We start from the raw sequence: 48,131 nt of genomic DNA on the forward strand, positions 1-48,131 counted from the left end.
GGCCCCGGCCAACGGCCTCGACCGGCAATTGCGCGAAGTCCTGCGCCTGCGCGAAGCCGGCCAGGCCCAGGCGGCGGACAGACTGTTCAACGAACTGCACAAGCGCTATCCGGGCACCGACCTCGACGCGCGGCTCACGCAATTGCAGGAAAAATGACCGCTGCGTCCGCCAGCGATTTGGCATTGCCCCGCAAAAGCGCGCACTATCGGGGCATTGCCGATGCGCTGGAGAACACCGTGGCACCGAAAATCGACCGCATCGCCCAACTCCTCAACTGCCCGGAAAAGGGCGAGGAGATGCGGCGAGCGATTACCGAAGCCCGCAAGGAGTTTCTGCTGAACCAGTCGGAAGAGAACGTGGCTGACGAGGATGACGTCTTTGACGAGGAGGCCGGGGACGACGAGGACGACGGATACGACGAGTTCGACTGGACGACGGAGTAGGTTCGAAACCGGCCCGTTCCGGCACCCACAAAAAAGCCCCGGACCTTGCGGTCCGGGGCTTTCTCGTTTCTGTTCATGGCGCACCAGGCGGGATTCGAACCCACGACCCCTGCCTTCGGAGGGCAGTACTCTATCCAGCTGAGCTACTGGTGCAGCGGGCGACATCATACCTAGGTCGATCCGGGGCGTCCATGCCGGTTTTCAGCTTGGCGAATTGCGTTTCCGTTACCGGCCTTTTCTCCGCGCCGGTTGGCTGCAATGTCCTGCAATGAGCGCTTCTGGCGCTTTGGCGCGGCTGATCTATCGTTTTCCTGCGGCGGACTTCCGGATGCCCATCCCCAAGGAGAAACGCATGACTACCGTCAATCCCCAAATCACCGATGCCGTTACCCAATCGAACGTACAGGTCGTGGGCTCTGCGCCGTCCACGGCCATCGCCACGCTATCCCAGGTCGCCAGCCACGCGGTCGGCCTGGCCCTGGAGAACGCGGTCAGCCACCAGCAGGCGATGAACATCGTCGGCAACGCCACGGTGGCGGCGGCCGTGCGGCAGATCCTGGCGGTGGGGGGCAAATCATGACGGACAAGGACAAGGACAAGGACAAGGACAAGGACCAGGCCCGCAGCGCCGCCGCAGAGCCGCCGGCGGCCGACCCCGCCGCCACGGCGGCCTCGCTGCTGGAGTCGCTCAACGAGCAGTTGCTCAAGCAGGTGGCCGGAGGCGTCGGCACGGAGTCCCTGAACCGGCAGATCGTCGAGTCGATCAATTTGCTGAACACCCAACTGGCCACGCAGACGCCGGTGGTCTCGGCCCTCGCGTCGGAGCTGCTGGTGCGTCAGGCCAGCGGTCTGGTGGCGCAGTCGGCGGCCAGCTATTTCGACGGCGTGACCAAGCTGGCCCTGGCCGCCCAGGGTGTGCTGCTGCGCAAGATGACCGAAAGCATCGTCAACGACGAACTGGAGATCGCCAGCGAAAGCGCGTTGGGAGCCCTCAACACCCACCTGTTGGTCGGCGGTGCCGCGGCGGTCGCGGCGGCCACCGGGGCGCTGGACGGCGAAGGCGTGGACCAGGCGCTTGAACGGATCAACCAGAGCATCGCCCGCTTCAGCGCCACCCTGGCCGAGCGGGCCGCCAATGCATGAGCAACTTCCATCGTCCAGCGAAAGGAGCCGGAACATGGCAACCGTGAATGATCAGATCACCGATGCGGTCACCCAATCCAACGTCAACGTGCTGGCCGAAGCGCCGGCGATGGCGCTGGGCAGTCTCTACCAATCCATGGCGCACTCCACCGGCATCCTGTTCGAGAATGCCGTGAACGCCCAGCAACAGCAGAACATCCTGGCCCAGTCGGCGACCACCCAGGGCGTGATGCAGATCTACAGCCTCGACACCGCGGCGGACGCCGTGGCGACCCGGAACATCCTCCAGGACGCCGCCGCCAAGACACCGAAGGCCTGAAACATCCGTCGGCGACACTGCTGAAGGCCCCGCCACCCGCGCGGGGCCTTTTGCTCGTTGATCTGAAAACCACCGCAAATGCGCCGTTTTTGTTCTTTTTTTCGAACGCCCTATTGTCCTTTAAACCCGTTGAACCTAGGATTCGTTTGAGATTTCAAACGCTCCTTGTCTGGGTGCTGAGCCGCACACGTTACGGACCGTGCGCCATCCATGTGCTTCACCCGGTGAATGATTTCCCTGACGGCAGCCTCCAGAGGCGCCTTTCTACAATCATAATTTTGCTCCGCGCCGTGCGCGGTGCTGTTAAGGAAAGCCGACATGCAGCTTAAAGACACCCAGTTGTTCCGCCAGCAAGCCTTCATCGATGGCGCTTGGGTCGATGCGGACAACGGTCAGACGATCAAGGTCAACAACCCGGCCACGGGCGAAATCCTGGGCACCGTGCCGAAGATGGGCACCGCCGAGACCCGCCGCGCCATCGAGGCCGCCGACAAGGCGCTGCCGGCCTGGCGTGCGCTGACCGCCAAGGAGCGCGCCTCCAAGCTGCGCCGCTGGTTCGAGCTGATCATCGAGAACCAGGATGACCTGGCCCGTCTGATGACCCTCGAACAGGGCAAGCCGCTGGCCGAAGCCAAGGGCGAAATCGTCTACGCCGCCTCGTTCATCGAGTGGTTCGCCGAGGAAGCCAAGCGCATCTACGGCGACGTGATCCCCGGCCACCAGCCGGACAAGCGCCTGATCGTGATCAAGCAGCCGATCGGCGTCACCGCCGCCATCACCCCGTGGAACTTCCCGGCGGCGATGATCACCCGCAAGGCCGGCCCGGCCCTGGCCGCCGGTTGCACCATGGTGCTCAAGCCGGCTTCGCAGACCCCGTTCTCCGCCTTCGCCCTGGCCGAACTGGCCCAGCGCGCCGGCATTCCGAAAGGCGTGTTCAGTGTGGTCACCGGCAGCGCCGGCGACATCGGCAGCGAGCTGACCGGCAACCCGACCGTGCGCAAGCTGTCCTTCACCGGCTCCACCGAGATCGGTCGCCAACTGATGTCGGAATGCGCCAAGGACATCAAGAAAGTTTCCCTGGAACTGGGCGGCAACGCGCCGTTCATCGTGTTCGACGACGCGGACCTGGATAAGGCCGTCGAAGGCGCGATCATTTCCAAGTACCGCAACAACGGCCAGACCTGCGTCTGCGCCAACCGCCTGTACATCCAGGATTCGGTCTACGACGCGTTCGCCGAGAAGCTGAAGGCCGCCGTGGCCAAGCTGAAGATCGGCAACGGCCTGGAAGAGGGCACCACCACGGGCCCCCTGATCGACGAGAAGGCTGTGGCCAAGGTGCAGGAGCACATCGCCGACGCCGTGGGCAAAGGCGCGACCGTGCTGTCCGGCGGCAAGCCGATGCAAGGCAACTTCTTCGAGCCGACCATCCTGACCAACGTGTCCAAGGACGCCGCCGTGGCGAAGGAAGAGACCTTCGGCCCGCTGGCGCCGCTGTTCCGCTTCAAGGACGAAGCCGAAGTGATCGCGATGTCCAACGACACCGAGTTCGGCCTGGCCTCCTACTTCTATGCCCGTGACCTGGGCCGTGTGTTCCGTGTGGCCGAGGCCCTGGAATACGGCATGGTCGGCGTCAACACCGGGTTGATCTCCAACGAAGTCGCGCCGTTCGGCGGCATCAAGGCGTCGGGCCTGGGCCGTGAAGGCTCCAAGTACGGCATCGAGGACTACCTGGAAATCAAATACCTCTGCCTGGGCGTCTGAGACGCGCCGGCAAGGCTTTGCTCCAAGCGCAAAGGGCACGAGAGCGCTGTCCCTTTGCGTCGCTCCACAACGGAATTTTCTCTGCGGCCGGGATAGCTGCGGCAGTCGATCATCGCATGCTGCCCCAGTTGCCTCCCCGCTGCGTAATCCTTGAGCCACGCCGACCGATGAGCGGCGAATGAGGAATGTAATGAGCAAGACTAACGCTGATCTGATGGCCCGCCGTGTAGCCGCTGTTCCACGTGGCGTCGGCCAGATTCACCCGATCTTCGCCGAGTCCGCGAAGAACGCCACCGTGACCGACGTCGAAGGCCGCGAGTTCATCGACTTCGCCGGCGGCATCGCCGTGCTGAACACCGGCCACGTGCACCCGAAAATCATCGCCGCCGTGACCGAACAGCTGAACAAGCTGACCCACACCTGCTTCCAGGTGCTGGCCTACGAGCCTTACGTCGAGCTGTGCGAAAAGATCAACGCCCGCGTGCCAGGCGACTTCGCCAAGAAAACCCTGCTGGTGACCACCGGTTCCGAAGCCGTCGAGAACGCCGTGAAGATCGCCCGTGCCGCCACCGGCCGCGCCGGCGTGATCGCCTTCACCGGCGCCTACCACGGCCGCACCATGATGACCCTGGGCCTGACCGGCAAGGTCGTGCCTTACTCGGCCGGCATGGGCCTGATGCCTGGCGGCATCTTCCGTGCGCTGTACCCGAACGAACTGCACGGCGTGAGCATCGACGACTCCATCGCCAGCATCGAGCGCATCTTCAAGAACGACGCCGAGCCGAAGGACATCGCCGCGATCATCATCGAGCCTGTGCAGGGCGAGGGTGGTTTCTACGTCGCGCCGAAAGAGTTCATGAAGCGTCTGCGCGCCCTGTGCGACCAGCACGGCATCCTGCTGATCGCTGACGAAGTGCAGACCGGCGCCGGCCGCACCGGCACCTTCTTCGCCATGGAGCAGATGGGCGTCGCCGCCGACCTGACCACCTTCGCCAAATCCATCGCCGGCGGCTTCCCGCTGGCCGGTGTGTGCGGCAAGGCCGAATACATGGACGCCATCGCGCCGGGCGGCCTGGGCGGCACCTACGCCGGCAGCCCGATCGCTTGCGCCGCTGCGCTGGCGGTGATGGAAGTGTTCGAGGAAGAGAAGCTGCTGGACCGCTGCAAGGCCGTCGGCGAGCGTCTGGTGACCGGCCTCAAGGCCATCCAGGCCAAGTACCCGGTGATCGGCGAAGTCCGTGCCCTGGGCGCGATGATCGCCGTCGAGCTGTTCGAGAACGGCGACAGCCACAAGCCGAACCCGACCGCCGTGGCGGCCGTGGTGGCCAAGGCCCGCGAAAAAGGCCTGATCCTGCTGTCCTGCGGCACCTACGGCAACGTTCTGCGGGTGCTGGTGCCGCTGACCTCGCCGGACGAGCAACTGGACAAAGGCCTGAAGATCATCGAAGAGTGCTTCGCCGAGCTGTAAGGCCGGGCACCGTGTGACCGGATCGACAAAAAGCCCGCTTCGGCGGGTTTTTTGTTGCCTGGGGAACACATCCTTCGATTCCGGGCTGTATCGAATCGCCAGCATTGGCTAAGGTTCAAGCATTGCAAGGGAGGGCGAGCATGACTGCCGTCGAATTACCCGCTGTACCGAGAGTCCTGATCGCCGAGGCCGACCCGTGGTCGCGCGACCTGCTCAAGCAGGTGCTGCTGGCCGTGCGCTGCGACGCGCGGCTGGACCTGTGCGCCGACGGCCAGCAGGCGATGTCGCTGCTGGGCGAGGTGCCCTACGACCTGGCCATCGTCGATTGGGAGCTGCCCGGCGTGGATGGCCTGAACGTGCTGCGCAGCGTCCGCCAGCGCAAGCGCAACCCGCCGCTGCCGTTCATCCTGATGAGCACCCGCAACGACAGCGCCAGTGTGCGCGAGGCCCTGCCGCTGGCGCCGACCGCCTACCTGACCAAGCCGCTGAACATGGAGAGCCTGACCGAGCGCCTGCAAGGCCTGCTGCTCAACGCCGGGGAAGAAGTGTTCTGCGAAGTGCCGGCGCTGGCGCCGGGCATGACCCTGTCGGTGTTCCTGGAGCGGCGCCGCGAGCAGACCGATGGCGCGCCGCTGATGACCGACGTGCAGGTGGCGATCAAGCGCAGCCTCAATCCCGACGGGCTGGACCTGAAGCTGCTGGAGGAGGAGATCCGCACCGACCCGCAGATCACCGCCGTGCTGATCGCCGCCGCCAACAGCGCTGCCCAGCACCATGGCGCACCGGTGCAGACCCTCGCCCAGGCGCTGCACCGTTTGGGCACCGGGCAGAGCACCAACCTGATCCTGGGCCTGGCGCTCAAGCGCAGCGCCAAGCTCAGCGATCCGTACCTGGCCGATTACGCCGAGCGCTACTGGGGGCTGTCGCTGCACACCGCCGAATATGCCCGAACCCTGGCCCGGTTGCTCGATCTGGATCAGGAGCGCTGCTATTGCGCAGGGATGCTGCACCGCCTCGGCGACCTGGCGCTGCTGCGCTGCCTGCAGGAGTGGAAGCAGGCCGGCGGCGAGCTGGACGAGACGGAAGAGGTGGGCGATGCGCTGGTGGCGTTCGGCGCGGCCTACGGTTCGGCGCTGCGCACCCGCTGGCGCTTGCCGCTGGAGCTGCGCGAGCTGATCGCCTCGGCCTACCAGCTCGGCGGCGGGGTGTATTCCCGCGAGGCGCTGGTGATGAACATGGCGGCGCAGATGGCCCGGCTGACCGAGCAGGAAGGCATCGAGGAACTGGCGAAGAGCCGCACGGCGCGGCTGCTCAAGATCGGTCTGCCGGAACTGACGCGGATGCGCAAATAGCCGGGCTGCTGCGCCCCGCCATGGGCGCAATGTTCTTGTGAGGCCATCGCCGGCAGGCTCCCGCAGGGCTGAATGCAGTTCAGCCGCAGACGATCCGGTTCTTGCCCTGCCGCTTGGCCTCGTACATGGCCGCGTCGGCCCGGGCGAACAGGCTGTCGAGGCTTTCGTCGTCGGCGGTCAGGCAGGTCAAGCCCTGGCTGACGGTGATGCCGTAGGCGTGTCCGCCATGCTGGAAGCTCAAGCGCTGGATTTCCCGTTGCAGCCGTTCGGCCACTTGCAGGGCAAAGTCCCGCGCGCACCCCGGGAACACGGCGGCGAACTCTTCGCCGCCGATGCGTCCGAAGAGGTCTGCGCTGCGCAGCGAGGCCTGCCCGCATTCGGCGATCCGTTGCAGGACACGGTCACCCTCCGGATGGCCGTAGGTGTCGTTGACGGCCTTGAAGTCATCGATGTCCAGCAGCAGGAACGTCAGCGGTGCGCCTTGCAGGCGGGCCTGTTCGAACTCCCGCCGGGCGCACTCGAAGAAGTGGCGGCGGTTGCTGCTGCAGGTCAGCGCGTCGGTGGTGGCCAGACGTTGCAGCTCGGTTTCCGTTTGCTTCTTTTCGGTGATGTCTTCGGCGATGCCGACGATGATCACCGGTCGGCCCGGCTCGTCCTGGCGGTTGATGAAGCATTTGTCGCTGAGCCAGCGCACCTGGCCGTCGGCGGCGATGATCCGGTATTCGCGGTCCTCCACCGCGCCTTTGCGCAGTACGTCGGCGAGGCTGCGTTCGGCGTAGTCCAGGTCGTCGGGGTAAATGCTGTCGCGCCACTGGTTGCTGTCGGCCAGCAACAGGGCTGCCGAGCGCCCGAAGATCCGTTCGTAGGCCGGGCTGACGTAGAGCACCTGCCGGGTTTCCCAGTTGAAGGCCCACAGCACCGCATTGACGCTGACCAGCAGCGAGCTGAACAGTTGTTCCCGTTCGCTCAGGCGGGCGACCTCACCCTGGGCGTGCATCAGCGCCATCAGCGTCTGTGCGGCTTCTGGCCACAGGGGAAGGGATGAGTCGTTTTGATTGTTGTTGACCATCGACGCAAATCTCAAAGGGCGTGCCGCACGGGCGGTGCGGCCACGGCAGAGCCTGCCGGGGGTGGCGAAGTGTCTTTGAGATGGGGGATGCGGGGCTAAGTTCCGCGCTGTTGCGGTGAGGGAGGGAGGCTCCCGCCGGGCGGTCGTGGCGAGGGGGATTCAGGGGAACCGCGCTGCCGGTTCGGCGGCGGCGTTGCCGCCGAGCGGGAGCAAGCTCCCTCGCCACAGGAAAGCCCTTTGCCTGGGCGGGTCAACTGTCACGGGCAGCCCCCCTTTGCCGGAAGGGCTTGCCCGCAATCGGTCAGGCGGCAGAAGGGCGCAGCGAGTAGGTCTTGAGCTGGTCGGCGAAGTCACGCAGGGACTGGATGCCGCTGGCCTCCGCCTCGTGCACCCAGTCCTTGATGGCGGCGAGCATGTCGTGGCCGTTTGCGCTGGTCTTGACCCAGATCTGCTGCAGGGCCAGGCGTTTCTCGTAGATTACCTTCAGCGCCTGGCTGTGCTCGAGCATGTTCTGGATGCGTGCGTGGTGACGGTCCTCCAGCAGGCTGGTTTCCCGGGAGAGCAGGCGCTTGGCCCGGTGAAACTGATGGCGCACCGAATGGTCGACCCGGGCCAGTTCCTGCTTGACCAGGGGGCCGATCACCAGCTTGCGGTACTGGGCCATGATCTGGAAACGGTTGTTGAGGATCGCCATGGCGGTGTCCATGTCCAGGCTGCCCTTGCCCTTGACGCGGTGGGCGATCGGCGCGACCCGCTGCACCTTGGCCAGGCGCAGGAAGCAGAAGACCTTGATCCAGGCCCAGCCCAGGTCGAACTCCCACTTCTTCACCGACAGCTTGGCCGAATTGGGGTAGGTGTGATGGTTGTTGTGCAGTTCTTCGCCGCCGATCAGGATGCCCCACGGCACCAGGTTGGTCGCGGCGTCGCGGCATTCGAAGTTGCGGTAGCCCACGGCATGCCCGAGCCCGTTGACCACGCCGGCGGCCCACACCGGGATCCACATCATCTGGATCGCCCAGATGGTGATGCCGATGGTGCCGAACAGCAGCAGGTCGATGACGGCCATGATCGCCACGCCCAGCAGCTTGTGGCGGCTGTACAGGTTGCGTTCGATCCAGTCTTCGGGGCAGTTCTTGCCGTAGATGCGCAGGGTCTCGGGGTTGCGGGCCTCTTCGCGGTACAGTTCGGCGCCCTTGCGCAGCACCGTGGACAGGCCCTTGATCACCGGGCTGTGCGGATCGTCCTCGGTTTCGCATTTGGCGTGGTGCTTGCGGTGGATCGCGGTCCACTCGCGGGTGTTCTGCGCGGTGGTCAGCCACAGCCAGAAGCGGAAGAAGTGCTTGAGGCCGGCATTCAGCTCAAGGGAGCGATGGGCCGAGTAGCGGTGCAAGTAAACCGTGACGCTGACGATCGTCACGTGGGTCATCAGCAGGGTGACGGCCACCAGCGACCAGGCCGACAAGCCGAGAAAACCTTCGTACCACATAGCCTTTCGGGCCCTCTGTAGAGAAAAAAACAGCCGCTGCATTATCACCAAGCACACAGATAAAACCAGTCGCCCTTTCAGATAAGAGTTGGCTGGATGTTTCTTGACCTATAATCCCAACTTTTTTGTAGGGACATGGACGGCCGAATGTCTGCCACTTATCGCGATGCCTTGCGTGCAGCGCTGCTTTACCTGGTTCTGGCGGTGGTCTGGCTGCAAGGGACTGGCTACTTATTGAACAGTTTCTTCGATGATTCAGCGGACTTGCTGCACTGGCAACTGATCAACGGTTACGTGTTCGTGGCGCTCAGCGCCGGGTTGGTGTTCCTGGCGCGGGCGCGGTTGTTCGAATGCCTGGGCATCGGCGCCCGGCTGCGCGAGCGTCAGGCCGACCGCGAGCGCCTGCGCCAGGCCGCCGCAGTGTTCGACTGCACCCGCGAGGGGGTGCTGGTGACGGATCGGCAGGGGCTGATCGTGCACGTCAACCGCGCGTTCATGGAAATCACCGGTTACCGCTGCGAGGAAGTGCTGGGCCGGCAGCCCAGCCTGTTCAAGTCCGGGCACCACCCGCCGGGGTTCTATCAGGCGATGTTCGCCACGCTGCAGACGAGCGGCGAGTGGAGCGGCGAGATCTGGAACCGGCGCAAGAGCGGCGAGATTTACCCGCAATGGCAGACGATCCGCGTCATCCGCGACGATCAAGGCCGGCTCAGCCATTACGTGGCGGTGTTCTCCGACATCAGCGCGATCAAGGACTCGGAGCACGAACTCAAGCACCTGGCCCACCACGACCCGCTGACCGACCTGCCCAACCGCCTGCTGTTCAGCGACCGCGCCGAGCAGGCGCTGGCGTCGGCGCAGACCCACAAGCGCGGTTGCGCGTTGCTGATGGTCGACCTGGATCATTTCAAGCTGATCAACGACAGCCTCAGCCACAGCGTCGGCGACCGCCTGCTCAAGGCCGTCGCCGCACGGTTGCAGGATCTGTTCGGGGCGGGCATCACCTTGGCCCGGCTCGGCGGCGACGAGTTCGCGGTGCTGGCCGAAAGCTGTCCGCAGCCTGCGCAGGCGGCGGTGCTGGCCCAGCGCATCCTCGATGGCCTGAAGGAGCCGTTCTGCCTGGAAGGCCACGAACTGTTCATCAACGCCAGCATCGGCATCAGCCTGTTCCCCAGCGACGCCCTGAGCGCCGAGCAGCTGCTGCGCAACGCCGATGCGGCGCTGTTCAAGGCCAAGAGCAGCGGCCGCAACGGCTATGCGCTGTACACCGAAGAACTGACCGCCCACGCCCAGCAGCGGGTCGAGATCGCCTTTGAACTGCGCCGCGCGCTCGAGCAGCAGGAACTGCGGGTCTATTACCAGCCGGTGCATGACCTGCACAGCGGCCGCCTGGTGGGGGTCGAGGCGCTGGTGCGCTGGCAGCACCCGCAGCGCGGGCTGGTGTCGCCGGCGGAGTTCATCCCGATCGCCGAGCGCACCGGCCTGATCGCCGACATCGACGCCTGGGTGATGCGCCAGGCCTGCGGGCAGATGTGCCAGTGGCAACAGGCCGGGGTGACGCTCTCGTTCGTCGCGGTCAACGTGTCGTCCCGGTTGTTCGCCCGCCGCGAGCTGTACCGGCAGGTCGCGCAGGTGCTGCACGAGACCGGGCTGGATCCGGCCTGCCTCGAACTGGAAGTCACCGAAAGCGCGGTGATGGACGATCCGGAGGTGGCGCTGGAGCAGATGCATCGCCTGCGCGAACTGGGCATCCGTCTGGCCATCGACGATTTCGGCACCGGGTATTCGTCGCTGCTGCGGCTCAAGCGCCTGCCGGTGCAGAAGCTCAAGATCGACCAGGGGTTCGTCGCCGGACTGCCATGGGACGAGGACGACGGGGCGATCGTGCGGGTGATCATCGCGCTGGCCCGGAGCATGGGCATGCAGGTGCACGCCGAAGGCATCGAGCAGGCCGAACAGGCGGCGTTCCTGCTGGAGCAGGCGTGCGACCTGGGGCAGGGATACTGGTTCGGGCGGCCGGTGCCGGCGCAGGACATCGATTGGGCCAGGATCCCGGTCATCGGCTGACGGCCCCGCTGTGAGTATTCCCGTGGCGAGGGAGCTTGCTCCCGCTCGGGTGCGTAGCGCCCGCCCAGACTCGGGTCTGCGGTTCAGACCAGCGGGAGCAAGGACTTGGCCGCAAGCCCTTGTCCCGTCAGCTAATGTTTTCAGGTTATATAAACATTCTTAAATAGTCTTTTTAAGAATATCCAACCCTCTCTTATATTGCTCCCACGCCGAACGCAGCGCGACCCGCTGCCAGGCATATCCCATACAAAGGAGCAGCACCATGAGCGCATCCCTGCGTAGCGTTGACGGTCAGGACGAAAGCACCATCCTTCGCGAAATCCAGAGCGCCTTGCGCGACCTGCGTTTCGGCGCGGTGGAGATCACTGTGCACAACGCCCAAGTGGTCCAGATCGAACGCAAAGAGAAATTCCGCCTGCAGCAACCGGGCAACAAGTCCGGCTGAACCGCGATTCCGTTCTGCGCCAGCGCCTGCGGGGGATGGGTGCCGGCGTTGGCGCAGGCGACGGTCTTCAACAGGCAAACCGCAATTCGCAATCCATAAGAAAAAGCCACCACCAAGAATTCCAGGAGCTTTCACCATGTCGTCGATTCGCCGTTACGCTTTGGCCGCCCTGGCCAGCGCTGTGTTTGCCGGTTCCGCGGTCGCCAAGGACTACGAGCTGCTCAACGTGTCGTATGACCCGACCCGTGAGCTGTATCAGGATTACAACGCCGAGTTCGTGAAGTTCTGGCAGAAGGAACACGCCGGCGACACGGTGAAGATCCAGCAGTCCCACGGCGGCTCCGGCAAGCAGGGCCGTGCGGTGATCGACGGCCTGCGCGCCGACGTGGTGACCCTGGCCCTGGCCGGCGACATCGACGAAATCGCCAAGCTGGGCAAGACCCTGCCGGCGGACTGGCAGAAGCGCCTGCCGGAGGCCAGCACGCCGTACACCTCGACCATCGTGTTCCTGGTGCGCAAGGGCAACCCCAAGGGCATCAAGGACTGGGGCGACCTGATCAAGAACGACGTGTCGGTGATCACCCCCAACCCGAAGACCTCCGGCGGCGCACGCTGGAACTTCCTCGCCGCCTGGGCCTACGGCCTGAAGGCCAACGGCGGTGACGAGGCCAAGGCCAAGGCCTACGTGCAGACCCTGTTCAAGCATGTGCCGGTGCTGGATACCGGTGCCCGCGGCTCGACCATCACGTTCGTCAACAACGGTCAGGGCGATGTGCTGCTGGCCTGGGAAAACGAAGCGTTCCTGGCGCTCAAGGAAGACGGCGGCGCCGACAAGTTCGACATCGTCGTGCCGTCGCTGTCGATCCTCGCCGAGCCGCCGGTGGCGGTGGTCGACAAGAACGCCGAGAAGAAGGGCAACGAGCAGATCGCCGAAGCCTACCTCAAGCACCTGTACAGCCCGGCGGGCCAGGAAATCGCGGCGAAGAACTTCTACCGTCCGCGCGACAAGGACGTGGCGGCCAAGTACGCCCAGCAGTTCCCGAAACTGGAGCTGGTGACCATCGACAAGGACTTCGGCGGCTGGAAAACCGCGCAGCCGAAATTCTTCAACGACGGCGGCGTGTTCGACCAGATCTATCAGGCGCAGTAACCTGAGCCCGCACGCCTGACGTTCAGGCAGAAAACCTGCGGGGGCGGGCTTGCCCGCGAAGACGGTGTGTCAGGCGACGTAAACGTTGAATGATAGAACCGCTTCGCGGGCAGGCCCGCGCCCGCATTGATGCGTTATTGACCAAGGACTTTTATGTCGCGTCGTATCTCCCCCGTCATACCCGGCTTCGGGCTGACGCTGGGCTACACCTTGGTGTACCTCAGTCTGATTGTGCTGATCCCGCTGGCGGCGATGTTCGTCCACGCCGCCCAACTCACCTGGGATCAGTTCTGGACGATCATCTCCGCCCCCCGCGTGCTGGCCGCGCTGAAGCTGAGCTTCGGCACGGCGCTGTGCGCGGCGGTCATCAACGGCGTCATCGGCACGCTGCTGGCCTGGGTGCTGGTGCGCTACAGCTTCCCCGGCCGCAAGGTGATCGATGCGATGATCGACCTGCCGTTCGCCCTGCCGACGGCGGTGGCGGGCATTGCGCTGACGGCGCTGTACACCCCGACCGGCCTGGTCGGGCAGTTCGCCGCCGACCTCGGCTTCAAGATCGCCTACACCCCGTTGGGCATCACCCTGGCGCTGACCTTCGTGACCCTGCCGTTCGTGGTGCGCACGGTGCAGCCGGTGCTGGCGGACATCCCCCGCGAGGTCGAAGAGGCCGCCGCCTGCCTGGGCGCGAAACCGTTGCAGGTGTTCCGCCACGTGCTGCTGCCGGCCTTGCTGCCGGCCTGGCTGACCGGTTTCGCCCTGGCGTTCGCCCGGGGCGTGGGCGAGTACGGCTCGGTGATCTTCATCGCCGGCAACATGCCGATGAAGACCGAGATCCTGCCGCTGCTGATCATGGTCAAGCTCGACCAGTACGACTACACCGGCGCCACTTCCATCGGCGTGCTGATGCTGGTGGTTTCCTTTGTCCTGTTGCTGCTGATCAACCTGCTGCAGCGGCGCATCGAAACCCCATAAGGAGGCGCGAACCATGTCCCAACCGTCCATTGCGGCCGCTTCCTCGGCCAACGCCGCCCGCCGCGGCAGCGCGGCAGCGCGCCGGATCCTGATCGGCCTCGGCTGGCTGATCTTTGCGCTGTTCCTGCTGCTGCCGCTGTTCATCGTGGTCTCTCAGGGCCTGAAGAACGGCATCGGTGAATTCTTCACCGCGATCCTGGAGCCGGACGCCTTGTCGGCGCTGAAGCTCACGGTGATCGCCGTGCTGGTTTCGGTGCCGCTGAACCTGGTGTTCGGCGTCAGCGCCGCCTGGTGCGTGAGCAAGTACTCGTTCCGCGGCAAGAGCATCCTGGTGACCCTGATCGACCTGCCGTTCTCGGTGTCGCCGGTGATCGCCGGCCTGGTCTACGTGCTGATGTTCGGCGCCCAGGGCCTGTTCGGGCCGTGGCTGCAGGACCACGACATCCAGATCGTGTTCGCCCTGCCGGGCATCGTGCTGGCGACGATCTTCGTCACCGTGCCGTTCGTGGCCCGCGAACTGATTCCGCTGATGCAGGAGCAAGGCACCCAGGAGGAAGAGGCCGCGCGCCTGCTCGGCGCCAACGGCTGGCAGATGTTCTGGCACGTCACCGTGCCCAACATCAAATGGGGCCTGATCTACGGCGTGGTGCTGTGCACCGCCCGGGCCATGGGCGAATTCGGTGCGGTGTCGGTGGTGTCCGGGCACATCCGCGGGGTGACCAACACCCTGCCGCTGCACGTGGAGATCCTCTACAACGAATACAACCACGTGGCCGCGTTCGCCGTGGCGAGCCTGTTGCTGATCCTGGCGCTCTTCATCCTGCTGCTCAAGCAGTGGAGCGAAAACCGTATCAACCGCCTGCGCGCCAGCGCCGCGGAGGAATAATTCATGTCGATCGAAGTGCGTAACGTCAGCAAGAACTTCAACGCGTTCAAGGCGCTGGACAACATCAGCCTGGATATCCACAGCGGCGAGCTGGTCGCCTTGCTCGGTCCGTCCGGGTGCGGCAAGACCACGCTGCTGCGGATCATCGCCGGCCTGGAGACCCCGGACCAGGGCAACATCGTGTTCCACGGCGAGGACGTTTCCGGCCACGACGTGCGCGACCGCAACGTCGGTTTCGTGTTCCAGCACTACGCCCTGTTCCGCCACATGACGGTGTTCGACAACGTCGCGTTCGGCCTGCGCATGAAGCCGAAGAACCAGCGCCCGAACGAAAGCCAGATCGCGGCCAAGGTTCACGAACTGCTGAACATGGTGCAATTGGATTGGCTGTCGGACCGCTATCCGGAGCAGCTCTCCGGCGGCCAGCGCCAGCGGATCGCCCTGGCCCGCGCCTTGGCGGTGGAGCCGAAGGTGCTGCTGCTCGACGAGCCGTTCGGCGCCCTCGACGCCAAGGTGCGCAAGGAACTGCGCCGCTGGCTGGCGCGCCTGCACGAAGACATCAACCTGACCTCGGTGTTCGTGACCCACGACCAGGAAGAGGCGATGGAAGTCGCCGACCGCATCGTGGTGATGAACAAGGGCGTGATCGAACAGATCGGCTCGCCGGGCGACGTCTACGAGAACCCGGCCAGCGATTTCGTCTATCACTTCCTCGGCGACTCGAACCGCCTGCACCTGGGCGGCGACGACCACGTGCTGTTCCGTCCCCACGAAGTGTCGCTGTCGCGTCATGAGCTGGAGGATCACCACGCCGCCGAAGTGCGCGACATCCGCCCGCTGGGCGCGACCACCCGGGTGACGCTGAAGGTGGAAGGCCAGAGCGACCTGATCGAGGCCGAAGTGGTGAAGGACCACGACAGCCTGGTCGGCCTGGCCAAGGGCGAGACGCTGTTCTTCAAGCCGAAGGTCTGGCAGAAGGTCGCCAACCTCTGACCGTTTGACGGCGCGACTCATCGCCCGCTTCGCGGGCAAGTCGCACCGTGGCTCCCACAGGTTCGTGCATGGCACAGAAACGGTGGGAGCCAGCCTGCTGGCGATGGCGTCGGTCCGGGCACCGCCGGGCTCGCGCATTGGCTTGGCTATTGGCGTTAACTCGATTCGGTCTAACCGCCGCGCCCAAGGCTTGGTGTTCCTTACCTAATCTCCAGGCTGTGCCAGGAGGCGCGATGAAGAGTCCATGACGGACCGGCGGATCTCCTGGGCCCTGATGCCAAGGAGATGACGATGAGAATGGAAGTCCACCGGTGCGCGCCGCTGTTCGGCTGCGCGCTGTTCGGCGCACTGCTGGGCCAGACGGCCCATGCCGGCCCCGCGCTTTCCTCCCAGATACCCTTCGATGTCACGGCGACCCCGCCGTTCTCCCTCACCAGCCTGCAACAGAACTTCGACGACCTGTCGTGGCAGACCTTCATCGCCCTGAGCTGGCCGGCCCTGGACAACGGCGAGCCGGACACCGGCACCCAGATCGGCAAGCAGGACGGCGCCACGGTGTGGGAGAGCTGGAAGGAGAGCTATCAGATCTTCCTGCCCAACGGGCAGGCGCCTGCGGCCTGGAACGCACCGGCCAGCGTGCCGAAGGCCTGCGAGGGGCTGGGTTCCGGGCGGCTGCTGCAACAGATGGGCAAGGTGCCGGACGTGCTGGACGAGTTCATCCAGCCGTTCGAGAGCGGACCGCTGGTGGATCAGAGCGGCGTCTACACCCGCAACGAAATCGTGGTCAACCAGCCGATGTTCGATGGCATCGTCGACAACGGCCTGTACAGCGTGCAGGGCCAGCAGGCGTTCTTTGCCGCCAGCGCGAGCAACACCGTGGCCTTCAGCTGCGGCAGCCAGGACACCAGCCAGGTCGGCGCGCTGATGGTCAAGGCGTCGTGGAAGGTGCTGGACGGCAATGACCGGCGCGGGAAATTCCACACCGTCGATGCGCTGGTCTACACCCCCGGCAACAGCGACCCGAGCAAGGGACCGGTGGTGCCGGAGTCGTGCAAGGCCGAACCGGTGGGGCTGGTGGGGCTGCACATCGTGCACAAGACCAGCAGCGCGCCGCAGTGGGTCTGGTCGAGCTTCGAGCACGTGGACAACGTGCCGGAGAAGTCCACGCCCGTGGCCGAACGCAAAGGCCCGTACCTGTTCTACAACGCCAGCAGCCAGGCCGAGGTCAACCAGCCGCCGCCCCGGCCATGGAACCCGGCCGTGAAGGCGACCCCTTCGCAGATTGTGCGGGAGATTCCGCTGACCGCCGCCACCAAGGCCCTGAACGGCACCTATCAGGCGCTGCTGCGCACGGTGAACCCGGACAGCGTGTGGGCCAACTACCAGTTGATCAGCACTCAGTGGCCGACGCTGACGCCGCAGCCGCCCTGCCAGATATCCAAGACCGAACCCCTGGGCCGGCCGGCCCCGACCTTCCTGGCCAACGCGACGCTGGAAACCTACATCCAGGGCACCGTGCCGCAGGCGTCGTCCAGCTGCATCGCCTGCCACGGCAATGCCGCCACCCATGTCACCGAGTCGCCGCGCACCAGTTTCGCGGACTTCACCTACCTGCTCGAACGCGCCCAGTCCACCGGCGCGGCAAGGAGTCAGCCATGAGCACCGATCTTGACAACTTCGCCGGCCTGTCCTCGGCCCTGACCGGCATTCCCCAGGATCTGCTGGCGCCGGAGGTCGACCCGATCGGCCTGCCGACCGAATTCCTGGCCTACATCGGCCCGCGGATCACCGACGCGGTGCTGCAGGCCCTGCTCTCGCAATACGCCACGCTGGCCGCCGACAAAGTGCCCCCGGACCGGATCGCCCAGGCGGTGCTGATGAACGGCGCGCAACCGGCCACCACCCAGACCGCCCAGGCGGCCCGCGCGATCATGAAACTCTGGCTGCTGGGCGTCTGGTATCAGCCGTATACCGTGGGCGGCTACAAGCAGAACGACCAGACCGTGGTCTCCGACCAGGCCTACACCCAGAGCTGGGCCTGGAAAATCGCCCAGGCCCATCCCATGGGCTACAGCGAATTCTTCTTCGGCTACTGGAACAGCGAACCGCCGAGCCTTGAGGACTTCACCGGGGTTCCCGCCGGCGGACAGCAAGGAGCATCGTCATGAGCACCGAACAAGCGGATGTGGTGATCGTCGGCGCCGGCCTCGCCGGCAGCATCATCGCCTATCAGTTGGGGCTGGCCGGGGTGAAAGTGCTGGTGCTGGAGTCCGGCCCGGCGATTCCGGCCAACCGCAACGACTACCTGGAGCGCTTCTACACGGCGACGCTGAAGACGCCGGAGTCGCCGTACCCGCCGGTCAGCACCCTGGACGCGCCGCGCAACCCGGCGCAGCAGAACGCACCGCGCGCCACCACCGCCGATCTGATCCTGGGCTGGAACAACCCCGAGGTCAGCTATCTGGTGCAGAAGGGGCCGCTGCCGTTCACCAGCACCTATGAGCGGGTCGGCGGCGGCACCACCTGGCATTGGGTCGCGACCTGCCTGCGCATGGTGCCCAACGACTTTCGCCTGAAATCCCATTACGGCGTCGGCGTCGACTGGCCGATCGGCTACCGAGACCTGCAAAGCGCGTACTGCCGCGCCGAGGCATTGATCGGCGTGGCGGCCGACGTGGCGGATCAGGCCTATCTGGGCATGACGTTCCCGACCGGCTACCAGTTCCCGATGACCGGGATTCCGCTGTCGCTGGTCGACGGCAGTTTCGTCGCGGCGGTCGCAGGCCAGTCGTTCCAGGGCTTGCCGCTGGTGGTCAGTCCGACGCCGGCGGGCCGCAACTCCCAGCCGTATGCCGGGCGGCGGGTGTGCGCCGGCAACACCAACTGCACGCCGATCTGCCCGATCCAGGCCAAGTACGACGCCACCATCACGATGAACAATGCCTTGAACACCGGCAACGTGCGGGTGCTCTACAAGACCGTGGCGAGCAAGGTCACGGTGGCGGCGGACAACACGGTCAGCGGCATCGAGTTCATCCAGTATCAGTTGGGCGACGGCCCGCCCACCGCCAACGGGGTGGCGGTGGGGCAGCGTTATGTGATCGCCGCCCATGCCATCGAAACGCCGAAGCTGCTGCTCAATTCGGTGAGCCCGGCGTGGCCCAAAGGGGTGGCCAACAGCAGCGGCCAGGTGGGACGCAGCCTGTCCGACCACCCGATCTACCTGGCCTGGGGGCTGATGCCCGAAGGCAAGGCGGTGTTCCCGTACCGCGGGCCGGTGTCCACCGCCGGCATCGAGAGCCTGCGTGACGGCGAGTTCCGCTGCGAGCGCGCGGCCTGGCGCATCGAGATCGGCAACGAAGGGTTCAACTGGCCGATCGGCGATCCCTACACCACCGTCGGCGACTTCATCGACGGCACCAACGGCAGCCGCACCAACCCGCTGCCGCCGGCGACCGGGCCGCAGCAGGTGCTGTACGGGACGGCGCTGGTGCAGAAGCTCAATGACCTGTTCACCCGCCAGTTCCGCATCGCCTTCCTGGTGGAGCAGGTCGAGGCCGATCCGGACAACGCCGACTGCTGGATCGCGCCGTCGGCGCAATACCAGGACCGGCTGGGCATCCCGCGGCCGGAGATCCACTACGACCTGTCCGACTACACCAAGGAGGGCTTCCGCCAGGCGAAGCGGCTCGCCACCCACATCATCACCGAACTGCTGGGCGCCACCGAACTGACCACGCCGCTGCCGCCGGGGCTGTTCACCTACAAGGGCGAGGACTACAGCTTCCAGGGCGCCGGGCATCTGATGGGGACGTACCGCATGGGCGACGACCCGGGCACGTCGGTGGTGGACAAGGACCAGCGCAGCTGGGATCACCCCAACCTGTTCCTGGTCGGCGACGGGGTGTTCCCCAGCACCGGCACCTCGAACCCCAGCCTGACCATCGCGGCCCTGTCGATTCAGGCCGGGGATACGCTGGCCAACGACCTCAAGGCAGCCACGGTGCAGGTTCAGGCCAATCAGCCGTGGCAGGGCACGGGCGTGCAGATCAGCGGGCCGGCGCCGAGGCTGGTGCGGTATGCCGGCGGGCGCTGGTTCGCCAGTCCGGCGGGGGGCATGGTCGACGGCAACGGCAGCGCCGGGCTGATCGCCAAGCCCGGCTATACCTTGCCGGGCGCCAACGAGGGTGCGCTGATCGCCCGGGTCGGCAGCGCCGGCACGCCGTTCCTGGTCGGTGACCTGGCGCAGATCCCGGCCGGGCAGCAGGGTGAGCTGCAACTGTGCATCAACGATGATCTGGAGGGGCGCTACGGCGTCGGTCTGGCCGACAATCAGGGGGCGTTGACGGTGCAGGTGGGTTTCGGCGCGCTGTGAGGCCGCCGGGGCGACGTGCGCTGCGGCGCACGTCGCCGTTTTATCAATGGGCGGTCCGACGCTCGCGCAGCGTCACAGGCCCTGTGCGTTCTTCGATGGCCCGCTTCAGCTCCAGGCGCAGGCCGAGCATGAACGCCAGCTCCACCGTCACGAACAGCGGCCCGACGATCAACCCCGTCAGGTCATCGACAAACGCCGGTTTGCGCCCTTCGTAATGGTGCCCGACAAACTGGATCGCCCAGCCGATCACGAACATCGCCAGTCCGCTGCCCAGCCACACCAGGGTGCCCTGCTGCGCCAGCGCATGCCCGGCCCAGACCGACAGCGCCATCAGCCCGGTCATCAGCACCCCGAGACGGATTTCCAGGCGCAGGTAAAACCACGCCGACGCCAGCGCCACCAGCACCGCCGGAGAGATCCACAGGGAGCCGAGCGACCACTCGGGCCGCGACAGCAGCACGGCGACCGCCACCACGATCAGCGGGATGCCGATGAAGTGGCTGGCGATGTTGCGCGGGTCGCGGTGGTAAGCGGCGTATTGACTCAAGTGATCGACGAGGCTTTTCATTGTTGTTCCTCCTGTAGGGTGACCGAATCATGCCTCGGGCACGGCACCCGCTCTGTCAGGCAGGCGACAATCTTTGGGAGCGTTCATGGAAAAGGTCTGGCGCGAACGACTGATGACCGGGCAGTGGTTCAGCCGCCTGCCTGCGTCCTTTCAGGATAGCCTGCTGGCGTCGGCCCGGGAGCGGCGCCTGGCGGCGGGGCAGCGGCTGTTCCGGCGCGGCGATCCGCCGTGCGGGCTGTATGCGGTGCTTGAGGGCGCGGTGCGCATCGGCGCGGTCAGCGAACACGGCAAGGAGGCGCTGCTCAGCCTGGTGGAGGCGCCGCACTGGTTCGGCGAGATCTGCCTGTTCGACGGCCAGCCGCGCACCCACGACGCCTATGCGGCCGGGCCGTGCACCCTGCTGAACATCCCGCAGGCGACCCTGCTGAAGCTGCTCGACGAGCATCCGCTGCACTGGCGTCACCTGGCGCTGCTGATGAGCCAGAAGCTGCGCCTGACCTTCATCAACCTCGAACAGCTGAGCCTGCTCCCGGCCCCGGCGCGCCTGGCCCATCGCCTGCTGATGATCGCCGAAGGCTACGGCGAGCTCGACCCGCCCCGCCGCGTGCTGCAACTGCCGCAGGAGCAATTGGCGTCGATGCTGTCGCTGTCGCGCCAGACCACCAACCAGATCCTCAAGGACCTGCAGGGACAAGGGATCATCGGCCTGGGCTACGGCGAAATCGAGATCCTCGATGCCGGGCGGTTGCGGGCCTTGGCCACGATTTGAAGTGGCAGGCGCGATCGAAATCCGTGGAGGCCAGTTTTCTCTTACTCAGCTAGACTCTCAAGCCATATTGCATTGAATGCGATGCATAGTCTGATTTTTAACCAATTTGCATTGCATGCAATGCAGGTGAGGGTATGGAACAACTCGGCGAATTGATCAGAACGCTCCGTAAGGCGCACAAGCTGTCTCAGCAGGCGTTGGCCCGCCAATACGGCATGAGCCGCGCCACGATTTCGGGCATTGAAAACAACACGGTCCCTGAAATCGGCCTGCGCAAGGTCGAGGCGATTCTCAACGGCTTCGGCTATGAACTGACGGCGGTTGCGCGACAAGCGCGGCGTCCGACGCTCGACGCATTGCAGCAAGTGAATTTCCATGACTGAAGCTGTGGAGCGATTGCAGATCCGGATCGCCGAAAGGCCAGTCGGCACGCTCGGGCGCGGGTACGCGGGCATGGATAGCGTGTTCAGTTACCGTGAGGACGTCTGCGACGAGAACGCGGTTTCACTGACCATGCCGACGCGCCTGGAAAGCTATGGATGGGAGCGGGGCATCCATCCGGTGTTCGAAATGAACCTGCCGGAAGGGGCGTTGCGTGACGAATTGGTTCGGCGCTTCAGCAAAACGGTTCGCGGGTTCGATGACTTCTCGTTGTTGGCGATCGTAGGGCCGCATCAGCTGGGGCGTTTGGCCATAGCCCCCGAGTCGGCTGTGGGGCGTGCGCCCGAAACCGCTCTGGCCGATCTTTTGGTGCATGACGGCGCTCAAGGCCTGTTCGAGGATTTGTTGCAGACCTATGGCCAGTATTCCGGCGTGTCGGGGGTACAACCCAAAGTGCTGGTGCGCGACAGCGCGACGGCGATCGATCGCCTGACCCACCGAGGCTCGACGCATTTGGTCAAGGCCTTCCGGGCCGAAGAGTATCCGGAGCTGGCGACCAACGAGTATTTCTGCATGCGTGCCGCTGTGCATTGCGGCCTTGAAGTGCCGCGGTTCGAGCTGAGTGAACGGGGCAGGTTCCTGGTCGTCGAGCGTTTTGACCTGAATGAGGCGGGGTATCTCGGGTTCGAAGATTTCTGCGTGCTGAACGGTTGGCAGTCGAAGGCCAAATACGATGGCTCCTACGAGGGTGGCGCGCGACAGATCAAGGCCTTTGTCTCCCCGGTCTTGCTGAATCGGGCGTTGGAAGCGTTTTTCAAGATCGTGGCGTTGTCGGCCGGGTTGAAGAACGGCGATGCGCACCTGAAGAATTTCGGAGTGCTGTATGACGGTTGCGGTGCGCAGTCTTCAGTCAGGCTCGCTCCGGCCTACGACATCATCACCACGTCGGTCTACATCAGGAACGACAGCATGGCGCTGCTGTTGGGCGGGTCGAAGGCCTGGCCAAAGCACAAGATGCTGGTGCGTTTCGGTCGCACGGCGTGCAACTTGACCGAGGGGCGCTGCAATGAGCTTTTGCAGCAGGTCGCGGATGGCATTCAGGTCGCGATGTCAGAAATGGCCGGGCATTGCCGCAGCCATCCTGCCTTTGCCGAAACCGGTGCGGCGATGGCCGATCAGTGGCGTGCCGGTATGGAACGCAGCCTGATCAAAGGCTGACAGGTCGGTTGACCTTCAGCGCAACTGATCCCGGAACTGCCCCGGCGTCATTCCCGTCCAGCGCTTGAACGCGCGGCTGAAGCTGCTGGTGTCGGCGAAGCCCAGCAGGTAGCTGATTTCGCTCAGCGAGCAGTGCGGGTCGCGCAGGTGCAGCAGCGCGAGGTTCTCGCGGCTCTCGTTGAGCAGCGTGTCGAACCGGCAGCCTTCGTCCGCCAGGTGCCGCTGCAGGCTGCGCAGGCTCAGGTGCAGGGCCTGGGCGATGCGTTCGGCGCTGGGTTCGCCTTCGGGCAGTTGCTCTTCGATGGCGTCGCGCACCTTGCGCTCCCAGGTCAGCGGCTTGAGTTGGGCGAGGGTGCGGTTGAGCACCGCCTCGTTGTGCTCGGCCAGTTCCGGGTTGGCGTCGTCCAGGTGGCTGTCGAAGTCGGCGAGCGCGAACTCCAGCCGGTCCTCTTCGGCGGCGAAATGCACCGGCGCGCGGAACACCTTGTGCCACGGGTGGGCGTCGGTCGGCTCCGGGCGGCGCAGGTACACCGCCAGCGGCGCGTAATCGCGGCCCAGGCGGTTGCGGCAGGTGCGCACGTAGATCGCGGCGAAGGCGTCGATGGCTTCGAACGCCGGGGCCGGGTTGCCGGCCGGGATGTTGAGACGGAAGCAGTAGCGGTCTTCGCCGCGGGTGAGCTCCAGCTCCAGGGCATCGCTGACCACCGGGTGGTAGCGCACGATCCGCTCGAACACTTCCCGCAGGCTGCCGCTGGCCACCAGCGCATAGCCCAGGGCATGGAACGTCGTGGGGCTGACGAAGCGCGACACCCGCAGGCCGATGGCCGGATCGCCGCTGACCCGCACGGCGATCTCCCACAGGCGCGTGGTGCCGGACAGCGGGTAGCGGGCGTTCGGGTCGTCCATCAATTGCGGGTCGAGCCCTGCCTGCCGGCACAGGTCGGTGCTGTCCAGCCCCAGCGCGTCGAGTTGCTTGCGCAGGGCACGGGTCCAGCTGGCGAGGGAGGTCGGTTCCTTCATGTCGATTGGCGCTTCCGGTCAACAGGTTGGCGTTCTCGGCTACCGCGTCCGGCCCGGCCGCAGGGCAGGATGCGGACATCGATAACCAGAGGATGGAAGCATGCACCGTACTTCTGCAAGTCCCCAGCGACACAATGACGTCCAGCGCGCGGCGCACATTCGCCAGGTGGTGCTGGCCAGAGGCGCCGAACTGCGCGAGCGCTACCCGATCCTGAACCGTCAGGACGCCCTCGGCGCCGGGATCCTGGCCTTCGCGCTGGCGGGGATGACCGCGTCGGCGGCGCTGTACATCAGCGGCCACCTGGCCTGGTGGGCGTGCCTGCTGCTCAACGGGTTCTTCGCGTCGCTGACCCACGAGCTGGAGCACGACCTGATCCACAGCATGTACTTCCGCAAGCGGCGGGTGCCGCACAACCTGATGATGGCGCTGGTCTGGCTGGCGCGGCCGAGCACCATCAACCCGTGGATCCGCCGCCACCTGCACCTCAACCACCACAAGGTGTCCGGCACCGAGACCGACATGGAAGAGCGGGCGATCACCAACGGCGAGCCGTGGGGCCCGGCCCGGCTGCTGATGGTGGGCGACAACGTGATGTCGGCGTTCATCCGCATGCTGCGGGCCAAGACCTGGGCGCACAAGGTCAGCATCCTCAAGCGCTCGCTGAAGGTCTACGCGCCGCTGGCGCTGCTGCACTGGGGCGCGTGGTACGTGTTTCTCGGCTTCCACGGGGCCAACGGCGTCGCCTGGCTGCTGGGCTCGACCATCGACTGGTCGGCGACCACGCTGTCGGTGATGCAGGTGATCGACATCGCCGCCGTGGTGATCATCGGCCCGAACGTGCTGCGCACGTTCTGCCTGCACTTCATCAGTTCGAACATGCACTACTACGGCGACGTGGAGCCGGGCAACGTGATCCAGCAGTGCCAGGTGCTGAACCCTTGGTGGCTGTGGCCGCTGCAGGCGTTCTGCTTCAACTTCGGCAGCACCCACGGGATCCACCATTTCGTGGTCAAGGAGCCGTTCTACATCCGCCAGATGACCGCGCCGGTGGCGCACAAGGTGATGCGCGAGATGGGGGTGCGGTTCAACGACTTCGGCACGTTCGGACGGGCGAACCGGTTTGTGCGCGAAGAAGGTGCGGTGGTGCGGGAGGAGGCGGGGACGGCCAGGGCCTGAAGGGCCCCTCACGGACGCCATCGCCAGCAGGCTGGCTCCCGTCCCCTGTGGCGAGGGAGCTTGCTCCCGCTGGCGTGCAAGGCACGCCCAAAGAGGGGCCTGCTGCGCAGTCCAGCGGGAGCAAGCTCCCTCGCCACAGGGTTTTATTGCCGTGTGTAGGAAGGCCTTCGGGATAGCTCCCTCGTCAATCCGGCTGGAACGGCGACTCGCTGAGGATCACCCCGGTCTCCTCCACATAGCGCTGCCAATGGCCGATCAAGGCCTCGAGCTTCTCCGGCCGCGCCTGCGCCAGGTCGTGGATCTCACCCGGATCCGCCGCCAGGTCATAGAGCTGCCAGGTCGCCGGCCCCACAGGTCCAGGGATGTAGACCGCTTTCCAGTGCCCCTGGCGGATCGCCCGGCGCCCGAACAGCTCCCAGCCGGTGACGGTGTGTTCGTCATGCACCTGCGCCGTCTCGCCGGACAGGAAGCCCAGCCACGATTTGCCGCGCATCGGCGCCACCGGCTTGCCGCGCCACTGCTTGCCGGGATGGCGCACGCCGGCCAAGTCGAGGATGGTCGGGGCGATGTCCATGACCGTGCCGAAGCCGTGGCTGATCTGCCCGCCGACCGGCAGCGGCGGGTAGTGCAGCAGCGCCGGCACGCGGATCCCGCCTTCGGTGGTGAAGGCCTTGAACAGCCGCGACGGCGCCGTGGCCACCTGGGCCCAGCTCGGCCCGTACCAGACGTAGGAGTTGGCGCGGCCGATGTTGTCCAGGCTGTTGTCGTAGTGCCGGTCGAGGAAGGTCAGCAGCTGCGGGCCGAACTTGGGGAAGGCCTCCAGCAGCGCGCCTTCGGCGCCGTTGTCGGACATGAACAGGATGAATGTGTTGTCGAGCTGCCCCTGCTGGCGCAGGTAGTCGACGACCCGGCCGATGTTCCAGTCCATGCGCTCGACCATCGCTGCGTAGACCTCCATGGCCCGGGCGGAGATCTGCCGTTGCCGGTCGCTCAAGGCGTCCCACTGCGCGTTCAGCTGGATCAGCGGATGCGGCTCGACGCCCGCCTCGATCAAGCCCAGCGCCTTGAGCCTTTCCAGCCGTTCGAGGCGCAGGGCCTCGGGGCCGGCGTCGTAGCGGCCCCGGTACTTTTCGACGATCTCGGCCGGCGCCTGCAACGGCCAGTGCGGCGCGGAAAACGGCAGGTAGGCGAAGAACGGCCGGCTCTGGTCGCGCTCCTTCAGGTACTGCAGCAGCTTGTCGCCGAAGGCGTCGGAGGAATAGAAGTCCTTGGGCAGTTCGTCGAGGAAGGTGTCGTCCTCGATGTACAGCGCCGGGGTGGACTTGAGCAGGCGCGGCGTGTCGTCCTGGTACGGCGGCTCGAAACCGTAGTGGTTCGCCGCGCCCGGCAGCAGCGAGAACGAACGCTCGAAACCCCGGGCGTGCGGGGCCAGCTCGGCGGTCAGGCCCAGGTGCCATTTGCCGCTCATCAGGGTTTGGTAGCCGGCCTCGCGCAGCAGCTCCGGCAGCGCCGCCACGCGGTCGTTCAGGTAGCCCTCGTAACCCGGTTTGCCGATCAGGTCCGGCGTCAGCGCTTCGGCCATGGTGCCGATCCCGGCGATGTGGTGGTCGGTGCCGGTGAGCAGCATCGAACGGGTCGGCGAGCAGGTCGGCGCGGTGTGGAAATCGGTCAGGCGCAGGCCGTTTTCGGCCAGGGCATCGAGGTTCGGCGTGGCGATCTCGCCGCCGAAGGCGCCGATGTCGGAGAAACCGAGGTCATCGGCCAGGATCACCAGGAAGTTGGGGCGTTGCGGCATCGGAAGGCTCCTGTTCAGTAGGCAATGAATGACAGCGGCAGGTCGCGGATCTGCACCGGCGCGGCGGGGCGGTAGTGACCGTCGCCGGTCAGTTCGTGCAGCAGTTCCTCGCGCAGTTGATGGAAGTCGAAGCCGCTGCGCTGGCGCGGACGGGGCAGGGCGATGTCCACCACCTGCTTGATCCGCCCCGGCCGCGGCTCCATCACCACCACCCGGTCGGCCAGGAAGATCGCTTCCTCGACATCGTGGGTGACCAGGATGGTGGTGATCTTCGCCCGGTCGCGGATGGCCAGCAGCTCGTCCTGCATCTGCTGGCGGGTCAGTGCGTCTAGGGCGCCGAAGGGTTCGTCGAGCAGCAGGATCCGCGGGCTCGCCACCAGCCCGCGGGCAATGGCCACGCGCTGCGCCATGCCGCCGGAGAGCTGGTGCGGGTAGGCGCGGGCGAAGTCGCGCAGGCCCACCAGTTCGATGAAACTGTCGATGCGCCGCTGCTTCTCGGCGGCGCCGAGCGGCTCGTTGACCAGCCCGAGGCCGATGTTCTCGGCCACCGTCAGCCACGGGAACAGACGGTGCTCCTGGAACACGATGCCGCGCTCGCCGCCGACGCCGGTGACGGCCTTGCCGTCCACGGTGATCTGCCCGCGAAACTCGGTGTCCAGGCCCACCAGCAGGCGCAGCAGGGTGGATTTGCCGCAGCCGCTGGAGCCGACGATGGCGACGAACTCGCCCTCGGCGATGTCGAGGTTGAATTCGCGGATCGCCTCCAGTTCGAAGCCGTCGACGTCAAAGGATTTGCCGACGTGGGTGAAGCTGACAATCGGTGCGTTCATGCGTGTCTCCAGCGGGTCGCGCGGATTTCCAGGCGTTGGCCGATGAGGTTGAGGAGGGCGCCGGTGAGGCCGACCAGCAGCATGCCGGCCATGATCAGGTCCATGCGCAGCAGTTGCTGGGCGCCGATCATCTGGCTGCCGATGCCGCCGTTGGACGGCATGAAGTATTCGGCGCCGATGGTGCCGAGCCAGGCGTAGATCAGGCTCAGGCGCAGGCCGGCGAAGATGCCCGGGGCCGCGCCCGGCAGCACCAGCCGGCGCAGGCGCTGGCCGAGGTTCAGGCGCAGCGCCTGCGCCGCTTCGTTGAGCTGCGGCGACAGGTTGGCGACGCTGCGCTGGGTGGCGACGAACAGCGGGAAGAACGCGGCGAGGGCCACGAACACCCACTTGGCCGGTTCGCCCAGGCCGAACCACGCGGTGAGCAGCGGCACCCAGGCGAAAATCGCGATCTGCCGCAGGGCGGCGAGGGTCGGGCCGACCAGGCGTTCGGCGCTGCGCGACAGGCCCAGCAGCAAGCCCAGCGCCAGGCCGAGCCCGCCGCCGATCGCCAGGCCGCCCAGGGTGCGGCCCAGGCTCAGGGCCATGCCGCCGATCAGCGTGCCGTCGAGCAGGCCGTCGCGGGTCGCTTCCAGCACGGTCAGCGGGCTGACCAGAATGTTGGCGTCGATCCACTGCCCGTCGCTCGCCGCCTGCCACAGCGCCAGCAGGGCCAGCGGCAGCAGCCACGGCTGCAGCCGTTGCCAGCCCCGGTAGCGCGGGCCCCGGCGGATCTCGGCGGTGGCCGGGTGCGGCCAGTGCACCAGCCGGCCGTCGAGCAGGCCGATGCCGCGGTCCATCGCCACGCCGAGCAGGCCGATGACCACGATGCAGACGAACACGATGTCGAGCATGAACAGCTGCCGCGCCCAGACCATCAGGTAACCGATGCCTTCGCTGGAGGCCAGCAGCTCCACCGCCAGCAGCGACGTCCAGCCGGCCGCCAGGGCCAGGCGCACGCCGGCCATGAACGCCGGCAGCGCGGCGGGCAGGATCAGGCGGCGGATCAGCAGGCGCGGCGGCAGGCGCAGCACGGTGGCGGCTTCGCGCAGCTTCGGTTGCGCATCGCGCACGCCGACCAGCGTGTGCAGGGTCACCGGCACGACGATGGCCTTGATCAGCACCACCAGCTTGAGCGTTTCGCCGATGCCGAACAGCACCATGAACAGCGGGATCCACGCCAGCGTCGGCACCTGCGCCAGCCCGGCGAACGTCGGGAAGACCAGCCGTTCGAGCGGCCGGCTGAAACCCAACGCCGCGCCCAGCGCCGCGCCGGCGCCCACGCCCGCCAGCAGCCCCCAGAGCAGCCGTTGCAGGCTGATCCACAAATGGCTCCACAACTCGCCCCGGGACAGTTCTGCCGCGCTGCTCCAGACCAGCGACGGCGCCGGCAGGATCTGCTCGCTCATCCATTGGTTGCGGGCTGCCAGCCACCACAGGGCGAACAGGCCGAGCGGCAGCAGCCAGGGCAGCAGGCGTTGGCTCAATGTCGGCCATGGCCGCCGGGGTTTCAGGGGCGGTGCCGGCAGCGGCAGGCTGAGCAGGGAATCTCGGGCCATGGGTGACCTCCGTTGTCGGGTTGCATGGCAGACCGCTGTGCGTTCTGTGGGAGCGGTGTATGCAAAATCGATCTATAAAAAGATAGTTCAATGCTATTGGGAGATAAGCCAGACCATTTAAGGCCTCCAGCCCCTACGCATCCAATGCATTCGAAGAATATTTTCGATGCTGTTTTTGCATACCTGCCCGCGAGCCCCGACTGTGCTTGCTTAGCTCATAAAGCTATAAAAATGTGCATTTATAGTATTTATGTGCAGAAGGCCATTGCGCCTACGTTCGGCTCCTCAATGCCCGCCGCAATCAGGAGCCGCGCCCATGAACCTTCCCTTCAAACGTGTCACCCGTCTGTTTGCCGCCTCGGCGCTGGCGGGGTTGTTCGCCTTCACTGCGCACGCCGACGAACTCAAGGAAATCCGCATCGCCGTGCCCGACCTCAGCGCCGGCACCCAGCACAGCGGCGGCGGCATCGTCGACGTGCTGCGCGACCGGCAGGTCTTCGAAAAGGCCTTCGCCGATCAGGGGATCAAGATTCAGTGGAGCTTCTTCAAGGGCGCCGGCCCCGTGATCAACGAGGCGTTCGCCAACGGCCAGGTGGACCTGGCGTACCTGGGCGACCTGGCGGCGATCATCGGCAAATCCAACGGCCTCGACACCCGCCTGCTCAGCGCGTCCGCCCGTGGCGTGAAGCAGTACCTGGGCGTGGTGCCGGGCTCGGGGATCAAGACGCTGCAGGATCTGAAGGGCAAGCGCGTGGCGATCTTCCGCGGCACCGCGACGCAGTTGTCGTTCGATGCGGCGTTGGCCAGCCAGGGCCTGAGCGAGAAGGACGTGAAAGTCATCAACCTCGACTTCAACGCGGCGGTCGCTGCCCTGGCGGCCAAACAGATCGATGCGTCCTGGGGCAGCTCCGGGTTGACCGCGCTTCAAGCCAAGGGACTGGCCGAACTGCCGCTCAACACCAAGGACCTGGGCGGCGCCGGCAGCGTGCAGGCGGTGCTGGTGGGCACCGGCAAGTTCGTCGATGCCCATCCCGACGTCGTGGCCAAGCTGCTCAAGGCCCAGCAACAGGCGGTGGACTGGCTAACCCAGGACAGCAACAAGGACGCCTATGTGCAGTTGGTGTCGGGGCTGGCGAGCTATCCGCCGGTGATCCTGACCCAGGACCTGAAGGATCAGAGACTGAGCGAGGTGTTCCCCTCGACGCTGGATCCGGTGTTCCTCGGCAAGCTGCAGGACGCGGTGGACCTGGCGGCGCAGCAGAAGCTGATCCGCAAGCCGTTCAAGGTGAATGACTGGGTGGCGCCGGGGCTGGCGGCTGCCGGACTCTGAACCGGTGGCGGCAGGGCTGCCCTCATCGCCAGCAGGCTGGCTCCCACAGGGACGTGGATGACAGCCCTAGACCGCGACGCCGAGGGCCTGACGGTCCACTGCCACCAGCGTCTCGATCATCGCCCGCGCCGCCGGCGACAGGCGGAACCCGGTGCGGCTGACGATCCCGCACCGGGCGTTCATGCTCTCCAGGTTCTGCGGCAGGTTGCGCCAGTGCAGCAGCGCCAGCGAGCCCTGGGCGATGTCCTCCTCGAATGCCTCTTCGGTGCCCACGCCGATGGCGTTGGACTGCAGCACCACCTTCACCAGCGCCGGGAAATGCTCGGTCTCGATGGTCGGCGAGAAATCGATCCGGCCGCTGAGGTTCGCCAACAGCTTGCGGATGCCCGGCGGGATCAGCGTGGTCGCCAGCGGATAGTCGAACATGTCGTTGGTCGACAGGCTTTCCTTGGCCAGCAGCGGATGCCCCGGCCGACAGAAGAACACCCCGCGCTTGGGCGTCAGCGGCTGGGTCTGGAAGTTGGGGTCGGCCTCGAAATGGCGGATGTCGGCGATGAAGAACTCGATCTCCTCGCGGCTCAGGGCGCGGCTGAGCTTTTCCCAGTTGTCCACCTGAAAGCAGGTGCGCACCTTGGGGTGCGAATTGACGAACTGGGCCACCGCATCCGGCACCAGTTTCACCGCCGGCGCAGGCCCGCAGCCGAAACGCAGTTCGCCGGCGTCGAGCTTGGTCATCTGCGTCACTTCGGCGCTGAGCAGCGCCGCGCCCTGCACCAGCGTCAAGGCGTGCTGCAGCACCACCTGGCCTTCCGGGGTGGGGCGCAGGTCCTTGTTGCCGCGGTCCACCAGCACGCAGCCGAACTCCTGCTCCAGCCCCTGGATGCTGCGGCTGAACGCCGGCTGGGTGATGCCCATCGCGTCCGCCGCGCGGACAAAGCTGCGGTGTTCGTTGAGGGCGATGAAGTAGCGCAATTGGCGAAGATCCATATGCTTTTCCGGCATCCTAAAAATAGCGCGAAGGCATTTGCGACAAGGGTTGAGTGAGGTTTTAAATGCAAGCTCTTATTCCGTCAACGAAGCACGTGATTATCTATTAGATTCAAAAGGAATATAGATAGAGCGTTGTTTCGCTGCCGGCCAACCGCAAGCAGATGATGAGGGTCTACCCATGAGCAATGCCGCACTCGCTGTAAAACCCGCTGTCCAGGCGCTGGACATCCATCCGGTGGCCGGCCGCATCGGCGCCGAGATCCGTGGCGTGCAACTGTCCGGCGAGCTGGACGCCGCCACTGTCGAAGCCATTCAACAGGCGCTGGTCCAGTACAAGGTGGTGTTCTTCCGCGAGCAGGCCCAGCTCGACGACCAGCGCCAGGAGGCCTTCGCCCACTTGCTCGGCGAGCCGGTGGCGCACCCCACCGTGCCGTCACGCGAGGGCACCCGCTACCTGCTTGAACTGGACGGCGCCGAGGGCCAGCGCGCCAACTCGTGGCACACCGACGTGACCTTCGTCGAGGCCTACCCCAAGGCTTCGATCCTGCGTTCGGTGGTGGCGCCGGCCTTCGGCGGCGACACCCTGTGGGCCAACACCGCCACCGCCTACAGCGAACTGCCGGCGGAGCTGCGTGAGCTGGCGGACAAGCTGGTGGCGGTGCACAGCAATGAGTACGACTACGCGGCGGTGAAGCCGGACGTCTCGGCGGAGAAGCTGGAGCGCTACCGCAAGATCTTCACCTCGACCGTTTACGAGACCGAGCACCCGGTGGTGCGCGTCCACCCGGTCAGCGGCGAGAAAAGCCTGCTGCTGGGGCATTTCGTCAAACGCATCAAGGGCTATTCCCAGGCCGATTCGGCGCACCTGTTCGGGCTGCTGCAGAGCCATGTGGTCCGCCAGGAGAACACCGTGCGCTGGCGCTGGAAGGCCGGTGACGTGGCGATCTGGGACAACCGCTCGACCCAGCATTACGCGATCGACGACTACGGCACCCAGGACCGCGTGGTGCGCCGCGTGACGCTCAAGGGTGAGGTGCCGGTGGGGGCTTCCGGGCAGCGCAGCCGGACCGTCAAGGGGGCTGAAAGCGTCGGTGCCTGACCCGACCCTTCGCAGGCAAGTCGATGGGGCGGCCAACGAAGTGGCCGCCTTCACCACACGCCGATCTGCACGGCTTTCTCGGTCTCGGGCTCGCCGTAGCGGAACCGCTGCCCGCGCTCGTCGATCTCCCGGTGACTGATGGTGGTGCGCCGCTTCAGCCCGCGCAGCCATTCGAACAGATACCCCGCATGTTCCTCCCGCACCGCCGCGTAAGCCGGATCGTCGCCGAGGTCGCGCAATTCCTGCGGGTCGTTCGACAAGTCGAAAAGCTGCGGCCGGAAGCCGTCGTAGGCCAGGTATTTCCAGCGTTCGCTGCGCACCATGGTCATGCGGCAGCGGTCGATGGGCTGGCCCAGCCGCTCCCGCGCCGGGGCCTGGAAGGCGTAGTCGTATTCGCTGATCGCGTAGCGGCGCCACTCGGGACGCTCGCCGTGCAGCAGGGGAATCAGTGAGCGTCCCTCCAGCCGGTGTTCGGCGCTCGGCAGGCCCAATGCCTCCAGGAACGTCGGCAATGCGTCGATGGTTTCCGCCAGCCGCTCGTCCACCGTGCCGCGGGTGATGTCCGCCGCCGCGCGCGGGTCGCGCACGATCAGCGGCACGCCCACCGCCTGCTCCAGCAGAAACTCCTTCTCGCCCAGGTAATGGTCGCCGAGAAAGTCGCCGTGATCGCTGGTGAAGACGATCAGCGTGTCCTCCCAATGCCCATTGCCTTGCAGGAAATCGAACAGCCGGCCGAGGTGGTCATCGATCTGTTTGACCAGGCCCATGTACGCAGGAATGACGTTCAGCCGCACTTCATCCCGGGAAAAGTTCAGGCTTTCTTCGTGTTGGCGGAAGGCGTTGTAAACCGGGTGGTTACTGGCGTTTTCGGAAGCGGCGCGCACCGGTTCGAGAATCGATTTCGTACTGTACAAGGCGTGGTACGGTGATGGTACGACATAAGGCCAATGCGGCTTTATGAAGGATAGGTGCAAACACCAGGATTGCCCGTTTTGTTCGTTGATGAAGTCGATGGCGCGATCAGTGGTGAAAGCGGTCTCCGAATGCCGCTCGGGAATGCGCGCCGGCAGGTGCGCGTGGCGCATGTGCCAGCCGCTGAGGATTTCGCCGTTCTCGCCTTCGGCGGCGTTGGCCCAGTCGTGCCAGGGGTTGCGGCCGCCGAAGCCGTGCCCGCGCAGGTAATGGGTGTAGGGGGCGGACTCGCGCTTGTCGTCGAACGCAGGGTCGTCGGGATAGATGCCGTCGTGCCGCAGGTACGGTTCGAAGCCGACTTCGTTGAGCACTCGGGCCTGATCGCCGTCGGGATCGAGCGCCAGCCGCTGCAGGCCGTCCAGGTTCGGCGTCGCGTGGGTCTTGCCCACCAGCGCGGTGTGGATGCCGTGGGGGCGCAGGTAGTCGCCGAGGGTCAGTTCATCCAGCGGCAGCGGCACGGCGTTCCACGCCACCTGGTGGCTGCTGACGTAGCGTCCGGTGTAGGCCGACATCCGCGACGGCCCGCAGATCGTGCCTTGGGTGTAGGCGCGGCTGAAGCGCACGCCGGCGGCGGCCAGGCGGTCGATGTTCGGGGTGTGCAGGTGCGGGTGGCCGTAGCAGGACAGGTAATCGCGGCGCAGTTGGTCGCACATGATGTACAGCACGTTGCGCACGGGTTTTGGCGGGTTGGGCATGGGGCTCACCGGTCAGGGGGACAGGCGGCTTTTTTCGCTGCGGGCGGGGTCGTTCGGCAAGTGCATTCGGGGAATGCCGGTCATGCAGGGATTGCATCGGCCCGGCGGCCTGCGGTGCCTTTACTGACGCCATCGCCAGCAGGCTGGCTCCCACAGGGTTCTGCGCTGATCACAGATGCCGGGTGTCGCCAGCCTTTTGTGGGAGCCAGCCTGCTGGCGATGGCGGCGGATCAGACCGCCAGCCCGTCGAGCGAGCACACCCCTTCGTCCAGCGCATCGATCTCGCGGATCTGCGCCACCATCGCCTCGGCCAGCGGTGACAGGCGATACCCCGCCCGGCTGACGATCCCGTAGCGGGTGTACAGCTCCTCCAGGTCATCCGCCAGGCCCTCGATCTTCAGGCACACCAGCTCGTCCCGGGCCCGGTGCAGCGCGTCGGAATACGCCCCGACGATGCCGATCGCATCCGAGCGCAGCACCACGCCGAGCAGGCTGGCGCTGTTTTCGCACTCCACGTTCGGCGTGAAGTCCGGGCGGCCGCTGAGGTCGACGATCACTTTGCGCAGGTTCGGCGGGCGGATGCTCACCGCCATCGGATAACTCATCAATTCGGCGGCGCTGACCCGCTCCCGCGCCGCCAGCGGATGCCCGGCGCGGCAGCAGAAATGCCATTTGCGCGGGCGCAGGCGATGGGTCAGGTAATCCGGGTCGGCCTCGAAATGCCGGGTGTCGGCGACGAAAAACTCGAACTCTTCGCTGTGCAGGCGCTTGCTCAGGCTCTGCCAGTCATCGACCTGGTAATGCACCCGCGCCTTGGGGTAGCGCCCGATGAAGCGGCCGACGGCCCGGGGGATGAGCCCCGCCGCCGGCGCCGGGCCGCAGCCGAAGCGCAGCTCGCCCGCTTCGAGGCCGTTGAACTGGCTGATCTCGTTGGCCATCTGCTGCGCGCCGCTGACCAGCCGCCGCGCATGCTCCAGCAGCACCAGGCCTTGCTTGGTCGGCGGCAGGTCCTTGCGACCCCGGTCGACCAACTGACAGCCGACGCTGTGCTCCAGCGCCTGGATGCTGCGGCTGAACGCCGACTGCGACAGGTTCACCGCCTGCGCGCCGGCGACGAAGCTGCGTTGTTCGGCAAGGGCGATGAAGTGACGTAACTGACGCAAGTCGATATGCATTTTTCACATAAAAAATATCCGGGAAATGCATTGGATATGCATTAGGTCGACTCCTTATAAAGGCAATCTCTTATGCAGTAAAAGTTTGTAAATCAATATACAAATAACTTTGAAGAATATGCAGCGCCGGATCGGCCTGTGCGTTCTTTGACCAGGAGCCGCCTCATGAGTCCGTTGAACCCCGCCACCGCGCTGCCGCCCCGACGGCTCAAACGCTTGCCCCTGGCCCTGTTGCTGGCCGGGACCGCCAACTGGAGCGCGGGCTACGCCGCCGATCCGCAAACCCCGGCGCCCGTTCCGGCCGGTAAGGGCGCCACTGCCGATTCACAGTTGGAAACCGTGACCGTCACCACCCGCCGCCGCGAGGAAAGCGCCCAGGACGTGCCGACGCCGATGAGCGTGGTCAGCGGCCAGACCCTGGAAACCCAGCGGGTCTACCGGATCCAGGACCTTCAGCAACTGGTGCCCAGCGTCAACGTCGCCTACATGCATGCGCGCCAGTCCAGCGTGTCGATCCGCGGCCTGGGCAACAACCCGGCCAGCGACGGGCTCGAAGGCAGCGTGGGGCTGTACATCGACAACGTGTACCTGGGCCGCCCGGGGATGGCGGTCTTCGACCTGATGGACATCGAGCAGCTCGAAGTGCTGCGCGGGCCTCAGGGCACGCTGTTCGGCAAGAACACCACCGCCGGGGTGATCAACATCGGCACCCGCGCGCCGAGCTTCACCCCGGAACGCAGCATCGAGACTTCGGTCGGCGAGGACGGCTACTTCCAGACCAAGGGCACGATCTCGGGGCCGCTCAACGACCAGTTGGCCGGGCGCTTTTCCGCCTACCGCACCCGCAGCGACGGCGACATCAAGAACGAGTTCAACGGGCACGACCTCAACGGCGGCTCCCGCGACGGTTTCCGCGCGCAGTTGCTGTTCAAGCCCAACGAGTCCTTCAACCTGCGCTGGATCGGCGACTACAACGAAGAGGACTCCAGCGCCGGCACCCGCGTGCTCTACAGCACCGGACCGACCATCAATGGCGTGAACCTCTATTCGGCGCGGGCGGCGGCGGCCGGTGCGACCCTGGTCAACGGTTCGCACCGCAAGGTCAACCTGGACAACGACCAGCACGTCACCGTGCACCAGGGCGGCACGTCGGTGGAGGCCAACTGGACGCTGCCGAGCGATTTCACCCTGACCTCGGTCAGTTCCTACCGGTTCTGGAACTTCACCCCGCGCAACGACGACGGCCTCAACGTACCGGCCACCTACAACGCCGGGGTGTCGGTGGAGGACAAACAGTATTCCCAGGAATTCCGCCTGGCCTCGCCCAAGGACGAATTCTTCGATTACGTGCTCGGCGCCTACTACTTCGGCTCGGACCTGGACAACAAATCCTTCGCCTACTACGGCCCGCAGGCGGACATCTGGAACGGCACGCCGCGCGGGGCGCTGGCCAACGTCGACACGGTCGGCCACGGCCACATCAAGACCGACAGCTTCGCGCTGTTCGCCCAAGGCACCTGGCACCTGACCGAGCGGCTGGACTTCACCGCCGGGGTGCGCGGCACCTATGAAGAGAAGAACGCCTGGGTCGACCGCGACGCACCCCGTGGCGGCGCTGCGGTGACCGGAGCGGCGGCCACGGCGCGGCGCGGCCGGGTCGGCGCCTACGATTCCGGCGACCTCAACCAATACAGCTCCAGCCCGTCCGGATTGCTCAACCTGAGTTACCGGTTCAGCGATGAACTGCTGGGCTACGCCACGCTGTCCCACGGCGAAAAGTCCGGCGGGGTCAACCTGGTGGTCGGGTCGGCGCCGACGGCAGGGGCCGATTCGCTGCTGATCGGCACCGAACGCGCCAACAACGCCGAGCTCGGTTTCAAGAGCACGCTGTGGGACCGTCGCCTGCAGCTCAACGCCAACGTGTTCTGGACGCAGGTCAACGCCTACCAGACCAACGCCTACGACGACGTCAACCGCGTGCAGTACCTGACCAACGCCGGTTCCGTGCGCTCGCGCGGGGTCGAGTTCGACAGCACGGTGATTCCGCTGCGCGGCCTGACGCTGAACTTCAACGGCTCCTACAACGACGTCAGCTACCTCTCGTACAAGGATGCGCCGTGCCCGCCGGAAGTCAGCCTCGCACCCGGGGCCCCGGCCTCCTGCGACCTCACCGGCCACCAAGTGGTCGGTGCCTCGAAGTGGATCGGCAACGCCAACGGCGAATACAAATGGAACCTGGACAACGGCTTCGAACCCTACGTCACCGCCAGCTACGCGTTCCGCTCCAAGGCGGTGGGCACGGTGGAGGACTCGGATTTCGGCCAGATCCCGAGCTACGCGGTGGTCAACTTTTCCACCGGCCTGCGCGGCGACTTCAACCAGGGTCAGTGGGACGTGTCGCTATGGCTGAAGAACGCCTTCGACAAGACCTACTACACGACGCTGTGGACGGGCGGCAACGGTGGGTATGAAGGCCTGCTCGGCACGCCGCGGACGTTGGGCGTGACGGGGCGTTATGACTTCTGACGCGCTGGGCAGGCACTTTGAGGCATCTGGGGCCGCGGGCGTTCATTGCACGTAAATGCAGGTCGACACTGTGCAGCTGCCTCTCTGGCCGGTCACCGTGATGAACTTGATGACCGAGCCGGCCGGCACCTCGATGTTGATGGGCTTCTCCGGATAGGTTTGGCTTTGGAAGCTTTCGTCCTTTTTCAGTTCCTGAGGCGCATTGCCCTTCTGGATGACTTTGATCAATGAGCCTGACTTGTTCCAAACCTCGGCTGTGGTGACTGCCACGGCCGGGGCAGGGCTCGCTTCGACAGGCAGGACCGGAACCTCCCCATCGGGAAGCGTCAGCGACTCCGCGTTCGCGACCTGTTGCAAAAGGGCCAGAAGCAGTGGGGGCAGGTAGGTCGAATGCCATGTTTTCATTTCAGATCCTCTTCTGCGAAGGGCGACATCAGGTGTCCGGCGAACCGCTGCATTTGTTTTATCTTCGTGTTCGAAACCTGTCACCTGTAAGAACTGTCAGGTGTATGAAGCATCGAATGCTTTGGAATCAAACGGAACAGAAAAATAATTATTCGAAATAACTTATTTTGAAAGGCGGTGACGGTTATTCCGTTTTCGTTTCAAACAGTCGGCTTTGCGGGTGGACAATGTTCAATTGTCGAACCATCCTGAGTGCCGTGAGTTTCCAGGAGGAAACTTGCTCTCATCGGAAGATACTTAACCAACGATTAAGGAAATCTCGTTATGTCGAGCATTAATGGCACTTATGTAAACGCTAACGCTGGCGCCAAACTGACGATTACCGATGGCAACGACTCCAACGGCACCTTCAGCGGCCGGTTCAGCCAGAACGGCGTGAACTATGACATCGCATACGGGCACTACCACTTCCAGAACAGCACCGGCCAGCCTACGATCATCACCTTCGCGGCCCTCAATGACGGCACCGGCTATCAGGCCTGGACACTGTTCTCGCCGGACCACAACTACTCGAAAGTGCGCGCGGTGGGTTCGCGCAACAACTTTGACGGCGATGTGGTCGGTCTGGCCGGGGAGTTCGTGAAACAGTAAAACACGCTGCAAGTAAAAAAGCCGATGCATGAAAGTGCATCGGCTTTTTTGTTTTGATTCACCAAGTGGCAACTATTCATTTCGTATTAGTTGTCCCCGCTTCTTGGGCCGCCCGTAAAACACATGCCTTGGATGAATACTTTTCATGCCTCAAAGGCATGCGGTTTTCCATCCTCCGCTACAGCCCTTGCCGGACGTGGCCTTGGCGGAAATGACCGTTTTTTATATTCCATATCCGTCTATTCATAACATCAAAGATTACTTTCGGAGATAAGCGACTGGCCCAATCATTGGGTCGTCGATCCGCCGTGGGGGATTCAACAAACGGCTGTCGGCAGCTTTGGCAGAACGAGAACGCAAAGAGACCGCAGGGAGTGAATCAATGGGCAATGTCCAGACCGCCGCCGCACAGGAGGTGCTGTGGCGCCAGGCGCCGAGCGGCGAATTGGTCGGTCTCGGCCGGCCTCACCGGGTGCCGCTGGGGCAGTTGCGTCTGCAGCGCTCGCCCAAAGGCATCCTGAGCCGGCGCGAAACGATCCTGCTCGGCGTGCTGGCGCTGGTGGTGCATGGCGCGGTGATCTACTGGGTCGGCCGGCAGCCGACCCCGGCGCTGCCGGTGGTGCCGCCGCAGGTCCCGCCGATGACCATCGAGTTTTCGCGTCCCGCGCCGCCGGCGCCTCCAGTGGTCGAGCCACCGCCGCCGGCGCCCGTGGTCGAACCGCCTCCGCCGGTGGAAGACGAACTGGCGGTGAAGCCGCCGCCGAAAAAACCGGTGCCGAAGCCGATTCCGAAACCGGTCGCCAAGCCCGTGCCCAAGCCTACGCCCAAGGCAGTCGAGCAACCGCCGGCACCGCCGCAGCCGGCTGCCCCGGTCGCGGCACCTGCGCCGCCCGCGCCGCCTGCGCCCGCACCGGTCACGCCGGCCTCGGCCAACGCCGCGTACCTGAAGAACCCGGCGCCGGAATACCCGTCGCTGGCCCAGCGCCGCGGCTGGGAAGGCACCGTGCTGCTCAGGGTGCACGTGTTGGCCAGCGGCAAGCCGGGCGAGATCCAGATCCAGAAAAGCAGCGGCCGGCAACAGCTCGACGACGCGGCGCTGGAGGCCGTGAAGCGTTGGAGCTTCGTGCCGGCCAAGCAGGGCGATGTCGCCCAGGACGGCTGGGTCAGCGTCCCCATCGATTTCAAGATTCACTGAACCGAAACCAAATTTGCGCGAAACGTTTATACGAGGGAATGCATCATGACGTTACTGGCCTCTCCACTGGAATCCATCGAAAGCGCAGTGATCTGGCTGCTGGTGGCCTTTTCCGTCGCCACCTGGGGACTGGCGCTGCTCAAGGCCGTCCAGTTCGGCCGGCTGAAGGCGCAGGACCGCAGGTTCCACAAGCGGTTCTGGGCGGCGTCGAGCCTGGATTCCGCCGCCGAGCTGAGCGAGACCCAGCCCGGCGCCGCCGCCCGGGTGGCCCAGGCCGGCTATGCGGCGATCCAGGTGGGCGAGGCGCCGGCGGCGGATCTGAGCCAGGCGATCAACCATCAGGATCGCCTGGAGCGTGCCTTGCGCCAGCAGATCGTGCGCGAGCGCCGCTCGCTGGAGACCGGTCTGGCGGTGGTCGCGAGCATCGGCAGCACCTCGCCGTTCATCGGCCTGTTCGGCACGGTGTGGGGGATCATGGAAGCGTTGAAGGGCATCAGCGCGGCGGGGTCGGCGAGCCTGGAAACGGTGGCCGGGCCCATCGGTGCGGCCCTGGTCGCCACCGGCGTGGGGATCGCCGTCGCCGTGCCGGCGGTGCTGGTTTACAACTATTTCCTGCGGCGCCTGAAGCTGACCGCGGCGGATCTGGACGACTTCGCCCATGACTTCTACAGCCTGGCGCAGAAGAGCGCGTTCCGCGTGCTGATCCACCCGACCGCCCAGCGCCCCGCGGTGGCCGGCGGCGCGGCGAAAGTGAAGGAGGCGTCCTGAGATGGCCTTCTCCACGCAAGACAGTGACGAGGTGCTGAGCGAGATCAACGTGACGCCGTTGGTGGATGTGATGCTGGTGCTGCTGGTGGTGTTCATCGTCACCGCGCCGCTGCTGACCAACGCGATACCGATCAACCTGCCCAAGACCGAAGCGGTGGCGCCGGTGGAGCAGAAGGATCCGCTGGTGGTGAGCATCGACGGGGCCGGCAAGCTGTTCATCAACAAGGATGAAATCCAGCCCGACCTGCTGGAGTTCAACCTCAAGGCCGCCAAGGCCAAGGATCCGGAAGTCCGCGTGCAGCTGCAGGCGGACGACGGCGTGAACTACGGCGAAGTGGCGCGGGCCATGGCGTCGATCGAGCGGGCCGGGATCACCAAGCTGTCGGTGATCACCGCACGGTGAACGAATATCGATTTTTGCGGGGCCGTCTCCTTGGCAGGGTGCGGCCCCTTTTTTGTCTTCAGCAGCAAGCTATGAGCTGCAAGCCGCAAGTAGGAGCCGCTTGCAGCTCGCAGCTCGCAGCTTGAGGCTTAAATCTAACTTTACGTTATTAATAAATAGCTTCTTATTCCTTAACGAATATAACTCCCGTCCCTATACTCGATCAGGAACAGACACGACGCAGGAGAGCATCCCCATGCGCAACGAATCAATCCGTTACCTGATTGTGCCGGGCTGGCAAGGATCGCCAGAGGATCATTGGCAGACCCACTGGCAGAACAGTCTGCCCAACAGCGCGCGGGTGGAGCAGGCCGATTGGCTGACGCCCCGGCGCGAGGATTGGGTGGCGGCGCTGGCCGAGGCGATCGCCGCCGACAGCACGCCGGTGATCCTGATCGCGCACAGCCTGGGTTGCATCACCGTTGCCCATTGGGCGGCCAACGCGCCGTTGCAGGCCCTGCGTCAGGTGCGCGGCGCGCTGCTGGTCGCGCCGGCGGATGTCGAGCGTCCGGCGTGCGTGCCGGCCCTGCGCAACTTCGCGCCGATCCCGACCGGCCTGCTGCCGTTCCCAAGCCAAGTGGTGAGCTCCGACAACGACGCCGCCGTCAGTGCCACCCGGGCCCTGGAGCTGGCGCGCAACTGGGGCGCCGAGGCGGGGATCCTCGCCGGGGCCGGGCACATCAATGTGAAGTCCGGCCATCGGCGCTGGGAGCAGGGATTCGCTTACCTGTACCGCTTGCAGAGCCGCATGGAGCATCACGCCCGGCGGCGCGCTTGACCCCTTCTTTCCATTCTTGATCGCCCCCGTCTCCCGGCGGTTCTGGGCGGGAGTCTGCCATGAGTCTCGAGACCTTCGGTCAGCCGTTGCTGACCTTTCCCGATGCGGAAAAAAGCCCCCTGAGCATCCGCGCCAAGGCGCTGGTGTTCGTCGATCCGCGCTCGCGCCGGTTGCGCGAGCACATGAACCAACTGGCCCCGCGTTCGGTCTCGGTGCTGATCCGCGGCGAAACCGGCACCGGCAAGGAACTGCTCGCCCGGCACATCCACCGCGCCAGTGACCGCAGCGGCCTGTTCGTGTCGGTCAACTGCGGGGCGATCAGCCCGACCTACGCCGACGCCGAACTGTTCGGCTATGCCGCCGGCAGCTACACGGGGTCGGCCAGCAGCCGCGCCGGCTGGTTCGGCTCGGCCAACGGCGGCACCCTGTACCTGGACGAAATCGGCGACTTGCCGCTGCCGATCCAGGTCAAATTGCTCGCCGCCCTGGAAAACCACGAAGTCACCCGTGTCGGCGCCCATCAGCCGAGCCCGGTGGACGTGCGCCTGGTGGCCGCCACCAGCATCGACCTGGCGCAGGCGGTGGCGGCGGGGAAATTCCATGAGCGGCTGTTCCATTACCTCAGCGAAGGCCATCTGGAACTGCCGGCCTTGCGCGAGCGGACCGGCGACATCCTGTCGCTGGCCGAATACTTCCTCGGCATCTACAGCCAGCGTCTGGACCTGCCGGTGCCGCTGATCAGCGAGGCAGCGCAGGAAGTGTTGGAGCGGCACAGTTGGCCGGGCAATACCCGGGAGCTGGAGAACGTCATTCACTTCGCGTTGCTGGTGAGCACGGGCGACGAAATCCTGCCCGAACACCTGAACCTGCCCGAGGCGTCCGGGTTGCTGGCCCAGCTTGAGCGCCATGTGGCGGGCACCGGCATCGGCGGGACGCCCGACGAGCGCAAGGCATTGAAAGGCTTGCTTTTGCGTCTGGCGGAAGGGTTGTGAGCGTTTTGTTCAGTATGAACAAAATGGAATATGAAGCTGAATAAACGTTATTGTCCGGGAATAAAAAATCCCGGTATTGTCCGCTTCACGCCAGCGATAGCACATCACTGGCACTTGTATTCAATGCCGTCGTCGATGACGACCATGACTTTCGATAAGGACACTGCATGAAAAAGGTTCTGCTGTTTTCCGCATTGGCGGCTGCCCTGACCGCATCCCTGGCCCAGGCCGGCGAGAAACTGGTGGTGGCGGCCACGCCGATCCCCCACGCCGAGATCCTCGAGCTGATCAAGCCGACCCTCGCCAAAGAAGGCGTGGATCTGGAAGTCAAAGTCTTCACCGACTACGTGCAGCCGAACGTGCAGGTGGGCGAGAAGCGCCTGGACGCCAACTACTTCCAGACCAAGCCTTACCTGGACAGCTTCAACGCCGGCAAATACAAGGACGACAAGGCCAAGTACCTGGTGACCGTGGAAGGCGTCCACGTCGAACCGTTCGGCGGCTACTCGAAGAAGTACAAATCGCTGGCGGACCTGCCGAACGGCGCGACCATCGCGATCCCGAACGAAGGCAGCAACAGCGGCCGCGCCCTGATCCTGCTGCAGAAGGCCGGCCTGATCGAGCTGAAGGATCCGAAGAACGCGCTGGCCACGCCGAAGGACATCGCCAAGAACCCGCACAACTTCAAGTTCAAGGAACTGGAATCGGCCCTGCTGCCGCGGGTGCTGAACGAAGTCGACCTGGACATGATCAACACCAACTACGCGTTGGAAGCCAAGCTGAACCCGACCAAGGACGCCCTGGTGATCGAAGGCGCGGACTCGCCTTACGTGAACTTCCTGGTGGCCCGTGAGGACAACAAGAACAGCGACGCGATCCAGAAGCTGGCCAAGGCCCTGACCAGCCCTGAAGTGAAGGCGTTCATCGAGAAGAAGTACAACGGCGCGGTATTGCCGGCGTTCTGATCCGACGCAGCAGCACCCCCTTCAAGGTGTGAAAACGCCGACGGCCAGCGATGGTCGTCGGCGTTTTTGTTTGCGCTGGATACTGTGGCGAGGGAGCTTGCTCCCGCTGGGCTGCGCAGCGGCCCCAAACCGGGCAACCGGCCGACTCGGGGCGAAGGCGTCGGCCGGATTCGCGACTGCTGTGCAGCCGAGCGGGAGCAAGCGCCCTCGCCACAGGGCCTAGGCGAGCCCCGTCTTCAGCGCCCTGCGCAACGCCACCAGCAGTTTCACGATGTCCTGCGGATCCAGCCGCTGCGGCACTTTTACGTCAGCCATGTTTTCTTCCTTGTAATGGTTTGGCCCAGGGAGTCTGGCCAAAAGCTGTGCGTCCTTGGAGGGGCAATCTCAAAAAAAGATCCTTCCTACAGCGGTGGGGAAAATAGCTTTCTTCACTTGCCCCGGTAAACCCGTCGATTAGTTTTTTGTGTGATATCAATATGCTTTATCGGTATTTAAATTATTGTTTTTATACCGATAAAGTCGGTGCCTGCAGGACGGCCACCCGCTGTCCATGGATTGCACCACCGTCGCTTACCGAGCGGCGTCAGGACGTTTCATGACCTTCGATTACGCGTTTATCCTCAGCACCCTGCCGGCCTTCCTGAGCGCCGTGGGCGTGACCCTGCAGGTCGGCCTGATCGCCATCGGCACGTCGTTGGCCGTGGCGCTGCTCAATGCGGCGCTCCTGGTCTTGCGTGTGCCCTACCTGCCAAAGGTCATCGCTCTCTACGTGGAACTGGCCCGCAACACGCCGCTGCTGATCCAGCTGTTTTTCGTCTACTTCGCCTTGCCGGCCGTGGGGGTTCACGTTTCCGGTTTCGCCGCCGCGATCATCACCCTGACGTTCCTCGGCGGCGCCTACCTGACCGAGGTGCTGCGCGCCGGCGTCGAAGCGGTGCCCAAGGGGCAGATCGAGTCGGGCCGTTCCCTCGGGCTGTCCGACCTGCAAGTGCTGCGCTACGTGATCCTGCCGCAGGCGGGAATCCTCAGCCTGCCGTCGCTGTTCGCCAATTTCATTTTCCTGCTCAAGGAAACCACGGTGGTGTCGGCCGTGGCGGTGCCGGAACTCCTCTACACCACCAAGAGCTACATCGCCCTCTACTACAAGACCTACGAAATGCTCGCCGTGCTGACGCTGATCTGCGTGCTGCTGTTCCTGCCGCTGTCGCTGCTGCTCGGCCGTCTGGAAAGGAGGCTGCAACATGGCCAGTTCGGGTCTTGAGCTGCTGTGGGTGTCGTTGCCGCAACTGGCGGCCGGCGCCGGGCAGACCTTGTCGATCTCGTTGCTGAGCATCGCGGTCAGCACCGTCGGCGGCGTGCTCTACGGCGTGCTGTGCACCCTCGGCGTGAAATGGCTCAACGCGGTGCTGCGGATCTACCTGGAGCTGTTCCGGGCGATTCCGGTGCTGGTCTGGCTGTACCTGCTGTTTTTCGGCCTGCCGATTTTCTTCGGCCTGAGCGTGCCGGGCTTCTGGTGCGCGGTGACGGTGCTGTCGCTGTGGGGCGCCAGCGAAGTCGGCGAGGTAGCGCGCGGCGCATTGCGCTCGTTGCCCCGCGGGCAGCGCGAGGCCGGGCTGTCGCTCGGTTTCAACACCTTGCAGCTCTACGCCTACGTACTGATGCCGCAGGCGCTCAAGCGCATGACGCCGCCGACCATCAACGTCTACACGCGCATCGTCAAGACCAGCTCCCTGGCGGTGCTGATCGGGGTGGTGGACGTGATCAAGGTCGGCCAGCAGATCATCGAGCGCACCTACGAATCGGTGCTGATCTACGGCGCGCTGTTTCTGTTCTTCTTTTTCATCTGCTACCCGCTCTCGGCCGCCTCCCGCGTGCTGGAGCGGCGCTGGGCCCACGCATGAGCGCATCCACCGCTTTGCAGGGCCCGCACCCCGCCCGAGATTTTCTTTGCGAACCCGCAGACCGCACGCGCGCAGCCGTTCCTGGAGAAGTTCTCCCACGCCGAGGCCTGGCCTTCGGCGACGTTGCCCAAAACGACTCAGACCAAGGAACTGTCATGAAAACTGCCAAATCGCTGTTCGTACTGCCCCTGCTCGGCCTCGCGCTGCTGGCCGGCTGCAACAAATCCGAGGAACCGGCCAAGCCCAAGGTCGCCAGCGAGAGCGCTGCGCCCGCCGGTTACCTGGACAAGATCAAGGCCCGCGACAAGCTGATCGTCGGTGTGTTCACCGACAAGCCGCCGTTCGGCTTCGTCAACGAGACGGGGCGCTACGTCGGCTTCGACACCGACATCGGCCGCCGGCTGGCCAAGGACCTGCTGGGCGACGAGAACAAGATCGAGTTCGTCGCCGTGGAGCCGGCCAGCCGGATCCCGTTCCTGCAAAGCGACAAGGTCGACCTGATCCTGGCCAACATGACCGTCACCCCGGAGCGCAAGGACGCGGTGGACTTCACCAACCCGAACCTGCGGGTGGCGGTGCAGGCGCTGGTGCCCGAGGGCAGTGCGGTGAAGAAGCTCGACGACCTGGCGACCCGCACCACCATCGTCACCACGGGCACCACCGCCGACATCTGGCTGACCAAGAACCACCCGGACTGGAAACTGCTCAAGTTCGAGAAGAACACCGAGTCGCTGCAGGCCCTGGCCAGCGGTCGCGGCGACGCCTACGCCCAGGACAACCTGGTGCTGTTCAGCTGGGCCAAGCAGAACCCGGGCTACCGCGTGCTGGACGAAAAGCTCGGCGCCGAGGCCCCGATCGCGCCGGCGGTGAAGAAGGGCAACATCGAGTTGCGCGACTGGGTGAACGCGGAACTGGCGAAGCTGGGCGAGGAGAAGTACCTGCTCAAGCTGTACGACCAGTACGTGCGCAAGGAACTGAGCGACGACACCAAGCCTGAGAGCGTGATCGTCGAAGGCGGCAAGTGGCAGGGCTGAGCGCCTGACCGAAACCTTGTGGCGAGGGAGCTTGCTCCCGCTTGGCTGCGCAGCGGCCATCAATGAGGCGACCTGATTTTCCTGATTCACCGGGTCGTAGGGTTTGGGGCCGCTGCGCAGCCCGGCGGGCGCAAGCGCCCTCGCCGCGGGCTCAATCCGGCCAGTGCCACGCCGGCTCGTCCAGCATCCGCTGGCCGACGACGCCGGTCTGGCCGAGGGTCTTCTCCAGCACGATGCAGTTGCAGTCCGGATCTTCCTGCAACGCCGAGATCAGCCGCCGGGCGTGGGACACCACCCACACCTGACAGTCCTGCGACACGCGGATGATCAGGCGCGCCAGCGCCGGCAGCAGGTCCGGGTGCAGGCTGGTCTCCGGTTCGTTCAGCACCATCAGCGACGGCGGGCGCGGCGTCAGCAGCGCCGCGACCAGCAGCAGGTAACGCAAGGTGCCGTCCGACAGCTCCGCCGCCGACAGCGGCCGCAGCAACCCTTCCTGATGGAACTCGATGGCGAAGCGTCCGCCGGCCAGCGGCGCGATCTCCAGGCGTGCGCCGGGAAACGCGTCGCTGACCGCTGCCCGCAAGGCGTCGGGGTCGCCGATCTCGATGATGGTGCGCAACGCCGCGGCCAGGTCCCGGCCGTCGTGGTGCAGCACCGGCGTACGGGTGCCCAGTTGCGGCTGGCGCGCCGGGGCGTCGGCGTCGCTGCGAAAGTGGTCGTAGAAGCGCCAGCGGCGGATGAACTCGCGCATCTGGAACACCTCCGGCGAGGTGCGCAGGCTGCCGACCTGATCGAACAGGCTGTCGAAGGTCGGCGTGTGCTGGGCCAGCACGTCCCAACGGCGGCCCTCGCGGGCGCGGATCATCGGGCCGTCGCGGTCCACCAGCAGGCTGGCCGGGCGATGGAAGGGCCCGGCCCAGATGCACTCCC

The 48,131-nt window shown here is 65.3% G+C and carries 46 protein-coding genes, 1 tRNA gene and 1 pseudogene (1 of these 48 only partly in view); 35 read left to right on the plus strand and 13 right to left on the minus strand.

Annotation, left to right across the window (positions count from 1 at the left end):
• Window positions 1–157, plus strand: partial view of a hypothetical protein gene (locus ACIP0B_RS02695; protein WP_400829600.1) — the final stretch only. Its footprint begins 455 nt before the window's first position; the window shows 157 of its 612 coding nt (coding positions 456–612); its start codon lies off the left edge, out of view; its stop codon occupies window positions 155–157.
• Complete coding sequence (locus tag ACIP0B_RS02700; protein WP_400829601.1) at window positions 154–444, plus strand: hypothetical protein; 291 nt, start codon at window positions 154–156, stop codon at window positions 442–444. The genes ACIP0B_RS02695 and ACIP0B_RS02700 overlap by 4 nt, the downstream gene beginning before the upstream one ends.
• Before the next feature lie 76 nt (window positions 445–520).
• Here the strand turns inward: ACIP0B_RS02700 and ACIP0B_RS02705 are convergent.
• A tRNA-Arg gene (locus ACIP0B_RS02705) sits at window positions 521–597 on the minus strand.
• Window positions 598–796: 199 nt separating this feature from the next.
• Between ACIP0B_RS02705 and ACIP0B_RS02710 the strand changes: the two genes are divergently transcribed.
• The 6 genes from ACIP0B_RS02710 to ACIP0B_RS02735 all read left to right on the plus strand — a co-directional run bounded on the left by ACIP0B_RS02710 (window position 797) and on the right by ACIP0B_RS02735 (window position 6,487).
• Window positions 797–1,024: a RebB family R body protein gene (locus tag ACIP0B_RS02710; RefSeq protein ID WP_400829603.1), complete on the plus strand. Its 228-nt coding sequence runs from the start codon at window positions 797–799 to the stop codon at window positions 1,022–1,024.
• Window positions 1,021–1,587 (plus strand): hypothetical protein, encoded by a 567-nt coding sequence (locus ACIP0B_RS02715; protein WP_400829604.1) that lies wholly within the window; start codon window positions 1,021–1,023, stop codon window positions 1,585–1,587. Before ACIP0B_RS02710 ends, ACIP0B_RS02715 begins: the two co-directional genes overlap by 4 nt.
• Before the next feature lie 34 nt (window positions 1,588–1,621).
• Window positions 1,622–1,906, plus strand: coding sequence for a RebB family R body protein (locus ACIP0B_RS02720; protein ID WP_400829605.1), 285 nt, complete (start codon window positions 1,622–1,624; stop codon window positions 1,904–1,906).
• Between the two features lie 318 nt (window positions 1,907–2,224).
• Window positions 2,225–3,667 (plus strand): NADP-dependent succinate-semialdehyde dehydrogenase, encoded by a 1,443-nt coding sequence (gabD, locus tag ACIP0B_RS02725; protein WP_400829607.1) that lies wholly within the window; start codon window positions 2,225–2,227, stop codon window positions 3,665–3,667.
• Between the two features lie 190 nt (window positions 3,668–3,857).
• Window positions 3,858–5,135, plus strand: coding sequence for a 4-aminobutyrate--2-oxoglutarate transaminase (gene gabT / locus ACIP0B_RS02730; protein ID WP_400829609.1), 1,278 nt, complete (start codon window positions 3,858–3,860; stop codon window positions 5,133–5,135).
• A 140-nt stretch (window positions 5,136–5,275) separates the two neighbouring features.
• Window positions 5,276–6,487, plus strand: a complete 1,212-nt coding sequence (locus ACIP0B_RS02735) for an HDOD domain-containing protein (protein WP_400829610.1) — start codon at window positions 5,276–5,278, stop codon at window positions 6,485–6,487.
• A gap of 79 nt (window positions 6,488–6,566) precedes the next feature.
• On the opposite strand, the gene ACIP0B_RS02740 is transcribed toward ACIP0B_RS02735, so the two are convergent.
• Both ACIP0B_RS02740 and desA read right to left on the minus strand, forming a co-directional pair.
• The gene (locus ACIP0B_RS02740) at window positions 6,567–7,556 is read right to left on the minus strand and encodes a GGDEF domain-containing protein (RefSeq protein ID WP_400829611.1); all 990 of its coding nucleotides are present in this window, start codon (window positions 7,554–7,556) and stop codon (window positions 6,567–6,569) included.
• A gap of 301 nt (window positions 7,557–7,857) precedes the next feature.
• Window positions 7,858–9,042, minus strand: a complete 1,185-nt coding sequence (desA, locus tag ACIP0B_RS02745) for a delta-9 fatty acid desaturase DesA (RefSeq protein WP_400829612.1) — start codon at window positions 9,040–9,042, stop codon at window positions 7,858–7,860.
• A 147-nt stretch (window positions 9,043–9,189) separates the two neighbouring features.
• Here desA and dibA point away from each other — a divergent pair, with 147 nt between their 5' ends.
• The 9 genes from dibA (at window position 9,190) to ACIP0B_RS02790 (ending at window position 19,930) form a co-directional block, all read left to right on the plus strand.
• Window positions 9,190–11,109 (plus strand): phosphodiesterase DibA, encoded by a 1,920-nt coding sequence (gene dibA, locus ACIP0B_RS02750; protein ID WP_400829614.1) that lies wholly within the window; start codon window positions 9,190–9,192, stop codon window positions 11,107–11,109.
• 262 nt (window positions 11,110–11,371) lie between these two features.
• Complete coding sequence (oscA, locus tag ACIP0B_RS02755) at window positions 11,372–11,554, plus strand: sulfur starvation response protein OscA (protein ID WP_400829615.1); 183 nt, start codon at window positions 11,372–11,374, stop codon at window positions 11,552–11,554.
• Between the two features lie 136 nt (window positions 11,555–11,690).
• Complete coding sequence (locus ACIP0B_RS02760; protein ID WP_400829616.1) at window positions 11,691–12,704, plus strand: sulfate ABC transporter substrate-binding protein; 1,014 nt, start codon at window positions 11,691–11,693, stop codon at window positions 12,702–12,704.
• 153 nt (window positions 12,705–12,857) lie between these two features.
• Entirely contained in the window at window positions 12,858–13,676 is an 819-nt protein-coding gene (gene cysT / locus ACIP0B_RS02765) for a sulfate ABC transporter permease subunit CysT (protein ID WP_085582075.1), read from the plus strand.
• A 13-nt stretch (window positions 13,677–13,689) separates the two neighbouring features.
• The gene (cysW, locus tag ACIP0B_RS02770) at window positions 13,690–14,562 is read left to right on the plus strand and encodes a sulfate ABC transporter permease subunit CysW (protein WP_400829618.1); all 873 of its coding nucleotides are present in this window, start codon (window positions 13,690–13,692) and stop codon (window positions 14,560–14,562) included.
• 3 nt (window positions 14,563–14,565) lie between these two features.
• Window positions 14,566–15,555, plus strand: a complete 990-nt coding sequence (locus ACIP0B_RS02775; RefSeq protein ID WP_400829619.1) for a sulfate/molybdate ABC transporter ATP-binding protein — start codon at window positions 14,566–14,568, stop codon at window positions 15,553–15,555.
• A gap of 291 nt (window positions 15,556–15,846) precedes the next feature.
• Window positions 15,847–17,214 (plus strand): cytochrome C, encoded by a 1,368-nt coding sequence (locus tag ACIP0B_RS02780; RefSeq protein WP_400829621.1) that lies wholly within the window; start codon window positions 15,847–15,849, stop codon window positions 17,212–17,214.
• Window positions 17,211–17,723 (plus strand): sorbitol dehydrogenase, encoded by a 513-nt coding sequence (locus ACIP0B_RS02785; protein WP_400829622.1) that lies wholly within the window; start codon window positions 17,211–17,213, stop codon window positions 17,721–17,723. Before ACIP0B_RS02780 ends, ACIP0B_RS02785 begins: the two co-directional genes overlap by 4 nt.
• Window positions 17,720–19,930, plus strand: a complete 2,211-nt coding sequence (locus ACIP0B_RS02790) for a GMC family oxidoreductase (RefSeq protein ID WP_400829623.1) — start codon at window positions 17,720–17,722, stop codon at window positions 19,928–19,930. The genes ACIP0B_RS02785 and ACIP0B_RS02790 overlap by 4 nt, the downstream gene beginning before the upstream one ends.
• Before the next feature lie 43 nt (window positions 19,931–19,973).
• On the opposite strand, the gene ACIP0B_RS02795 is transcribed toward ACIP0B_RS02790, so the two are convergent.
• Entirely contained in the window at window positions 19,974–20,498 is a 525-nt protein-coding gene (locus ACIP0B_RS02795; RefSeq protein ID WP_400829625.1) for a DUF962 domain-containing protein, read from the minus strand.
• Window positions 20,499–20,583: 85 nt separating this feature from the next.
• Here ACIP0B_RS02795 and ACIP0B_RS02800 point away from each other — a divergent pair, with 85 nt between their 5' ends.
• From ACIP0B_RS02800 to ACIP0B_RS02810, 3 genes are all read left to right on the plus strand, one after another.
• A complete protein-coding gene (locus tag ACIP0B_RS02800; protein WP_400829626.1) occupies window positions 20,584–21,267 on the plus strand; it encodes a Crp/Fnr family transcriptional regulator in 684 nt (227 codons plus the stop codon).
• Window positions 21,268–21,401: 134 nt separating this feature from the next.
• Window positions 21,402–21,650: a helix-turn-helix domain-containing protein gene (locus tag ACIP0B_RS02805; RefSeq protein WP_400829627.1), complete on the plus strand. Its 249-nt coding sequence runs from the start codon at window positions 21,402–21,404 to the stop codon at window positions 21,648–21,650.
• Window positions 21,643–22,866 (plus strand): type II toxin-antitoxin system HipA family toxin, encoded by a 1,224-nt coding sequence (locus tag ACIP0B_RS02810; RefSeq protein WP_400829629.1) that lies wholly within the window; start codon window positions 21,643–21,645, stop codon window positions 22,864–22,866. Before ACIP0B_RS02805 ends, ACIP0B_RS02810 begins: the two co-directional genes overlap by 8 nt.
• A 15-nt stretch (window positions 22,867–22,881) precedes the next feature.
• Here ACIP0B_RS02810 and ACIP0B_RS02815 read toward each other — a convergent pair whose 3' ends face one another.
• Window positions 22,882–23,886 (minus strand): AraC family transcriptional regulator, encoded by a 1,005-nt coding sequence (locus tag ACIP0B_RS02815; protein ID WP_400829630.1) that lies wholly within the window; start codon window positions 23,884–23,886, stop codon window positions 22,882–22,884.
• Window positions 23,887–23,986: 100 nt separating this feature from the next.
• Between ACIP0B_RS02815 and ACIP0B_RS02820 the strand changes: the two genes are divergently transcribed.
• The gene (locus ACIP0B_RS02820) at window positions 23,987–25,063 is read left to right on the plus strand and encodes a fatty acid desaturase (RefSeq protein ID WP_400829631.1); all 1,077 of its coding nucleotides are present in this window, start codon (window positions 23,987–23,989) and stop codon (window positions 25,061–25,063) included.
• Between the two features lie 184 nt (window positions 25,064–25,247).
• Here the strand turns inward: ACIP0B_RS02820 and ACIP0B_RS02825 are convergent, their stop codons facing one another.
• The 3 genes from ACIP0B_RS02825 to ACIP0B_RS02835 are packed head-to-tail and all read right to left on the minus strand — an operon-like array spanning window position 25,248 to window position 29,283.
• Window positions 25,248–26,858 carry an arylsulfatase gene (locus ACIP0B_RS02825; RefSeq protein WP_400829632.1) on the minus strand — a complete coding sequence of 537 codons (1,611 nt, stop codon included), beginning with the start codon at window positions 26,856–26,858 and terminating at the stop codon, window positions 25,248–25,250.
• A 14-nt stretch (window positions 26,859–26,872) separates the two neighbouring features.
• A complete protein-coding gene (locus ACIP0B_RS02830) occupies window positions 26,873–27,688 on the minus strand; it encodes an ABC transporter ATP-binding protein (protein WP_400829634.1) in 816 nt (271 codons plus the stop codon).
• Entirely contained in the window at window positions 27,685–29,283 is a 1,599-nt protein-coding gene (locus tag ACIP0B_RS02835; RefSeq protein ID WP_400829635.1) for an ABC transporter permease, read from the minus strand. Before ACIP0B_RS02835 ends, ACIP0B_RS02830 begins: the two co-directional genes overlap by 4 nt.
• A gap of 316 nt (window positions 29,284–29,599) precedes the next feature.
• Between ACIP0B_RS02835 and ACIP0B_RS02840 the strand changes: the two genes are divergently transcribed.
• On the plus strand, window positions 29,600–30,613 hold the full coding sequence (locus ACIP0B_RS02840; RefSeq protein ID WP_400829636.1) for an ABC transporter substrate-binding protein: 1,014 nt from the start codon (window positions 29,600–29,602) through the stop codon (window positions 30,611–30,613).
• 66 nt (window positions 30,614–30,679) lie between these two features.
• Here the strand turns inward: ACIP0B_RS02840 and ACIP0B_RS02845 are convergent, their stop codons facing one another.
• Complete coding sequence (locus tag ACIP0B_RS02845; RefSeq protein WP_400829638.1) at window positions 30,680–31,600, minus strand: LysR family transcriptional regulator; 921 nt, start codon at window positions 31,598–31,600, stop codon at window positions 30,680–30,682.
• Window positions 31,601–31,781: 181 nt separating this feature from the next.
• Between ACIP0B_RS02845 and ACIP0B_RS02850 the strand changes: the two genes are divergently transcribed.
• Window positions 31,782–32,702, plus strand: a complete 921-nt coding sequence (locus tag ACIP0B_RS02850) for a TauD/TfdA dioxygenase family protein (RefSeq protein WP_400829639.1) — start codon at window positions 31,782–31,784, stop codon at window positions 32,700–32,702.
• A gap of 50 nt (window positions 32,703–32,752) precedes the next feature.
• On the opposite strand, the gene ACIP0B_RS02855 is transcribed toward ACIP0B_RS02850, so the two are convergent.
• Complete coding sequence (locus ACIP0B_RS02855; protein WP_400829641.1) at window positions 32,753–34,369, minus strand: alkaline phosphatase family protein; 1,617 nt, start codon at window positions 34,367–34,369, stop codon at window positions 32,753–32,755.
• 230 nt (window positions 34,370–34,599) lie between these two features.
• Window positions 34,600–35,544: a LysR family transcriptional regulator gene (locus ACIP0B_RS02860; protein ID WP_400829642.1), complete on the minus strand. Its 945-nt coding sequence runs from the start codon at window positions 35,542–35,544 to the stop codon at window positions 34,600–34,602.
• Between the two features lie 165 nt (window positions 35,545–35,709).
• Here ACIP0B_RS02860 and ACIP0B_RS02865 point away from each other — a divergent pair, with 165 nt between their 5' ends.
• Window positions 35,710–38,070, plus strand: a complete 2,361-nt coding sequence (locus tag ACIP0B_RS02865) for a TonB-dependent receptor (protein ID WP_400829644.1) — start codon at window positions 35,710–35,712, stop codon at window positions 38,068–38,070.
• Between the two features lie 42 nt (window positions 38,071–38,112).
• Here the strand turns inward: ACIP0B_RS02865 and ACIP0B_RS02870 are convergent, their stop codons facing one another.
• On the minus strand, window positions 38,113–38,475 hold the full coding sequence (locus ACIP0B_RS02870) for a hypothetical protein (RefSeq protein ID WP_400829645.1): 363 nt from the start codon (window positions 38,473–38,475) through the stop codon (window positions 38,113–38,115).
• 324 nt (window positions 38,476–38,799) lie between these two features.
• Here ACIP0B_RS02870 and ACIP0B_RS02875 point away from each other — a divergent pair, with 324 nt between their 5' ends.
• The 11 genes and pseudogenes from ACIP0B_RS02875 to ACIP0B_RS02925 all read left to right on the plus strand — a co-directional run bounded on the left by ACIP0B_RS02875 (window position 38,800) and on the right by ACIP0B_RS02925 (window position 47,201).
• On the plus strand, window positions 38,800–39,126 hold the full coding sequence (locus tag ACIP0B_RS02875) for a hypothetical protein (protein ID WP_085582046.1): 327 nt from the start codon (window positions 38,800–38,802) through the stop codon (window positions 39,124–39,126).
• A gap of 382 nt (window positions 39,127–39,508) precedes the next feature.
• Window positions 39,509–40,321, plus strand: a complete 813-nt coding sequence (locus ACIP0B_RS02880; protein ID WP_400829646.1) for an energy transducer TonB — start codon at window positions 39,509–39,511, stop codon at window positions 40,319–40,321.
• Between the two features lie 45 nt (window positions 40,322–40,366).
• Window positions 40,367–41,089 carry a MotA/TolQ/ExbB proton channel family protein gene (locus tag ACIP0B_RS02885; protein ID WP_400829648.1) on the plus strand — a complete coding sequence of 241 codons (723 nt, stop codon included), beginning with the start codon at window positions 40,367–40,369 and terminating at the stop codon, window positions 41,087–41,089.
• A 1-nt stretch (window position 41,090) separates the two neighbouring features.
• Window positions 41,091–41,492 carry a biopolymer transporter ExbD gene (locus tag ACIP0B_RS02890; protein WP_085631869.1) on the plus strand — a complete coding sequence of 134 codons (402 nt, stop codon included), beginning with the start codon at window positions 41,091–41,093 and terminating at the stop codon, window positions 41,490–41,492.
• Between the two features lie 235 nt (window positions 41,493–41,727).
• Window positions 41,728–42,309: an alpha/beta hydrolase gene (locus ACIP0B_RS02895; protein WP_400829649.1), complete on the plus strand. Its 582-nt coding sequence runs from the start codon at window positions 41,728–41,730 to the stop codon at window positions 42,307–42,309.
• Between the two features lie 59 nt (window positions 42,310–42,368).
• Window positions 42,369–43,301, plus strand: coding sequence for a sigma 54-interacting transcriptional regulator (locus ACIP0B_RS02900; protein ID WP_400829650.1), 933 nt, complete (start codon window positions 42,369–42,371; stop codon window positions 43,299–43,301).
• A gap of 167 nt (window positions 43,302–43,468) precedes the next feature.
• Entirely contained in the window at window positions 43,469–44,266 is a 798-nt protein-coding gene (locus tag ACIP0B_RS02905) for a MetQ/NlpA family ABC transporter substrate-binding protein (RefSeq protein WP_217894140.1), read from the plus strand.
• Between the two features lie 595 nt (window positions 44,267–44,861).
• Entirely contained in the window at window positions 44,862–45,527 is a 666-nt protein-coding gene (locus tag ACIP0B_RS02910; RefSeq protein ID WP_400829652.1) for an amino acid ABC transporter permease, read from the plus strand.
• Window positions 45,508–46,167, plus strand: coding sequence for an amino acid ABC transporter permease (locus tag ACIP0B_RS02915; RefSeq protein WP_400829654.1), 660 nt, complete (start codon window positions 45,508–45,510; stop codon window positions 46,165–46,167). The genes ACIP0B_RS02910 and ACIP0B_RS02915 overlap by 20 nt, the downstream gene beginning before the upstream one ends.
• 24 nt (window positions 46,168–46,191) lie before the next feature.
• Window positions 46,192–46,326 (plus strand): annotated as a pseudogene (locus tag ACIP0B_RS02920) (amino acid ABC transporter ATP-binding protein); the annotation flags it as partial.
• Window positions 46,323–47,201 (plus strand): transporter substrate-binding domain-containing protein, encoded by an 879-nt coding sequence (locus tag ACIP0B_RS02925; protein ID WP_400829656.1) that lies wholly within the window; start codon window positions 46,323–46,325, stop codon window positions 47,199–47,201. The pseudogene ACIP0B_RS02920 and the gene ACIP0B_RS02925, both read left to right, overlap by 4 nt.
• Before the next feature lie 151 nt (window positions 47,202–47,352).
• Here ACIP0B_RS02925 and ACIP0B_RS02930 read toward each other — a convergent pair.
• On the minus strand, window positions 47,353–48,131 hold a 779-nt coding region (locus ACIP0B_RS02930), incomplete at its 5' end, for an AAA family ATPase (protein WP_400829657.1).

It is taken from the genome of Pseudomonas sp. NPDC089534, from assembly GCF_044749305.1.
Classification (GTDB): Bacteria; Pseudomonadota; Gammaproteobacteria; order Pseudomonadales; family Pseudomonadaceae; genus Aquipseudomonas; species Aquipseudomonas ekonensis.

Bases quoted from the DNA above. Each gene is read 5' to 3' on its own strand.
- ACIP0B_RS02700 (WP_400829601.1), top strand. From the start codon at position 154: ATGACCGCTGCGTCCGCCAGCGATTTGGCATTGCCCCGCAAAAGCGCG.
- ACIP0B_RS02710 (WP_400829603.1), top strand. From the start codon at position 797: ATGACTACCGTCAATCCCCAAATCACCGATGCCGTTACCCAATCGAAC.
- ACIP0B_RS02715 (WP_400829604.1), top strand. From the start codon at position 1,021: ATGACGGACAAGGACAAGGACAAGGACAAGGACAAGGACCAGGCCCGC.
- ACIP0B_RS02720 (WP_400829605.1), top strand. From the start codon at position 1,622: ATGGCAACCGTGAATGATCAGATCACCGATGCGGTCACCCAATCCAAC.
- gabD (WP_400829607.1), top strand. From the start codon at position 2,225: ATGCAGCTTAAAGACACCCAGTTGTTCCGCCAGCAAGCCTTCATCGAT.
- gabT (WP_400829609.1), top strand. From the start codon at position 3,858: ATGAGCAAGACTAACGCTGATCTGATGGCCCGCCGTGTAGCCGCTGTT.
- ACIP0B_RS02735 (WP_400829610.1), top strand. From the start codon at position 5,276: ATGACTGCCGTCGAATTACCCGCTGTACCGAGAGTCCTGATCGCCGAG.
- ACIP0B_RS02740 (WP_400829611.1), bottom strand. From the start codon at position 7,556: ATGGTCAACAACAATCAAAACGACTCATCCCTTCCCCTGTGGCCAGAA.
- desA (WP_400829612.1), bottom strand. From the start codon at position 9,042: ATGTGGTACGAAGGTTTTCTCGGCTTGTCGGCCTGGTCGCTGGTGGCC.
- dibA (WP_400829614.1), top strand. From the start codon at position 9,190: ATGTCTGCCACTTATCGCGATGCCTTGCGTGCAGCGCTGCTTTACCTG.
- oscA (WP_400829615.1), top strand. From the start codon at position 11,372: ATGAGCGCATCCCTGCGTAGCGTTGACGGTCAGGACGAAAGCACCATC.
- ACIP0B_RS02760 (WP_400829616.1), top strand. From the start codon at position 11,691: ATGTCGTCGATTCGCCGTTACGCTTTGGCCGCCCTGGCCAGCGCTGTG.
- cysT (WP_085582075.1), top strand. From the start codon at position 12,858: ATGTCGCGTCGTATCTCCCCCGTCATACCCGGCTTCGGGCTGACGCTG.
- cysW (WP_400829618.1), top strand. From the start codon at position 13,690: ATGTCCCAACCGTCCATTGCGGCCGCTTCCTCGGCCAACGCCGCCCGC.
- ACIP0B_RS02775 (WP_400829619.1), top strand. From the start codon at position 14,566: ATGTCGATCGAAGTGCGTAACGTCAGCAAGAACTTCAACGCGTTCAAG.
- ACIP0B_RS02780 (WP_400829621.1), top strand. From the start codon at position 15,847: ATGAGAATGGAAGTCCACCGGTGCGCGCCGCTGTTCGGCTGCGCGCTG.
- ACIP0B_RS02785 (WP_400829622.1), top strand. From the start codon at position 17,211: ATGAGCACCGATCTTGACAACTTCGCCGGCCTGTCCTCGGCCCTGACC.
- ACIP0B_RS02790 (WP_400829623.1), top strand. From the start codon at position 17,720: ATGAGCACCGAACAAGCGGATGTGGTGATCGTCGGCGCCGGCCTCGCC.
- ACIP0B_RS02795 (WP_400829625.1), bottom strand. From the start codon at position 20,498: ATGAAAAGCCTCGTCGATCACTTGAGTCAATACGCCGCTTACCACCGC.
- ACIP0B_RS02800 (WP_400829626.1), top strand. From the start codon at position 20,584: ATGGAAAAGGTCTGGCGCGAACGACTGATGACCGGGCAGTGGTTCAGC.
- ACIP0B_RS02805 (WP_400829627.1), top strand. From the start codon at position 21,402: ATGGAACAACTCGGCGAATTGATCAGAACGCTCCGTAAGGCGCACAAG.
- ACIP0B_RS02810 (WP_400829629.1), top strand. From the start codon at position 21,643: ATGACTGAAGCTGTGGAGCGATTGCAGATCCGGATCGCCGAAAGGCCA.
- ACIP0B_RS02815 (WP_400829630.1), bottom strand. From the start codon at position 23,886: ATGAAGGAACCGACCTCCCTCGCCAGCTGGACCCGTGCCCTGCGCAAG.
- ACIP0B_RS02820 (WP_400829631.1), top strand. From the start codon at position 23,987: ATGCACCGTACTTCTGCAAGTCCCCAGCGACACAATGACGTCCAGCGC.
- ACIP0B_RS02825 (WP_400829632.1), bottom strand. From the start codon at position 26,858: ATGCCGCAACGCCCCAACTTCCTGGTGATCCTGGCCGATGACCTCGGT.
- ACIP0B_RS02830 (WP_400829634.1), bottom strand. From the start codon at position 27,688: ATGAACGCACCGATTGTCAGCTTCACCCACGTCGGCAAATCCTTTGAC.
- ACIP0B_RS02835 (WP_400829635.1), bottom strand. From the start codon at position 29,283: ATGGCCCGAGATTCCCTGCTCAGCCTGCCGCTGCCGGCACCGCCCCTG.
- ACIP0B_RS02840 (WP_400829636.1), top strand. From the start codon at position 29,600: ATGAACCTTCCCTTCAAACGTGTCACCCGTCTGTTTGCCGCCTCGGCG.
- ACIP0B_RS02845 (WP_400829638.1), bottom strand. From the start codon at position 31,600: ATGGATCTTCGCCAATTGCGCTACTTCATCGCCCTCAACGAACACCGC.
- ACIP0B_RS02850 (WP_400829639.1), top strand. From the start codon at position 31,782: ATGAGCAATGCCGCACTCGCTGTAAAACCCGCTGTCCAGGCGCTGGAC.
- ACIP0B_RS02855 (WP_400829641.1), bottom strand. From the start codon at position 34,369: ATGCCCAACCCGCCAAAACCCGTGCGCAACGTGCTGTACATCATGTGC.
- ACIP0B_RS02860 (WP_400829642.1), bottom strand. From the start codon at position 35,544: ATGCATATCGACTTGCGTCAGTTACGTCACTTCATCGCCCTTGCCGAA.
- ACIP0B_RS02865 (WP_400829644.1), top strand. From the start codon at position 35,710: ATGAGTCCGTTGAACCCCGCCACCGCGCTGCCGCCCCGACGGCTCAAA.
- ACIP0B_RS02870 (WP_400829645.1), bottom strand. From the start codon at position 38,475: ATGAAAACATGGCATTCGACCTACCTGCCCCCACTGCTTCTGGCCCTT.
- ACIP0B_RS02875 (WP_085582046.1), top strand. From the start codon at position 38,800: ATGTCGAGCATTAATGGCACTTATGTAAACGCTAACGCTGGCGCCAAA.
- ACIP0B_RS02880 (WP_400829646.1), top strand. From the start codon at position 39,509: ATGGGCAATGTCCAGACCGCCGCCGCACAGGAGGTGCTGTGGCGCCAG.
- ACIP0B_RS02885 (WP_400829648.1), top strand. From the start codon at position 40,367: ATGACGTTACTGGCCTCTCCACTGGAATCCATCGAAAGCGCAGTGATC.
- ACIP0B_RS02890 (WP_085631869.1), top strand. From the start codon at position 41,091: ATGGCCTTCTCCACGCAAGACAGTGACGAGGTGCTGAGCGAGATCAAC.
- ACIP0B_RS02895 (WP_400829649.1), top strand. From the start codon at position 41,728: ATGCGCAACGAATCAATCCGTTACCTGATTGTGCCGGGCTGGCAAGGA.
- ACIP0B_RS02900 (WP_400829650.1), top strand. From the start codon at position 42,369: ATGAGTCTCGAGACCTTCGGTCAGCCGTTGCTGACCTTTCCCGATGCG.
- ACIP0B_RS02905 (WP_217894140.1), top strand. From the start codon at position 43,469: ATGAAAAAGGTTCTGCTGTTTTCCGCATTGGCGGCTGCCCTGACCGCA.
- ACIP0B_RS02910 (WP_400829652.1), top strand. From the start codon at position 44,862: ATGACCTTCGATTACGCGTTTATCCTCAGCACCCTGCCGGCCTTCCTG.
- ACIP0B_RS02915 (WP_400829654.1), top strand. From the start codon at position 45,508: ATGGCCAGTTCGGGTCTTGAGCTGCTGTGGGTGTCGTTGCCGCAACTG.
- ACIP0B_RS02925 (WP_400829656.1), top strand. From the start codon at position 46,323: ATGAAAACTGCCAAATCGCTGTTCGTACTGCCCCTGCTCGGCCTCGCG.